Annotated in this window: 43 protein-coding genes and 2 pseudogenes; 23 read left to right on the plus strand and 22 right to left on the minus strand. The window is 73.9% G+C overall.

Features of this window, described 5'->3' with window-relative positions; all coding sequences use genetic code 11:
* Positions 1-241 (plus strand): annotated as a pseudogene (locus ACPCK6_RS20620) (hypothetical protein); the annotation flags it as partial.
* A gap of 6 nt (positions 242-247) precedes the next feature.
* Here ACPCK6_RS20620 and ACPCK6_RS20625 read toward each other — a convergent pair.
* Entirely contained in the window at positions 248-817 is a 570-nt protein-coding gene (locus tag ACPCK6_RS20625) for a hypothetical protein (RefSeq protein ID WP_396880069.1), read from the minus strand.
* 108 nt (positions 818-925) lie between these two features.
* Here ACPCK6_RS20625 and ACPCK6_RS20630 point away from each other — a divergent pair, with 108 nt between their 5' ends.
* On the plus strand, positions 926-2,197 hold the full coding sequence (locus tag ACPCK6_RS20630) for an aminoglycoside phosphotransferase family protein (RefSeq protein ID WP_423481924.1): 1,272 nt from the start codon (positions 926-928) through the stop codon (positions 2,195-2,197).
* On the opposite strand, the gene ACPCK6_RS20635 is transcribed toward ACPCK6_RS20630, so the two are convergent.
* Complete coding sequence (locus ACPCK6_RS20635; RefSeq protein ID WP_396880071.1) at positions 2,194-3,054, minus strand: AraC family transcriptional regulator; 861 nt, start codon at positions 3,052-3,054, stop codon at positions 2,194-2,196. The genes ACPCK6_RS20630 and ACPCK6_RS20635 overlap by 4 nt on opposite strands.
* A gap of 120 nt (positions 3,055-3,174) precedes the next feature.
* Here ACPCK6_RS20635 and yidD point away from each other — a divergent pair, with 120 nt between their 5' ends.
* Positions 3,175-3,546, plus strand: a complete 372-nt coding sequence (yidD, locus tag ACPCK6_RS20640) for a membrane protein insertion efficiency factor YidD (RefSeq protein WP_334466188.1) — start codon at positions 3,175-3,177, stop codon at positions 3,544-3,546.
* Between the two features lie 41 nt (positions 3,547-3,587).
* Here the strand turns inward: yidD and ACPCK6_RS20645 are convergent, their stop codons facing one another.
* From ACPCK6_RS20645 to ACPCK6_RS20655, 3 genes are all read right to left on the minus strand, one after another.
* Positions 3,588-4,322, minus strand: coding sequence for a YqjF family protein (locus ACPCK6_RS20645; RefSeq protein ID WP_423481925.1), 735 nt, complete (start codon positions 4,320-4,322; stop codon positions 3,588-3,590).
* Between the two features lie 32 nt (positions 4,323-4,354).
* The gene (locus ACPCK6_RS20650) at positions 4,355-4,720 is read right to left on the minus strand and encodes a VOC family protein (RefSeq protein WP_423481926.1); all 366 of its coding nucleotides are present in this window, start codon (positions 4,718-4,720) and stop codon (positions 4,355-4,357) included.
* 117 nt (positions 4,721-4,837) lie between these two features.
* Positions 4,838-5,788, minus strand: a complete 951-nt coding sequence (locus ACPCK6_RS20655) for a hypothetical protein (protein WP_423481927.1) — start codon at positions 5,786-5,788, stop codon at positions 4,838-4,840.
* A gap of 112 nt (positions 5,789-5,900) precedes the next feature.
* On the opposite strand from ACPCK6_RS20655, the gene ACPCK6_RS20660 reads away from it, so the two are divergent.
* A complete protein-coding gene (locus ACPCK6_RS20660) occupies positions 5,901-8,060 on the plus strand; it encodes an MMPL family transporter (RefSeq protein ID WP_423481928.1) in 2,160 nt (719 codons plus the stop codon).
* Between the two features lie 22 nt (positions 8,061-8,082).
* On the opposite strand, the gene ACPCK6_RS20665 is transcribed toward ACPCK6_RS20660, so the two are convergent.
* The gene (locus ACPCK6_RS20665; protein ID WP_423481929.1) at positions 8,083-8,745 is read right to left on the minus strand and encodes a response regulator; all 663 of its coding nucleotides are present in this window, start codon (positions 8,743-8,745) and stop codon (positions 8,083-8,085) included.
* On the minus strand, positions 8,742-9,911 hold the full coding sequence (locus ACPCK6_RS20670; RefSeq protein WP_423481930.1) for a sensor histidine kinase: 1,170 nt from the start codon (positions 9,909-9,911) through the stop codon (positions 8,742-8,744). Before ACPCK6_RS20670 ends, ACPCK6_RS20665 begins: the two co-directional genes overlap by 4 nt.
* A gap of 170 nt (positions 9,912-10,081) precedes the next feature.
* On the opposite strand from ACPCK6_RS20670, the gene ACPCK6_RS20675 reads away from it, so the two are divergent.
* Both ACPCK6_RS20675 and ACPCK6_RS20680 read left to right on the plus strand, forming a co-directional pair.
* Entirely contained in the window at positions 10,082-10,648 is a 567-nt protein-coding gene (locus ACPCK6_RS20675; protein WP_423481931.1) for an anthrone oxygenase family protein, read from the plus strand.
* Positions 10,645-11,112, plus strand: coding sequence for a hypothetical protein (locus ACPCK6_RS20680; protein WP_423481932.1), 468 nt, complete (start codon positions 10,645-10,647; stop codon positions 11,110-11,112). The genes ACPCK6_RS20675 and ACPCK6_RS20680 overlap by 4 nt, the downstream gene beginning before the upstream one ends.
* A gap of 28 nt (positions 11,113-11,140) precedes the next feature.
* Here ACPCK6_RS20680 and ACPCK6_RS20685 read toward each other — a convergent pair.
* Positions 11,141-11,614: pseudogene (locus tag ACPCK6_RS20685) on the minus strand (DUF3427 domain-containing protein); the annotation flags it as partial.
* Between ACPCK6_RS20685 and ACPCK6_RS20690 the strand changes: the two are divergent.
* From ACPCK6_RS20690 to ACPCK6_RS20700, 3 genes are all read left to right on the plus strand, one after another.
* On the plus strand, positions 11,591-11,791 hold the full coding sequence (locus tag ACPCK6_RS20690) for a hypothetical protein (protein ID WP_423481933.1): 201 nt from the start codon (positions 11,591-11,593) through the stop codon (positions 11,789-11,791). The pseudogene ACPCK6_RS20685 and the gene ACPCK6_RS20690 overlap by 24 nt on opposite strands.
* Positions 11,792-11,811: 20 nt before the next feature.
* A complete protein-coding gene (locus ACPCK6_RS20695; RefSeq protein WP_423481934.1) occupies positions 11,812-12,192 on the plus strand; it encodes a GIY-YIG nuclease family protein in 381 nt (126 codons plus the stop codon).
* Positions 12,193-12,425: 233 nt separating this feature from the next.
* Positions 12,426-13,253 carry an SAM-dependent methyltransferase gene (locus ACPCK6_RS20700; protein WP_423481935.1) on the plus strand — a complete coding sequence of 276 codons (828 nt, stop codon included), beginning with the start codon at positions 12,426-12,428 and terminating at the stop codon, positions 13,251-13,253.
* Positions 13,254-13,285: 32 nt separating this feature from the next.
* Here the strand turns inward: ACPCK6_RS20700 and ACPCK6_RS20705 are convergent, their stop codons facing one another.
* The gene (locus tag ACPCK6_RS20705; protein WP_423481936.1) at positions 13,286-14,053 is read right to left on the minus strand and encodes a hypothetical protein; all 768 of its coding nucleotides are present in this window, start codon (positions 14,051-14,053) and stop codon (positions 13,286-13,288) included.
* A gap of 168 nt (positions 14,054-14,221) precedes the next feature.
* Here ACPCK6_RS20705 and ACPCK6_RS20710 point away from each other — a divergent pair, with 168 nt between their 5' ends.
* The 5 genes from ACPCK6_RS20710 (at position 14,222) to ACPCK6_RS20730 (ending at position 18,539) form a co-directional block, all read left to right on the plus strand.
* Entirely contained in the window at positions 14,222-15,514 is a 1,293-nt protein-coding gene (locus tag ACPCK6_RS20710) for an AAA family ATPase (protein ID WP_423481937.1), read from the plus strand.
* 75 nt (positions 15,515-15,589) lie between these two features.
* Positions 15,590-15,793, plus strand: a complete 204-nt coding sequence (locus ACPCK6_RS20715; protein ID WP_281600474.1) for a hypothetical protein — start codon at positions 15,590-15,592, stop codon at positions 15,791-15,793.
* 54 nt (positions 15,794-15,847) lie between these two features.
* Positions 15,848-16,153: a DUF6403 family protein gene (locus ACPCK6_RS20720; RefSeq protein ID WP_423481938.1), complete on the plus strand. Its 306-nt coding sequence runs from the start codon at positions 15,848-15,850 to the stop codon at positions 16,151-16,153.
* Positions 16,150-17,499, plus strand: coding sequence for a hypothetical protein (locus ACPCK6_RS20725; RefSeq protein WP_423481939.1), 1,350 nt, complete (start codon positions 16,150-16,152; stop codon positions 17,497-17,499). Before ACPCK6_RS20720 ends, ACPCK6_RS20725 begins: the two co-directional genes overlap by 4 nt.
* Positions 17,496-18,539, plus strand: a complete 1,044-nt coding sequence (locus ACPCK6_RS20730) for a hypothetical protein (protein WP_423481940.1) — start codon at positions 17,496-17,498, stop codon at positions 18,537-18,539. The genes ACPCK6_RS20725 and ACPCK6_RS20730 overlap by 4 nt, the downstream gene beginning before the upstream one ends.
* 27 nt (positions 18,540-18,566) lie before the next feature.
* Here ACPCK6_RS20730 and ACPCK6_RS20735 read toward each other — a convergent pair whose 3' ends face one another.
* Positions 18,567-19,133, minus strand: coding sequence for a snapalysin family zinc-dependent metalloprotease (locus ACPCK6_RS20735; RefSeq protein ID WP_396880088.1), 567 nt, complete (start codon positions 19,131-19,133; stop codon positions 18,567-18,569).
* Positions 19,134-19,248: 115 nt separating this feature from the next.
* On the opposite strand from ACPCK6_RS20735, the gene ACPCK6_RS20740 reads away from it, so the two are divergent.
* From ACPCK6_RS20740 to ACPCK6_RS20760, 5 genes are all read left to right on the plus strand, one after another.
* Positions 19,249-19,638: a globin gene (locus ACPCK6_RS20740; protein WP_423481941.1), complete on the plus strand. Its 390-nt coding sequence runs from the start codon at positions 19,249-19,251 to the stop codon at positions 19,636-19,638.
* A 158-nt stretch (positions 19,639-19,796) separates the two neighbouring features.
* Entirely contained in the window at positions 19,797-20,510 is a 714-nt protein-coding gene (locus ACPCK6_RS20745; RefSeq protein ID WP_423481942.1) for a hypothetical protein, read from the plus strand.
* Positions 20,511-20,523: 13 nt separating this feature from the next.
* Positions 20,524-20,784 carry a class I SAM-dependent methyltransferase gene (locus ACPCK6_RS20750; RefSeq protein WP_091418956.1) on the plus strand — a complete coding sequence of 87 codons (261 nt, stop codon included), beginning with the start codon at positions 20,524-20,526 and terminating at the stop codon, positions 20,782-20,784.
* Positions 20,781-21,188, plus strand: coding sequence for a hypothetical protein (locus tag ACPCK6_RS20755; protein ID WP_396880091.1), 408 nt, complete (start codon positions 20,781-20,783; stop codon positions 21,186-21,188). The genes ACPCK6_RS20750 and ACPCK6_RS20755 overlap by 4 nt, the downstream gene beginning before the upstream one ends.
* Positions 21,189-21,230: 42 nt before the next feature.
* Positions 21,231-24,608 carry an ATP-binding protein gene (locus ACPCK6_RS20760; RefSeq protein WP_423481943.1) on the plus strand — a complete coding sequence of 1,126 codons (3,378 nt, stop codon included), beginning with the start codon at positions 21,231-21,233 and terminating at the stop codon, positions 24,606-24,608.
* Positions 24,609-24,654: 46 nt separating this feature from the next.
* Here the strand turns inward: ACPCK6_RS20760 and ACPCK6_RS20765 are convergent, their stop codons facing one another.
* Complete coding sequence (locus tag ACPCK6_RS20765; RefSeq protein ID WP_396880093.1) at positions 24,655-25,509, minus strand: ABC transporter permease; 855 nt, start codon at positions 25,507-25,509, stop codon at positions 24,655-24,657.
* On the minus strand, positions 25,506-26,519 hold the full coding sequence (locus ACPCK6_RS20770) for an efflux ABC transporter ATPase subunit, DrrA-related (protein ID WP_396880094.1): 1,014 nt from the start codon (positions 26,517-26,519) through the stop codon (positions 25,506-25,508). Before ACPCK6_RS20770 ends, ACPCK6_RS20765 begins: the two co-directional genes overlap by 4 nt.
* 353 nt (positions 26,520-26,872) lie before the next feature.
* On the opposite strand from ACPCK6_RS20770, the gene ACPCK6_RS20775 reads away from it, so the two are divergent.
* Positions 26,873-28,411 (plus strand): MSCRAMM family protein, encoded by a 1,539-nt coding sequence (locus tag ACPCK6_RS20775; protein WP_423481944.1) that lies wholly within the window; start codon positions 26,873-26,875, stop codon positions 28,409-28,411.
* Positions 28,412-28,492: 81 nt separating this feature from the next.
* On the opposite strand, the gene ACPCK6_RS20780 is transcribed toward ACPCK6_RS20775, so the two are convergent.
* From ACPCK6_RS20780 to ACPCK6_RS20825, 10 genes are all read right to left on the minus strand, one after another.
* Positions 28,493-29,476, minus strand: a complete 984-nt coding sequence (locus ACPCK6_RS20780; protein WP_396880096.1) for an aldo/keto reductase — start codon at positions 29,474-29,476, stop codon at positions 28,493-28,495.
* A gap of 108 nt (positions 29,477-29,584) precedes the next feature.
* Entirely contained in the window at positions 29,585-30,439 is an 855-nt protein-coding gene (locus ACPCK6_RS20785; RefSeq protein ID WP_423481945.1) for an aldo/keto reductase, read from the minus strand.
* Between the two features lie 114 nt (positions 30,440-30,553).
* Positions 30,554-31,735, minus strand: a complete 1,182-nt coding sequence (locus ACPCK6_RS20790; protein ID WP_396880098.1) for an endonuclease — start codon at positions 31,733-31,735, stop codon at positions 30,554-30,556.
* 58 nt (positions 31,736-31,793) lie between these two features.
* Positions 31,794-32,549, minus strand: coding sequence for an FkbM family methyltransferase (locus ACPCK6_RS20795; RefSeq protein ID WP_423481951.1), 756 nt, complete (start codon positions 32,547-32,549; stop codon positions 31,794-31,796).
* Positions 32,550-32,562: 13 nt separating this feature from the next.
* Positions 32,563-34,275, minus strand: a complete 1,713-nt coding sequence (locus ACPCK6_RS20800) for an alkaline phosphatase family protein (protein WP_423481946.1) — start codon at positions 34,273-34,275, stop codon at positions 32,563-32,565.
* Complete coding sequence (locus ACPCK6_RS20805) at positions 34,272-35,087, minus strand: CDP-alcohol phosphatidyltransferase family protein (RefSeq protein ID WP_396880100.1); 816 nt, start codon at positions 35,085-35,087, stop codon at positions 34,272-34,274. The genes ACPCK6_RS20800 and ACPCK6_RS20805 overlap by 4 nt, the downstream gene beginning before the upstream one ends.
* 124 nt (positions 35,088-35,211) lie before the next feature.
* Positions 35,212-35,460, minus strand: a complete 249-nt coding sequence (locus tag ACPCK6_RS20810) for an amino acid permease C-terminal domain-containing protein (RefSeq protein WP_423481947.1) — start codon at positions 35,458-35,460, stop codon at positions 35,212-35,214.
* Between the two features lie 48 nt (positions 35,461-35,508).
* The gene (locus tag ACPCK6_RS20815; RefSeq protein ID WP_396880101.1) at positions 35,509-36,213 is read right to left on the minus strand and encodes a YqeB family protein; all 705 of its coding nucleotides are present in this window, start codon (positions 36,211-36,213) and stop codon (positions 35,509-35,511) included.
* Positions 36,214-36,215: 2 nt separating this feature from the next.
* On the minus strand, positions 36,216-37,001 hold the full coding sequence (locus ACPCK6_RS20820) for an ABC transporter permease (protein WP_423481948.1): 786 nt from the start codon (positions 36,999-37,001) through the stop codon (positions 36,216-36,218).
* Positions 36,998-37,897 (minus strand): ABC transporter ATP-binding protein, encoded by a 900-nt coding sequence (locus tag ACPCK6_RS20825; RefSeq protein ID WP_423481949.1) that lies wholly within the window; start codon positions 37,895-37,897, stop codon positions 36,998-37,000. Before ACPCK6_RS20825 ends, ACPCK6_RS20820 begins: the two co-directional genes overlap by 4 nt.
* A 132-nt stretch (positions 37,898-38,029) precedes the next feature.
* Here ACPCK6_RS20825 and ACPCK6_RS20830 point away from each other — a divergent pair, with 132 nt between their 5' ends.
* The 3 genes from ACPCK6_RS20830 to ACPCK6_RS20840 all read left to right on the plus strand — a co-directional run.
* Entirely contained in the window at positions 38,030-39,268 is a 1,239-nt protein-coding gene (locus ACPCK6_RS20830) for a sensor histidine kinase (protein WP_396880104.1), read from the plus strand.
* Positions 39,241-39,936, plus strand: a complete 696-nt coding sequence (locus ACPCK6_RS20835) for a response regulator (protein WP_396880405.1) — start codon at positions 39,241-39,243, stop codon at positions 39,934-39,936. Before ACPCK6_RS20830 ends, ACPCK6_RS20835 begins: the two co-directional genes overlap by 28 nt.
* Positions 39,937-40,096: 160 nt before the next feature.
* Positions 40,097-40,436 (plus strand): hypothetical protein (locus tag ACPCK6_RS20840; RefSeq protein ID WP_423481950.1); only part of this gene is annotated, 340 nt, incomplete at its 3' end.

Genomic DNA, 40,436 nt, shown 5'->3' on the forward strand with positions numbered 1-40,436 from the left:
GCAGCCGCCGGTCGAGCGCCGCTGCGGCGCCCCGGCGAACCCCTTCGGGTACGACTTCTGCGGCGGCCAGCGGATCCGCCGGCCGGCTGCCGGGGTGTGCGACTGGTTCGAGTGCGTACCCGGGTTCTGGTCCGATCGGGGCTGGCTGGTGCAGTGCCGCGACGGCGCGGTGAGCCGCACCGGCGGGCAGCGCGACGTGTGCGCCGGCCACAAGGGGTTCCGCCGGACCGTCTGGCGCTGACGGCGGTCAGGCCACCGGGCGGGGCGTGACACGCAGCGGCAGCAGCCCGGCCAGCACCAGCGCGGCCCCGACGGGCAGCAGGTTCAGGTTCACCGCGATCGCCAGGAACCCGGCGAGCACCAGCACCGGCGCCCACACCGGCAGCAGCCGGACCGCCGCCGCCCGGTACAGCAGCACCAGCAGGCCCAGCTCGAACAGCAGCGGTCCGCCGTACAGCACCAGGCCGGGCGTGGGCACCGCCTCGGCGAAGCGGGGGAACAGGTCACCGAGGATCACCCAGACGAAGGCGGCGGCGCCGACCAGGCCGGCCGGCGCGGCCACGTCGTCGAGCGTCCGCAACCGCGACGACCGGGTACGCAGCAGGCCGTGCAGCCCGACGATCAGCGCGGCGAAACCGAGCACGCCGAGCAGGAACAGGGTGTGTCCGGTGTTCCAGGCCCAGGCGCCCTTGTCGCTGTGCCCGTCCAGTCGGTCGAGCAGGCGCAGCAGGCCGTAGCCGAGCAGCAGCGCCGCCGACGCCACGGCGACCGGGCGCACCCACTGGTACGGGCGTGTGCGGGAATCGATGAGGCTCATCGCCTCAGCGTTCCGCGCACCGGTGCGCGCGGCATCCGGGTCCGGTCCCGCACCGGACCCGGATCAATCCGCTCGCCCCCCGTAGGGGTGCCCGGATACCGTCCGGCCGTGTCCCGCACCGTCACGCTGGTCCTGCTCGACGCCGCCGGCGGTCCGCTCGGCGCGCTGCCGCCGTTCGGCGTGCCGGAGCCGTGGTGGCAGGAGGTGCACTCGATCGTCGACACGGTCCGGCGGCGTTACGGGCTGGAGGTCGCCGTGCTGCGGCTGCTCGACGCCGACCGTCCCGCGCCTCCCGGCGGCCACGTCCGCTACCTGGCGCAGGTGGTCGACGCTCCCGCCGTACCCCTGGAACCGGCTGGGAACGCGCTCGGCGTACCCCTGGAACCGGTGACCGTGGACCTCGCGCCGCATCCGCTGCGCCAGCCGTGGGCGGAGGCCGGCGGTCCGGCCCGCAGCGTCGCGTGGGCGACCGGCGAGCTGCGCCGGCTCGGCCGCCGGGTGACGGCGGTGGCGCAGCAGCGCACCTGGAACCTCTCCGCCATCTGGCGCCTGGACACCACCCAGGGGCCCACGTGGCTGAAGCAGCTCCCTCCGTTCTCCCGCCACGAGCCCACAGTCCTGGCCTTCCCCGGTGATCAAGGAGTTGGTGTCGATGTCGATCTCCCTGGTGACACGAACTCCTTGATCAACGGGCCGGTGGTGCTCGCCGCCGACGGGGAGGGGCGGATGCTGCTGGCGGACGTGCCGGGGGAGGACCGGTACGGGGCCGGGGAACGCGAGCGGGCTGCCGTCGCGGCGGAGCATCACTCGGTGCAACTGCGGGCGTGCGGGGTCGTCGACGAGCTGGTCGCGGCCGGGGTGCCCGACCTGCGCGGGGCGCGGCTGGCGGACTGGATCCGGGAAGGGCTCGCCGGGCACGACGTGTCGGCCGCCGTCGGTCGGCTCGGGCACGACCTGTCGGCCGCGAGCGCGCTGCTCGACGGGCTCGATCGGCGGTTGCGGCAGGTCGGCGACTGCGGCCTGCCGGACACGCTCGTGCACGGCGACCTGCACCCCGGCAACGTCCGCGGCGACGACCGGCGCCGGACCGTGATCGACTGGGCGGACTCGTTCGCCGGCCACCCCGCCTTCGACATCCTGCGCCTCACCGAGGACGTCGACGCGGACGCCGCCGCCCGGCTGGTCGACGCGTGGGCGCGGCGGTGGCGGACCGACGTGCCCGGCAGCGACCCGCGCCGGGCCGTCGACCTGCTCCGGCCGGTCGCGCCGCTGCGGCTGGCCGCCGTGTACGCGATGTTCCTCGCCGCCATCGAGCCGGGCGAGCATCCGTATCACGTGCACGACGTGCCGGCCGCGCTGGCGCGAGCGGCGGCGTTCTAGACGCGGCGGACCGGGATCCACAGCTCCGCGTCGGCGGTGCCACCGTCCTCGGCGACCCGGACCCGGGAGATCTCCGGCCCCGGCCGGGTCTCGTACGGGTTGGACGGGAACCACGACGTGAACACGGCCCGCCACAGGTGCTGCACCGCCACCGGGAACGCCCCGGAACTGGAGAACACCGCCCAGTCGCCGGCCTCGACCGGCAGGCTGCGCAGGTCGTCCGGCACGTCCGCGCCGGTGACCGCCGCGTACCAGTAGTCCAGCTCCGCGCCCTCGTCCCGGGCACCGGCCAGCTCGGCGCTGACGTTGACGATCCCGCGCGGCTCCTGGTCGGACAGCGCCTCGATGCGGCGGACGGTGGCCGGGTCGATGCCCCTGACGAACGCCACGATGTGCGGGTTCATCCCCTCGTGTACGAGCGGCACCCGCGCCGTCAACCCGGCGAGCCGGAAGGCGTCCTTGGTCACGATCCGGTAGTCCATGCTGGTGTTCCCTTCGACGACGAGCCGGAAGGACATCCGGGGCTGGGACCGCAGCACCGCACCGGCCTGCCGGGCCTGCGTCGGCCCGACACCGTGCACGGCCCGGAACGCGCGGGCGAACGCCTCGTTCGAGCCGTACCCCCAGCGGACCGCCACGTCGAGCAGCGACTCCCGGCCGGCGAGCACGTCGGCCCCGGCCAGCGTCATCCGGCGACGGCGCACGTACTCCGATAGCGGCAGCCCGGCCAGCGCCGAGAACAGCCGGCCGAAGTGGTGCTCCGACACGCCGGCGATCCGGGCCAACTCGGCCACGTCGAGCGGCTGGTCGAGCCGCTGTTCGAGGTGGTCCAGTGCGGCGTTGAGCCGATCCAGCACCCGTTCTTCCCTCCTGGTGACGCCTTCGACGCTAGGTTCCCGGCCGACCGCCGACCCGATCACACCCGACCCGGTCCGGTCGCCTCATCGACACTGGCGGGCGTGTCGCATCATGGCGTGGTGATCTTCCGGAAGCGGCACCACAAGAAAAAGAAGAGCCGGGACTGGTGCAACTGCGACGTGCCCACCTGTGACGGTCCGGGCTGCTGCGACCTGGGCCTCTTCTCGATGCTGCTCACCCTCGGCTCGGTGACGGCGGGCGTCGTCCGGCGGCCGGCCGTGGACCGGGCCGGCCGGGCCGCCATCCTCGGTTACCGGCGCTGGTTGTCGCACCGCTGGCCGGCGACCTGCCGCTACACGCCGACGTGCAGCGCGTACGGGCTCGCCGCGGTGGAGCGGTACGGGCTGGCGGTGGGTGGCCGGATGGCCGCGGACCGGGTACGCCGATGCCGTCCCGACGTCCCGCACGGCACCCACGACCCGCTGCGCTGACGCCGATCGCCCGCCGGTGCGCCTCGCGCGTCGGCCGGCGCTCATCCGACCGACGTGGGGCCGCCGAAGACGACAGGTACGCCGGGGGAGTAGAGCACGCTCACCGGCGGCCCGTCCGGTGCGGGCAGGCCCGCGGCGGTGATCAGCTCGTCGTCCAGGTGCAGCAGTTCGGCGCGGTGCAGCGGCCACTGTGGATGCCAGTTCGGCAGGTGGCGGGTGCGGCCGTACGCCCGGGTGTGCAGGCCCCAGCGGGCGGTCAGGAAGTGTTCCAGCGGCGTCGGCTCGGCGATGGGCGCGCCGACGCGTACCGCCATCCGGCTGGTCGCGCCGGCCGGACCGGGCCAGCGGCGGCGGCAGCGGTAGGTGAGCGTGTCACCGGACCGGTCCAGCCGCATCGCCGACCACTTGTACGGCAGACGCAGGCTCACCTGGGCCACCAGCACCGGCACCAGGCGGGACGCGTCGAGCGAGCGGAACACGACAGCGCGCCGCCCCGAACCGTCGACGGAGTAGAGCCGGACGTTCGTCTCCCAGAACGTGCCGAAGTACGGCACGCCCGGGCCACGGCCGAGACCCAGCCCGACCATCCGGAACCCGATCAGCCCCACGTAGGTGAGCCCGTCGAGCGTGTCCGGCCGGGTGCCGGCGGGCAGCAGCGGCGCCACCCGTTCCGGCGGTACCGCCCAGTGCAGGAAGGCGAGATCGTGCCAGCGCTGCGCCAGCCAGGCCCGGCGGATGGCGCGTACGGGAGCGTGCTCGACCGGCTCGATCTCCACCGGTCCATCCTGCCTCCCGGACGCGCCGGGAGTCACTCCGGGCGGTGGCAGACCGCCTCGACGTTGTTGCCGTCCGGGTCGCGGACGAACGCGCCGTAGTAGGCGGCGTGGTATTCCGGCCACTCCTTCGGCGCGTGCAGCACCTCCGCGCCGGCCGCGACAGCCGCGTCGTGGAACGCCCGCACCGTCGCGCGGTCGGCCGCGGTGAACGCGATGTGCACCGGCACCGGCGTGGCGCCAGAGGGTGCTGGCTCCACCCAGAAGTCGGGCGCGTCGACGCCGTAGCCGATCGGGCCGGGCTCCATGAGCCGACGCCCGCCCAGCGGGGCGAGCACCGTGTCGTAGAAGGCGCCGCTCGCCTCCAGGTCGCGTACCGCTACGGAGAAGTGGTCGAGCACGTCGCCTCCCTGCGATCGTCGATGACCGCGCCAGGCTACGAGCCCCCTACGACACTTCCGCCGTCCGGTTTGCGTCGCGCCGCCATCGTCGAGCGCCCGGGCTCGGTGGTTCTGCCTCTATGTGTTTCCGGCGGCGGTAAGGACCGCCGGGCGGGGCGCGCGTCGTCGCCGGGCGGTGTCCGCGACGATCAGCAGGCCGGGCACCGCGCCGAGCAGCCAGATCACGCCCACCGGCCAGTGGATCACCTCGCCCACCGCGCCCCGGATCTCCGGCACGTCACCCACCACGTAGGACGCCTCCGGGTCGTCGGTGCGGCAGTCAAGCGTCCACGTACCGGGTGTCGGCACCCGCACGGTCGCCACCCAGGAATAGACGGCGGCGTCGCTGCCGTAGTCGCCCGGCGGGACGGAGACCGGCTCGGCCGCCCGGACCTCCGAGCCGCCGCCGGTGACCCGGCAGTCCGGGTCCGCCGGGGAGAAACCCAGCGCGAAGATCGCGTACGCCCCGGCGGCCGGTGCCGTGAACCGATCCGCCGACGTCGCGTACGGGCCGACGCCGCCGTACTCGTGCGGGGGGTGCCCGATCGTGCTGTCCTCGGCGCCGAGCCGTACCGCGGACTGCGCCAGCAGCGCGCCGAACACGACGGCGAGCCCGCCGACCAGATAGCCGCGACGCGACGCCGGGCGGGCCCGGTGGGGCAGACGCCCGCCGGCGGCGTACCCGATCAGCGCACCGGCCACCGCGAGCGCCGCGCCGCCGAGCAGCGCCCGCCCCCAGCGGGCCTCGCCGGTCAGCGGCACGACCCACCGGAAGAACGCCAGTGACAACGCGAGAAGCGCCGTCGCGACCAGCGTGGACACGCCCAGGGCCACCGCGGGCCGCCGGGGCTGCCGGGCCGCGAGCACGGTGGCGAGCAGCGGTGACGCGAGTACGGGCCACCACAGTGCGGTCGAGAGCGGCTGCTTCTCCTCCCACCTGTGCGTCCACTCGTAGACGACCAGTGGGGCCGGCGCCGTCGCCACCAGCCAGGCCGTCAGCACTCCGGGACCGGGCAGCCTCGCACTCATCAGTCGATCCTCGACCACCCGGATCATCGACGAAAGTCCGCGAGCCGTCCGAAAGGGATTGCTAACGCAGCGTAGGATCGCGTGCGACACAGCCGAACACACGGGGGAAACGATGTTCGAGCGCCTGGGCAGATTCGTCGTGGGCAAGGCCTGGTGGGTGATCGGCGGCTGGGTCGTCGCCGCGATCGCGATCATCGCCGCCAGTCCTTCGCTGAGCGACATCACCTCCGCGGACCAGGAGAGCTTCCTGCCGCGTTCCTACGAGTCGGTGCAGGCCACCGAGCTGGCCGCGAAGTCGTTCCCGCAGGCCGCCACCGCCACCGCCACCGTCGTGGTCAAACGCAGCGACGGCAAACCGCTCACCCCGGCCGACGAGGCCCGCGTGGGGCAACTCGCCACCGCGCTCAAGGCCAGGAACATCCCGCAGACCTCCGGCTACCTCACCGGCCCGCAGGCCGTCGCGCCGGACAAGTCGGTGCAGGTGGTCACCGTCGGTCTCGACGCCGACAGCCCCGACGACCCGGGCCTGCTCGACGCGGTACGCGACCTGCGCGCCGCCCTCGGGCCGGACCTGGCCGGCAGCGGCCTGACCGCCGGGGTGGCCGGCGACGTGGCGAGCTTCGTCGACAACGAGGACACGTTCAACGAGGCGTTCGCCGTCGTCGGTGTCGCCACCATCGTCCTCATCATCGGGCTGATCCTGATCATCTTCCGCAGCCCGATCGCCGCGCTGCTGCCGGTGGTGGTCATCAGCGTCGTCATGTCCGTCACCACCGGGCTGGTCGCCGCCGCCGGCAAGGCGTTCGACCTCAACGTCAGCCAGGATCTGCAGACCATCCTGCTGATCGTGCTGTTCGGCATCGGCACCGACTACATCCTCTTCCTGCTGTTCCGCTACCGGGAGCGGCTGCGCGCCGGCGACGACAAACGCACCGCGATGGTCGTCTCGGTACAGCGGGTCGGCGAGGTCATCACGTCCGCCGCCGGTGCGGTCATCGTGGCGTTCCTGGTGCTGCTGCTCGCCTCGCTCGGCTTCTTCGGCTCGCTCGGCCCGGCGCTCGCCATCGCCGTCGGCGTCATGCTCGTCACCTCGCTGACCCTGATCCCGGCGCTCGTGTCGCTGCTCGGCCGGTGGGTGTTCTGGCCGTCGAAGGCGTGGCAGCGCCCGCCCAAGGCGACCCTGTCCCGGCGGCTCGGCGCCGTGGTCGGCCGCCGCCCGGCGATCGTGGCAGCGGCCTCCGGAGCGCTGCTCGTCGCGCTCGCCGCCGGGGTGCTCGGCTACAAGGCCGACTACGACTTCGGCGCCGGCTTCCCGCAGGACACCGAGTCGGCGCGGGCCGCCCAGGACCTCCAGCGGGGGTTCGCCGCCGGGGCGCTCGCGCCCACCGAGGTCTACCTGACGACCGGCAACGGCACCCCGCTCACCGACCAGCAGGTGAACGACTTCGCCGCCGCGTCGGCGCGGGCACCCGGCGTCGGGCAGGCGCAGCCGCCGGAGCGCAGCGCCACCGACCCGAGCGTCGCCCGGATCAGCCTGCTGCTGAACGAGAACCCGATGTCCAACGAGGCGATCACGCTCGTGCGTGACGACCTGCGAAAGGCGGTGCACGAGGCGGCTCCGCCGGGCACCAGGGCGCTCGTCGGCGGCACCACGGCGATCTTCGCGGACATCAACTCGGCGAACAACAGGGACCTGTCGGTGATCCTGCCGGTCGCCGCACTCCTGATCGCGATCATCCTGGCGCTGCTGCTGCGCAGCCTCGTCGCGCCGGTCTACCTGGTTATCGCGGTGCTGCTCAACTTCGCCGCCACGCTCGGCGCCACCGTCTACGTGTTCCAGGGGCTCCAGGGCAACCCGGGCGTGACGTTCCAGCTGCCGATCATCCTCTATCTGTTCGTGGTGGCGATCGGCACCGACTACAACATCCTGATGATCGCCCGGCTCCGGGAGGAGGCGCGCGAGGGCCACGAACCGCACCAGGCCGCCGCGATCGGGGTGGAACACGCCGGCCCCACGGTCGCCGCGGCCGGGCTGATCCTGGCCGGCACGTTCGGGGTGCTGATGCTCGCGCCGATCTCGTTCCTCCAGCAGATGGGCTTCGCGGTGGCGATCGGGATCGTGCTGTCCGCGTTCGTCATGTCGATGTTCTTCGTGCCGGCGCTGACCGGGTTGATCGGCCACAAGGCGTGGTGGCCGGGGCACGGCGACGAACGGCGCAACGGCGGCGGCCGGCACGCCGCCGCCGAGCCGGCGGACGCGGCGTCGACCTGACCGTGACCCGCCCCGGCGCGGCTCAGCCCTCGCCGGGGCGGACCAGCCCGCTCTCGTACGCGATGACGACGAGCTGCGCACGGTCGCGCGCGTTCAGCTTCTGGAGCAGCCGGCTCACGTAGGTGCGCGCGGTCTCAGGGCTGAGGAACAACGCCTGCCCGATCTCCGTGTTCGATCGTCCGGCACCCACCTGCGCGAGCACGTCCCGTTCCCGTGCGGTCAGTCCGGCCAGCCGCGCCGGGTCGGCCACCGGTGAACGGGCCGCCGCGGCGAGCACCCGCCGGGTCACCGCGGGGGAGAGCAGCGCGTCGCCACCGGCCACCGTCCGGACCGCGTCCCGCAGGGCGTCGGGCGGGGTGTCCTTGAGCAGGAAACCGGCCGCCCCGGCGCGGATCGCCTCGAACAGGTACTCGTCGTCGTCGAACGTGGTGAGCATGACGACCTGCACACCGTCGAGCGTCGGGTCGGTCAGGATCCGCCGGGTCGCCTCCAGCCCGTCGCCGCCGGGCATCCGGACGTCCATCAGCACGATGTCGGGCCGCTGCTCCCGTACCACCGCCAGGCCGCTGCCGCCGTCGCCCGCCTCGCCCACCACCTCGATGTCCGGCGTCCGGTCGAGCAGCGCGCGCAGGCCGGTGCGGACCAGGTGCTGGTCGTCGACGAGAACGACGCGGATCGGGCTCACGCGGCGACTCCCGTCAGTGGCAGGTGGACCGACACCCGGAAGCCGCCGCTCGTGCCGGGTTCGGCGCTGCCCGTTTCGATCGTGCCGGTTTCGACGGTGCCGCCGAGCAGGGCTATCCGCTCGGCTATGCCGCGCAGGCCCTGGCCCGTCCCGTCCCCGGCGGGCGGGCCGCCGCGACCGTCGTCCACCACCTCCAGCGCGAGCCGGCCGGGCGTGGCGCGCACAACCACGGTGACCCGGGTGGCGTCGGCGTGGCGCAGGACGTTCGTCAGCGCCTCCTGCACCACCCGGTAGACGGTGCTGCCCACCACCGCCGGCAGCGTGTCCACCGGACCCTCGATCCGCAGGTCGACCGCCAGCCCACCCCGGCGTACGCCGTCCACGAGCGCCGGGAGCTGATCGAATCCGGGGACCGGTTCCCGTGGCCCGGGCTCGCGGCGCAGCGTGCCGAGCGTCGCCCGCAGCTCCGCCATCGCGCTGCCGCTCACCGATCGGATCGCTGCCAGCGCGTCCTCCGCCTGCGCCGGATCGCTGTCGGCGAGCGCCTCCCGGGCGACGGCGGACTGCAACGTGATCACCGACATGGTGTGCCCGAGCGTGTCGTGCACCTCCCGGGCGATGCGCAGCCGTTCCGCCTCGACCTGACGGGCCGCCTCCCGGTGCCGCTCCTCGTCGGCCGCGACCGCCTGCCGGACCAGCGCCGCCCGCAGCGACCGGCGGTTGCGTACCGCGTCACCGAGGGCGATGACGGCGAGCAGCAACGCCGCCTCGGAGCCGAGTTCCGTACCGACGACCACAGCGATGTCGTCCCCCTCGGCCAGCCGGGCGACCACCGACACGGCCAGCAGGCTCCCGGCGACCACGGCGGCCGGGCCGACACGCCCGCGCTCGGACACCCGGTAGAGGACGGCGGCGGCCGGGGCGGCCACCCCGACCGGCGGCAGGTCCAGCGCGTAGTACCCGAGGATCACGACCGCCGCGGCCAGCAGCGCCGGCAGCGGCCACCGCCTGGCGCACAGCACCAGCCCGCCGAGCACCGCGCCGACCACGACCGCGAGCGCCGCGCCGCCGGGCGAGGGCCGGTCGGCCGCCACGGCCACCACGATCAGGCCGAGCGTGGCCGCCGCGAGCAGCACGTCGGCGCGGGTGGGCGAGGTGTCGGGCACGCCTTCGAGCCTAGGTCCGCGCGGACCCTCACCGCTGTCGTCCGCAGGCGTCAGGGACGACCCCGAGGCGTACGCCGAGAAGCGACATCCGGTCGCGCGGCCACGCGGACGACGGCCGAGAGCGTCCGGCCTAGCGTCGATGGCGTCCCCGAAACGTGAGGAGAAACCTCGTGGTACGTACAAGACTGACCTGGTTCGCCCTTATTGTCATGATCTGGGCATCGATGATGTCGTTCGGCGGGGTCGCCGCCGAGACCGTCATGCTCTACCCGAACATCTTCAACGACGCGCCCGCCTCGCTCGACCGGGCCCGTGAGTTCCTCGTCCACGGCGGCCCGCACGACTACTTCCCGCCGCTCGGCGCGTCGGTGATCCTGAGCAGCGTCGCCGCCACGCTGCTCACCTGGCGCGACCGGCGGCTGCGCTGGTGGGTCGCCGGCGCCACGGCTGTGTTCGTCGTCTGCGAGTTCCTGTTCTCCGCGGTCTTCTTCTGGCCGCGCAACGAGATCATGTTCGTCGACCCGCCCGGGACGCACTCCGCGGAGTACCTACGTCAGGTCGCCGCCGAGTTCGTCGCCGGTCACTGGGTGCGCTTCGCCGGAGGTGCGGTGACGGCCGTCCTGGCGTTCGTCGCGCTGCTGCGCTTCGTGCGCTCGACCGCGTCCGTTCCGGCTCCCGCGTCGGCTGCGGTGCCGGCTTCGTCGCCTGACTCCGGGTCGGCGGAGGTGACGCGATGAGCGCGGGTCGCCGTACCCTCGGGTTCTCCTGGCCGGCGTTGGTCGCCCTGGCCGCGCTGGCCGCCCCGCGCGTGGCCCTGCACGACCTGGACGTCGTGCCGGAAGGCACTGTCGTGGCCGCGCTGCTCGCGGTCGGGCCGCCGCTGTGCTGGGTGGCCGCCGTGCTGTGGCGGCGGCCGCCGCGACCGTTCCTGACGATCGTGGTGATCGGGGCGCTGTACGGGGTGTTCCTGGCGGCCGGCCACCAGGTGTTCTGGGACTCGTCGCTGGGGATGGACGCGCCGGGGCTGGCCGGGCTGGAGCCGGGGGCGCGGGAGGCGTTGTTGCGGGCTGCGGCGGTGATGTCGAGCCTGTTCACCGGCGCGATGGTCGGAGTGATCGCGGGTGGGGTGGCGGTGCTGTTGTCGCGGGTGCTGCCAGCCCGACGTTGTGAGCAGGCCGACACCTCTCGTCCGCTCGCCTGACTTGGCGAGCGGACGGCATCCTCCTAGCTCAGGCGGCTATCGCCCGAGCGGCGGCGTACATGTCGGCGGGAAGCGGATGCCGCAACTCCCAGAGGATCCGCATGGGCCGGTCGCCGCTGTGCTCCCGGTACGTCATCGGCCCCGCGTACAGGTACGGCGGTGCGCCCAGGTCACGGTCGGCGATCTTCGTCTCGCGGACGAACAGGTGCACCGTCGAGCCCTGCGCGACGTGGTTGACGTATCGCTGTCCAGTCGCCGAACCCGACGACGTGGTGCTCTGCGACTCCCACTGGAACAGCCGGTCGGTGATGGCGCGGTCGGCGTACATGGTGGTGGGCGAGTAGTGCTCCTCGGACTTCACGAGCGTGACGAAGAACAGATCCGCTCGCTCGTCGGGCAGCCACTTGACGCCCTCGCGCAGCGAGCCTGGATTGGTCATGCCGAATGCGGCGCACGCCTCGTTGCGGCTGTAGCGGGCATGCACCCGCAGAGGTACCTGGTCGGAGGCCGGTCACTTGGGCACCTGGATGCCCTCGACTTCGGCGAGACGACGCTCAGCGAGGAGGATGCCCAGCACCTGCGGTACCGGGTCTGGTGCGACGTGCAGGTTCCCGGCGGTGGGCGCTGCGGACTTCGGGACGGCCACGACGGGCCGTGTGGGGTGACAGAGCTGCGCTGACTGCCGGTACCGTCCCCGGCGTGCCGGACACCGTAGAACTGCTTGCCGCGTTCATGCCGCCCCTGCCGTACATGAAGGATGTCGTCGCGGACGCGCCGGCGGCGCCGGGCGTGCACCTGGTGCTCGACGGCGGTGAGATCGTGTACGTCGGCCACACCGGCAACCTGCGCGCCCGGCTGCGGCAGCACCTCACCGGCAACCGCGACTCGTCCGTGCTGCATAAACAGGTAGGCCAGCTCCTCGACACACCGGCCCAGGCCGCGACCCGCGATGACATCGCCCGGTGGCTGGGGCGGTGCGAGGTCCGTTGGCAGGAAACCGACAACCCCGAGGGTACGAAGGAAGCACTGGTCCTGGCGCTGCGTCCCCGCTTCAACCGCAAGGTGCCCCGCTCACGCTAGGCGTACGGGCCGTGCTCCGCGTCGGTGCCGTTGTTAATAAGGGTCCCTTCCTCTACCGGAGGCGTTAATAAGGGGCCCTTCCTTACACCGAGCCCTCGGCGTGTCGTGCGGCGAACGTGCTGGTGACGGGCGGGGTTGCTGGGAGCGATCCCAAAGGGGGCGACCATCCACCCTGTACGGTCGCTACACTCCCCGAAAACGCCCGGAACCGCCCACGGAGTCTGGAGACGCCAGTGACCCGCGACAAGGCCGCACCGCCCGGAATCGATGTCACCGTTCCCAGCGTGGCCCGGGTCTACGACTACTTCCTGGGCGGCAAGGACAACTTCGAGGTCGACCGGAAGGTCGCCGAGCACGCCCTGCGGATCACGCCGGACGGGCCGGCCGCCGGTCAGGCGAACCGGGCGTTCCTGCGCCGGGTGATCCGCTACCTCGTGACCGAGGCGGGCATCGACCAGTTCCTCGACATCGGCTCGGGCCTGCCCACCCAGGGCAACGTGCACGAGGTCGCGATCGAGCACAACCCGGCCGCCCGCGTCGTGTACGTGGACAACGACCCGATCGTCCTGGCGCACGGGCGGGCGCTGCTCGCCGCGGAGGGCACCGCGACGGTGATCCAGGCCGACATCCGGGAGCCGGAGGAGATCCTCAACGACCCGGACGTCCGCCGGTTCCTCGACTTCGACCGCCCGATCGGGCTGCTGCTGTTCGCGATCCTGCACCACATCGGCGACGACGAGAACCCGCGATCGGTGGCGGCGGCGCTGATCGACGCGCTGCCGTCCGGCAGTTACGTCGCGATCTCGCACTTCCGCGACCCGGGTGAGCGGGATCCCGAGGGCTCCCGCAAGGCCCGCGAGGTCGAGCGGGTGTTCAACGAGTCGCTGGGCACCGGCCGCTGGCGTACCGACGAGGAGATTCTCGCCTTCGCCGACGGGTTGACGGTGCTGGAGCCGGGCCTGGTGCCGCTTGCGGAGTGGCGTCCGGACCCGGACGCGCCGGCCCAGCAGCAGACCGACACGTACCACACGTTCGTCGGGCTGCTCGCCCGCAAACCCTAGGCGGTACGGAGCCGCCAGTGGGTGCGGGCACGTCAGCCGGATTCCTCGTCGCCCTCCTCGAACCGTGCCAAGGCGGTGGACAGGTCCCGCAGGAACGCGTCGACCCGGGCGCGGTAGTAGCCGTGGGCGATGAGCGGCAACTCGAGCAGGGCCCGCTCGACCTGAACCTTCGTCGCGAGGCGCAGCAGGTGATCCTCCGACCGCAGGGCTTGCCGGCCCTGCTGCACGAGGGCGTCGACGGCATCCCTGTCGTATCCGCGCGCTTCGATCGGGAAGTCGGCTGAGTCGAACCGCTGCCGGACGATCTCGCGGTGGTCGGTGAAACGGCTGCCGCCGTACCGGGCGAGGGCGGCGGCCACCTGATCCGTCTTCTCCCGGACGTCGTGCACGTCGAGCAGGACCAGGCAGGGCCGGTCGTCCCACGGGCTGCGGTGTGTCAGTGGAAGGTCGAGGGTCGACCTGGCGGCGGGTACGAGCAGCAGCAACGGCGACGGCATCCTCTTGTCGGACAGCCCCGGAGGTTGCTGGTCCAGGACCAGGTGGTCGATCTCCGCCCAGGGCAGCAGCCGGTTCAGTCCGGCCGTCCGGACGGTCAAGCCGTCGAAGCCGATGTGGAACCGGAACGGCCGGACCGCCTCGACGATGCCTGCAGTGCCGACGAGCATGACGAGCCCGCCGACGATGAGCCCGCCGACCAGTCGAAGGGTGCTGCCGGTCAGCCCGGACAACACCATGCAGAAACCGATCGGCAGCATGACGACGCCGACGACCAGACCGGCGCGACTGCGGTGAAGATCCATCGTCTGACCCGCGATTCCCCGTCCCTGGTGACTGAGAGGGTGACAGCCGGGCGCAAGGTGATCGATGGAGCAGGCGGCGATCTTCCTGGCGGCGGCGCGCGGCCCTGCCCGGGGGCGTGTTAAGAAGGGGCCCCGCCTCTACCGGAGACGTTAAAAGGGGGCCCTTCCTTGCACGAAGCGGAGCAGGTGATCCAGCGTGTGCTGCGGGATCTGCGCGACGGTACGCACCGCGGCGTCGTCGTGGACTCGCCGCCCGGCGCCGGGAAGTCGACCCTCGTCGTCCGCGCCGCGATCGAGACCGCCGCCACCGGCGACCCGCTGATGATCGTGGCGCAGACCAACGAGCAGGTCGACGACCTCATCGACCGGCTCGGCCGGAAGGCGCCGGAGCTGCGCGTCGGGCGGCTCTCCGCGACCGACTACCGGCCCACCGAGCGGGTCACCGCCCACCCGGCGGTCCGGGTCGCGGCGAAGGTCGCCGACCTGCGCGGCCCGGCGGTCACCATCGGTACGGCGGCCAAGTGGGCCACCGTCACCGAGGGGAGCTGGCCCTGGGCGATCGTGGACGAGGCGTACCAGATGCGCGCTGACGCGCTGCTGCGCGTGGCGGGACGGTTCGAGCGGGCGCTGTTCGTCGGTGACCCCGGGCAGCTCGATCCGTTCAGCACCGTGGAGACGTTCCGCTGGACCGGCCTGACCTGGGATCCGATGCAGTCGGCGGTGGCCACGCTGCTGCGGCACAACCCGGAGCTGCCGGTGCACCGGTTGCCGGTGTCGTGGCGGTTGCCCGACTCGGCCGCACCTGTGGTGTCCGCCGCGTTCTACCCGTTCACCGGGTTCCGCGCCGGGACCGGCCCGGCCGACCGGGCGCTGACGTTCACCGGGCCCGGCGCGGGTGACGCCTACGACGCGTCGGTCGAGCTGGCCGCCGCGACCGGCTGGGCGTTGCACGAGCTGCCGGCCCGGCACACGGTGCGTACCGATGGAGAAGCCGCCGCGGCCTGCGCGGAGCTGGCGTTGCGGGTGCTGGCGCGCGGCGCGGTCGCGGTCAGCGAGGCCGCGCCGGGCGGCGCGCCGGTCACCGCGGACCGGATCGCCGTCGGGGCCGCGCACCGCGACCAGGTCGCGGCCATCCGGTCCCGGCTGGGCGCGGCAGGGGCGGGCATCACGGTGGACACCGCCAACCGGCTCCAGGGCCGGGAGTACGACCTGACGATCGTGCTGCACCCGCTCTCCGGGCGGCGCGACGCCACCGCGTTCCACCTGGAGTCGGGCCGGCTGTGCGTGCTGGCGTCGCGGCACCGGCACGCCTGCGTGGTGGTGGCGCGCGCCGGGATCGGTGAGCTGCTCGACGCGTACCCGTCGACCGAGCGGGTGCACCTGGACGTGCCGGTGAAGTTCCCGGACGGCTGGGAGGCCAACCAGACGGTGCTGACCCACCTCGATGCCCACCGGGCGTGACGAGGGGCCGTCGCGGCAGGATCGGCGGACCGTTCGGATCTTCCGGCGCTCGCGGCCGGTGGGCACGATGGCCGGATGCATCCTCACGACCCCTACCAGCAGCAGCCGTACTACCCGCCGGCGTACGTGGAGCAGCCGAGCGAGGGGATGAGCAGGTGGGCGATCGTCCTGTGGGTCACGGTGCCGGCGCTGCTGGTGATCCTGTGCTGTGCCGGATGCGTCGTCTCCGGCTTCGCGGGCGGCTTCATCGAGGGTTTCAACGAAGGCCGGTCGTCGTAGGTCGCACCGCCCCCTCGGCGGGCGGCGCTGGCGGCGGTGCGTTAGACAGGGATCATGACCGCGAGTGTGCTGCAGTGGCTGGGCGGGGCCCTGGTGGCGGTGGCCGCCGGTTTCCTCGCCGTGTCGCTGCCCCGGCGCCGCGTCCGGGCCGAGGGCCGGCGGGTCGCCTGGTCGTCGGCGCGGGCGGCGATCCACGACGCGACAGTCAGCCGGGACGCGTCCCCGGCGACGGTGCCGGAGGCCGAGCGGCTGCTGGCCCGCGCCGAGCTGCTCGCCGCCGGACGCGGCGGCGCCGACGCGGCCCGCGCGGCGGCCGAGCACGCCCGCCGCGCCGACGAGCTGTGGCGGGCCGGGCGATGACGAGGGTACGGCGGGAACTGCTGCGCTGGTCGCTGCTGGCCGCCGCGGCGGCGGTGCTCGTGGTGTTCCTGGTGGCGCAGCGGCAGAGCGTCGAGGTCAGCTACGGGCGTTCCCCGTCGACCGCCGCGCTGCCGGAGGGCTCGGCCGGGGAACTCAGCGACGCGAGCGTGCCCTCGGTCGAGGAGATGACGGCGCTGGTCGCGGCCGAGCCGGTGGTGCGGCTGCCGGGGGCTGTCGCGCGCTGGGACGAGCAGCGGGTCCGGGCCGCCATCGGTGACCGGGGCACCCGCATCCTGGTCGCCCCGCCCGGCCTGGACGAGGCCGAACGCCGGCGGGTCAAGGACGTGGAGAAGGCGGAGATCCGGATCGTCGGCACGGAGGTCAGCGGTGGCCTCTACGTGGCGTCGCCGGACGACCTGCCGGGCTGGCGGGCCCGGTTCGCCACACACGACGTGACCGGCGCGCTGCTCACGCTGCTGGCGACGCTGCACGACCAGCCCACCCCGCCGGACCGCGACGACCTGCGCTGGCGCGAACCGACCGGCCCGGAACTGGCCCCGATGGTCACCGCGCTGCGGGCCACCGGCCGGTATGTGGGCCCCGGCGCCACGCTGACCCGCCTGCCGGAGAAGGCGGCGGGAACCGCGTTCCCGGACGGCGCCTGGTTCGTGGTGCTGCCAGCCCAGCCGTACGGGGAGCCGCTGCCCGCGTACGGGCCGGCGCTGCACCGGCTCGCCCCGGACCAGCCGTTCGTGGTGATGTACGGCGACTGGATCGAGTACCACGGTCCGGGCGCTGCGGAATTCGCCGAGGTGGCGGCAGCGGCCTTCTACGCCCAGGCCGGCGGGCGGATCGGCCGGTACGCCTATCCGCAGCAGAACGTGCTCGGCGCGTATCTGGCCCAGGTCACCGACGTGCGGTACGCGGGGCTGTTCGACCGTCCGCTGCCGTACCGGCCGTTCGACCCGCTGCGGGTGGCGCTGCCGGCGCTGCCCTGGCTCTTCGCCGCGTGCGTGGCGGGTTTCGTGGTGCTGTCCATCCGTACCGTGCGCGGGGCCGGCCGCCGCCCGGCCGACGTCGGTCCCGGTGGTACGCCGGCCCGGCTGGCCGGGCTCTCCGCGCTGGCTGTCGAGTTGTCGCTCCTGACGGACGCGCGCAGCGACCCGGCGCTGGTCCGGGGCGTGGGCCGGTTGCGGGCGGCCCGGGACGCGTTCGACGAGGGGTTGCCCGACCGGCACGTACGCGAACTGCTCGCCGACGCGGCGGCCGAGCTGGACGACGTGGCCCGGGACGTGCGGATGCCCGGTTACCGGCCGGACGTCTACCTGCGGGCGAGGCTGTCGTGAGCCGCGTCGCGACGCGTCCCGAGCGGACGGCGGCCCCGCGCGGCGCGGTGGCGACCGGCCCGCGCCGGCTGCTGGGCCGCCTGGTCGGTACGGCGTTCGGCCGCGCGGTGCTCGCCTGCCTGGCGCTGGCCGGCTGGGCTCTGTGGACCGGCGGCATCCTGGACGGCCCGGCGGCCCGGCAGGTACGCGGCTCGTCTGTCTACGCGGCGCCCGGCGTGGACCTGGACCGGGCCGCCGCCGAACGGGTCATCGGCAACCGGCGGCTGGTGGTGCTGATCATGGAGCCGGGCGCCGACCTGCGGGAGGCGTGCGACGACACGGAACGCGCCACCCAGGGCACGCTGGTGCTGGCGATGAGCGGCGACGACGGGGACTGGGACACCTACGGCTGCTCCCGCCTCGGCGGTGACGGCCCTCGTGACCTCGGGCGGGCCATGGTCGCCGAGACCACGATCAGCCGGGGCGCCGACGCGTTCGTGGACCGGCCGGTCGAGGCGCTGAAGGTGATCGTGCTCAACTACGACCGGCTGGTCCGGGCCGGTCTGGTGCCTGACGGCGCCCGTACCATCAGCCCGTCGCTGCCCCGGTATCTGCTGGCCGGCGGCGCGGTGGCCGGGGTCGTCGCCGGTGCGGCGGTGCTGTGGCTGGGCGGCCGGCGGGCCGGGCGGCTGGCCGACGCGCGCCGGGCCGGGCGGGACGCGCGCGCCGACGAGCGGGCCGCGCTCGGCGCCGCCACCGCTGTCCTCGCCCAGCAGATCATCGACCTGGACGGGTACGCCGGGCCGGTCGCCCCGGCGCATCGCCGGCTGGCCGCCGACTACGTCGGCCTGCTCGACGAGGTGTCCGAGGTGGACGACGACGCCGGGGCCGTGCGCCGGCTCCGGGAGCGGGTCGAGGAGCTGAGCCGCCGCGCGGCGGACCTCGCCGACGACGCCGCGTCGGGCCGGCGTGCGGACCGCGCGGGCGGCCGGAAGCCGGACAAGGTGGCGGCCGGTGCGACGACGGGGAAGGGCCGGACGCGCGGACGGGGCCGGCGGTGATCCGCCGACCCCGTCGTCACGGCGTCGTCAGCGCTGGGCGCCCACGGTCGAGGCGGCCGGCCAGCTGCCGGTGAAGACCTGGGCGGGCGTCGCGCTGCGGACGGCGAAGCCGAACAGCGAGTCGACCCGGGCGGCCTCGGCAGAGCTGGGGTACGGGTTGGTGCAGCTCGTGCCGGCGCTGCCACCGGACATCAGGATGGCGCAGTTGCCGTTGTAGTTGTCCGGCAGGCCGAGGATGTGGCCGATCTCGTGCGTCATGATGCGCAGCGGCGAGTACTGCTGGGCCTGGTAGTAGTCGATCACCACGCGGCCGTTGCCGAGGCTGGTGCGCTGGGCGTACGAGCCGCCGCCGTAGGTGTAGGTGATCCGCAGGTTGGACCCGCACTGGGCCATGTTGATGTTGTTCGTGTAGTTGTTCCAGATCGCCGCCGCCTGCACCGCCGTGTTGGCGAACGGGCCGGCCTGGCTGATGTTGTAGCAGACGTTGCGGACGGCGGCGGAGGCCGGAGCCGGGTTGACGGCTACCGCGCCTACTGCTGCCAGCGTCGCGGCCGCGAGGGTGGCGAGGATCCGGGACAGCTTGGGCTTACGCATGGTTCACACTCCTTGGGATGGGGGTGAGCGGAACGCCGCCAGCCTATAGATAGGTATTCATCGATATCAAGGGTTGCGGTGAACTGACCGGGCTCGATCATCCGTACCCCTGGTCGTGCGGACCACGGAGCTGGTGACCTGTCCCCGCGAGCCCTGCGAACGGCTCGGCCCGGTCGCCGTGCGCGCCGCGGTGCACCGCTGGCTGCGGCTGATCGCTGCGGACGCGGAGCTGGCGCCGTACCTGATCGGGGTGGACCGCCGCCGGCTCGCCGCGCTGCTCACCGCCCGGCTGGACGCGGCGCTGGGCGGTACGCGGCGGAGCCCGGACGGCGTGCCCGCGGACGCCGGCGGACCGGTCGTCGGTGGACCACGACGCCCGCCGCTCACCGGAGAGCAGCGCTGGCGCGTCCTGGACTACCTGGCCGCGGCACTCTGGACGCTCGACCTGCCGGCGGCGACAGTCGTCGACGCGCAGCGGGCCGTGGCCGGGCTGCTCCGGGCCTGACCGCCCGTCCGGCCGGGTGGCGTGAACCGGGCACAGGAACTGTCGTTCACGCCGCCGGGTATCCCCGGGTTTCCTGTCGACCTCCCGTCACACAGGGTGTTTTTCTGATCGCTTCCGGTCGATAGCGTCGGTCCACTGCCGTCGACGAAGGGCCGACGATGAACGACAACGGACACCCATTCGACCGTCGGCGACTGCTCGCCGGCGCGGCGGCGGCCTCTGCGGTCACAGTGACCGGCCTGGCCGTCGCCACCACCACCGGTGCCTCGGCGGCCGCGCCGGGCCGCCCCGCGACGCCACTCGTCTCCCGGGACCGCATCGCCACCGCCGCGCTGCGCGCACCCGACGGATCCGCGCTCCCGGTCGCCGTCCAGGCCGACTTCCACGCCCGGCTCGCCGCCTGGCTGGCGTTCTGGTCGGCGAACTCGCCGGCGGCCTGGAGCGTGCCGGTGCAGGTGGTCGCCCGGATCGAGGCGGCCGGCGACGCGCTGGTGCTGCACGGGATCCGGCACCGCCGCGACGACGAGCTGCGCGCCGGCTTCGCCGCCGGCCGGCGGGACGCCACTCACCTGGCCACGCTGGCCAGCCTGCACCACCACTTCCCGAGCGTGCGGGTCCGCCCGGACGGCACCATCCGGGTCGCCGACGGACCCGCCGGGTTCACCGGCGCGCCGGAACAGGTCGCCTTCGCCGTCGCGGCCTGCCGCGAACTGTGGGGCGACACGGCGGCGACCGCCGGCCGCTGGGCGGAGCACGCCGCCCGGGTGCTCGCCCGCGCCGGGCACCGCACCGACGCCGCCTCGCACGCCGGCTGGGCGGCCTTCACCCGCACCAGCCTGCGTCGCGGGCTGGGCACCGAATCGTACGAGTGACCGGAGGTAGCACATGGCCCGCAACGAGTTCCGCTTCGTGGTCGACGGCGTCGACCTGAGCCCCGAGCAGCAGACCCTGATCGCCGCGGAGATCCAGAAGGCCGGCCTGGCCGCCCTGCGTACCGCCGACGCCAGGCTGACCAACCCGCTGACCGTCGGCCACGGCAACATCAAGCTGCGTCCCGAGTGGTACGGCCTCTGGGTCATCGACGGTCCGTTCGCCCAGGACCTCGGGCAGAAGATCAACGACATCGGGTTCTGGATCCAGCGGTGACCGACGCCGCCCCGCCGGCCGGCACGCCGGAGCGGATGTGCCCGAGCACCCCGGCGTCGAACGCCACGGTGTTCCTCGGCATGATCACTCCGGCGGGCCGGGTGGCCTACGTGACCCCGGCCGTACCGGCCGAGGTGGCGCTCGCCGGGCTCGGTGACTCCGACGAGCCGATCGAGTCGCGGGCCCGGCTCGCCGGCCCGTGCGTCACGTCGTCCTGTGGCTTCTGGACCGGCTCGCACTGCGGCCTGGGCGCCCGGATGGCCGCCTCGTACGCCGAGACCGCCCCGCCCGCGGAGGAGACGCTGCCGAAGTGCGCGATCCGGCGTACCTGCCGGTGGTTCGCCGAACAGGGACCGGCCGCCTGCCCGGCGTGCGCGCACGTGGTGACCGACGCGCGGCTCTGAGGGCTCCTCCTTGTCGGACCCTTCGGCTAGCGTCGTGAGGTCATGGAGCCGCGGTTCGGCCAACACCTCATCGGGCGGGAGCATCCCGCTGCGCTGCTGCGCGCTGAGGTGACCCGGCTGGTCGACAGTCACGGCGGTCTCGTCCTGGTCACCGGCGAGCCGGGCATCGGCAAGACCACGCTGGTCTCGGCCGCCGCCGACGAGGCCCGCCGCAGCGGGGCGCTGGTGCTCGGCGCCGCCTGCTGGGACTCCGACACCGCCCCTGACTACTGGCCCTGGGTGCAGGTGCTGCGCCGGCTGGCCCGGTCCGCCGACGACCCGCGCGGGGTGCGGGAGGCGGCCGCCGCGGGCCTGGCGGCACTGCTCGGCGAGCGCGCCCCCGGCGACCCGGCCGAGCCCGGCGACCCGGCCGAGCCCGGCGACCCGGCCGAGCCCGGCGACCCGGCCGAGCCCGGTGACGCGGCCGAGCCCGGTGACGCCGGCCGGGCCGAGTTCGACAGGCACGACGCGGTGACCGCCGCCCTGGTCGCCGTCGCCCAGCACCGGCCGGTCGCCGTGGTCCTCGACGACCTGCACTGGGCCGACCCGGCGTCGCTGCGGCTGCTCCAGTTCGTCACCCAGCACGCCTGGTTCGAGCGGCTGCTGCTGATCGGCACCTACCGGGACGCCGAAGTCGAATCCGGCGACCACCCGCTGCGGCAGTGGCTGCTGCCGCTCACCGCCAAGGCCACCACCGTCACGCTCGCCGGGCTGGGCCGCGCCGAGGTGGCCGCGCTGATGGCCCGCACCGCCGGCCGGGAGCCCGGCGCGAGCCTCGTCGACGAGGTGCACCGGCGCACCGGCGGGAATCCGTTCTTCGTCGAGCAGACCGCCCGGCTCTGGCACACCCACGGCCTGACCGACACCGTCGCCCCGGGCGTACGGGAGGTGGTGCGCCGCCGGCTCGACCAGTTGCCCGCCGGAGTGGTCGAGGCGCTCACGGTTGCCGCCGTGCTCGGCCGCGAGTTCGACGGGCGGACGCTCGCGGCCTGCGTACCCGCTCCGGTCGCGCAGGTCGACCGGCTGCTCGGCCGCGCCGCCGCGGCCCGGCTGGTGCTGCCCCGCGACGGCGGCCGGTTCGTCTTCGTGCACGACCTGGTCCGCGAGACGCTCTACGACGGGCTGGCCGACGACGAACGGCGGGCCCGGCACGCGGCGGTGGTCCGGGCCGCCGACCGGTCGGACGCGCTCGCCGGCGCGCTCAGCCCGGCCCACCTGGCCCGGCACGCCTGGCTGGCCGGCGCCGAGCTGGACCCGGAACGCGCCGGTGACCTGCTGCTGGCCGCCGCCCGCGACGCCGGGGGCCGGATCGCCGTGGACGAGTCGGTACGGCACTACCGGCGCGCGCTCGAACTGACCGGCGAGCCCGGCCGACGGGTCCGGGTGCTGCTGGAACTGGCCGGGCTGCTGCACCACGCCGGCCCGCCGGCCGAGGTGGAGCGGCTGCTGGCCGAGGCCGCCGCGCTGGCCCGGGAGCTGCCCGATCCCGGCGTGCTGACCCGGGTGGCGCTCATCGCGCACCGGCAGCACTCCGCCACCCGCCGCCGGCTCGACGCCGCCGAGCTGGTCCGCGAGGCGTACCGGCGGTCGATCGCGGAGCCGGACCCGGAACGGCCGGTACGCGCGCTGGTCACCGACCTGATCACCGCCACCGAGACGCTCGCCCGGCACGGCCGCGACGACGAGGCGCTCACCTTCAGCCTGTGGGCCCGCCACGACACCACATGGGGGCTCGGCACCGCGCAGGAGCGGGCCGTGGTCACCGCCGAGATCCGGGAGGTGGCCCGCCGCAGCGGCGACCGGGAGACCGAGCTGTGGGCCACGGCGCTGCGCTGGGTCGCGCTGCTGGAGCTGGGCGATCCGGGCTACCGGCAGGAGCTGACCGCGTTCGTGGCCGGCGCGCGGCGCGACGACGTGGCCCGGCAGCGGGTGGCGGCGATCGCGGACACCGCCATCATCGCCGCCTTCCAGGGCGACCTCGCCGCCGCCGAGGCGGGCTTCGCCGAAGCGGAGAGCTACCGCGAGCCGGGGCACTCCGACCACGCGTTCATGACGCACCACATGCGCTGGTCGATGCTGCTGCTGTACGGCCGCCTCGCCGAGGCCGAGGCGGTGCTCGACCGGGTGGGCGCCGGGCACCCGCAGGCCGAGCTGCTCCGGGCGATCACCGCCGCCGAGCGCGGCGACGCGGCCACGGTGCTGAGGCTCACCGCCGCGATCGAGGCCGCGGGCACCGCGTACCCCCGGTCGGTGTCGCCGTTGTGGCTGCGCCTGCGGGCGCAGGCGGCGGCAGCGGACGGCGACCCGGCGCGGTGCGCGGCGGTGCGGGCCGACCTGGCCCCGCACCGCGGGCAGTGGGCGGCGGCGTTGTTCGGCTGCGACATCGTCGGCCCGGTCGACCTGTGGCTGGGCGGTGTGGACGCGGCCGAGGGCCGGTGGGACGAGGCGGTCGACTGCTACACGGCGGCCCGGGACGCCGCCGACCGGCTGGGCGCCCGGCCCTGGTCGGTGCTGGCCCGGGCCGCTCTGGTGGGCGCGCTCGCCGGGCGTCACGGGCCGGGCGACGCGGCCGAGACGCGGCGACTGCGGGCCGAGACGGTGGCCGAGGCGCGGTCGCTGGGGATGATCCAGGTGGTGGAGCGGCTGGGTGCGGCGGATCCCGCCCCGGCGGCGGCGTCCGCGGTGGTCGCGCCGGTGGCGGCCCGGCTCGGCGCGGGTGTTCCGGCCCTGGCCGTCGCGGCGTCGCCGCCCGGCCGGCGGGGCGCGTCGGGCCTGTCCCGGGCGGGTGTGGTGCACGGGAGCGCACGGCCGCCCGACCCCGGCGCGGACGTGGTGCGGCCCGAGTTCCGTCCGGACGGGCCGGTGTGGCGCCTCGCCTACGACGGCGTCGTGGTGCACCTGCCCGACGCCAAAGGGCTGCACGACCTGCGCCTGCTGCTGAGCCGTCCCGGCACGGACGTGCCCGCCGTCGAACTGCTCGACCCGGCGGCCGGCCCGGAAGTCGTCGCCGCGCGCCGCCTCGGCGCCGATCCGGTGCTCGACGACGAGGCGAAGGCCCGCTACCGCCGGCACCTGCGGCGGCTCGACGACGAGATCGACCGGGCGGCGGCCCGGGACGACGCTCGGCGGCTGGCCGAGCTGGACGCCGAGCGCGCGGCGCTGCTGAACCAGTTGCGTGCCGCCGCCGGGCTGGCCGGGCGCGACCGGCGGCTCGGTGACCAGGCGGAACGGGCGCGCAAGGCGGTCACCGGGCGGATCCGGGACACCCTGCGCCGCATCGACGAGCGGCATCCGGCGCTCGCCGCGCACCTGCGCGAGTCGGTCACCACCGGCGGCGCCTGCCGCTACCGGCCGGCCGAGCCGGTGCCCTGGCGGCTCTGACCGACGAGGTGGCGGGGGCCGAGCGGCCCCCGCCACCGTCGTCGCGTCAGCGGCGGTTGTAGCGGTACATCGTCAGGGTGCCGAACACGACCACGAAGACGGCGCTCCAGAGCAGCATCCACATGGTGCTCGGGGCGTCCATCGAGCCGGCCATCGCCGCGCGGACCGAGGTGACGAGCTGGGTGATCGGGTTGATCTTGACGAACGCCTGCAGCCAACCGGGCATGGTGGACGGGTCGACGAACACGTTGCTCAGGAACGTCAGCGGGAACAGCACCATCATGCTGGTCCCCATCACCGACTTCTCGCTGCGCAGCACCAGGCCGAAGAACGTCCACACCCAGGAGAACGCGAACGAGAAGACCACCAGCAGTCCGATCCCGGCGAGCACCCCGAGCAGCCCGCCGTCGGGACGGAAGCCGAGCACCACGCCCACGGTCAGGATGACCACGGCGGCCAGGACGTAGCGCAGTACGTCGCCGAAGATCATCCCGACGAGCGCCGACGGCCGCCAGACCGGCAGCGTACGGATCCGGTCGAAGACGCCCTTCTCGATGTCGCTGTTCAGCCCGACCCCGGTGTACATGGTGATCATCACGACGCTGGTGACCATGATGCCGGGTAGGAAGAACTGCAGGTACGCACGCGGGCTGTCGGCGAGCGCGCCACCGAACAGGTACGTGAACATCAGCACCATGATGATCGGGAACGCGGTCACGTCGAACAGCTGCTCCGGCACGTGCTTGATCTTCAGCAGCGCCCGCCAGCCGAACGTCAGCGACGCCGACAACGCGCTGGGCCGGACCGGCCGCTCGGCCGGAGCGAGCACGGTGGCCAGCGCCTCGGCGGACGGCATGTAGACGGACGGCGACCGCCCGGTGCTGATCGCGGTGTCGCTCATCGCGCCGCCTCCAGTTCGTCGTCCCGCTCGTCCGCCGGGACGGCCGGGTGGTCGGTCAGGGCCAGGAAGACCTCGTCCAGGCTGGGCTGGCCGAGGGAGAAGTCGTCCACCACGATGCCGGCGGCGGCCAGCTCACCGAGCGCCCGCGCCGCCTGCGTACCGGCCTCCAGATCGGTGCCGTGCTCGCCGACGCGGGCGGTCAGCGCCGCCGGATCCGCGGCGAGCTGCACCGGTACGCCGAGCGACGCCCGCAGCACCTGCTCGGCCTGCGGCCGCTGCTCCGGATCGCGTAGCCGGATGTGGACGCTGCCCGCGCCGATCGACGACTTCAACTCGCCCGGGGTGCCCTCCGCGATCACCCGGCCGTGGTCGACCACAGCGATCCGGCCGGCGAGCTGGTCCGCCTCGTCCAGGTACTGCGTGGTCAGCAGCACCGTCGTGCCGTACGCCACCACCGCCCGCACGATCGCCCACACCTGGTTGCGGCTGCGCGGGTCCAGCCCGGTGGTCGGCTCGTCGAGGAACAGCAGGTCCGGCGTGTTGAGGATGCTCGCGGCGATGTCGATGCGCCGCCGCATCCCGCCGGAGTACTTCTTCACCTGCCGTCCCGCCGCCTCGGTCAGCCCGAACGCGGCGAGCAGTTGCTCGGCCCGGTCCCGGGCGCCGGCCCGGCCCAGCCCGAGCAGCCGGCCCAGCAGGACCAGGTTCTCCGCGCCGGTCAGGTCCTCGTCCAGCGAGGCGTACTGGCCGGTCAGGCTCACCCGGGCGCGCACCGCGTCGGCCTCGCGCACCACGTCGTGCCCGAAGACCCGGGCCGTGCCGGCGTCCGGGCGCAGCAGCGTCGCCAGCACGCGTACGGCGGTGGTCTTCCCGGCGCCGTTCGGGCCCAGGACGCCGTAGACGGTGCCGGCGGGAACCCGCAGGTCCAGCCCGTCGAGTGCCCGGGTCGAACCGAAGGACCGGACCAGGCCCTCGGCCTCGACGGCCAGGCCGGTGTTCCGGTTGCTCATATATCGCTACCTCTCTCGTCGGTGTCTCGACAGGCGTACGGGCGTGCCGCCAGACCGATCGCCTGTTTCAACGAGGCCGGGATGCTGTGGTGTTGTGCCGGCCTCACCCCGGAGGCGCCAGACGGCCCGCCAGATCCGATCTGGCGGTGGCGATTCCCGGTCGACGACGGCCGGTACGGGAGGAAGTCGGGGTTATGACCGTTCCCGCAGCAGTCCGCCGGATGACCGGTCGCGGACAGTGCGCGATCGATCGTCTGCCATATGCTGCGCCGGCATCCGACGCACGGGGGGCGTGTTCCGGTTGTGGTGACGCGGACGCCTCTTGAGCGCATTGAAACCGAGAGGGGTCCACCGTGTCCATCGTCCGAAGAGTGCTCGGCGCACTCGCCGTGGCGGCCCTGGCCGTCACCGCCGCACCCACCGCCGCCGGTGCGGCGGATCCGGCAGGCGTGCTCCACCTGACCGTGACCAGGCTCGACGGCAGCCCGGCCGCCGGTAACGTCGCCGTGACGGCCGCCGACAGCAGTTACGACAAGGATCTCCTGCCGCTGGACGAGTCCGGCCGGCTCAGCGTGGAGGTGCCGGCCGGCGACTACAAGATCGCCATCACCCCGGTGTACGGCGACGGCCAGGACGACGAGGTGCTCAGGCAGTGGGTGCCGGGCCGGAGCAGTTGGGCGCAGGCCGGAACGGTCCGGGTGTCCGCGGGGGACACGACGGAGGTCTCCGAGCGCCTGCTCGCGCCCAGCGGGTCGACCCTGCGGGCGCGCGACGCGGTCACCGGCGCCGAGGTCGACGGGCTGTGCGTGTTCCTCGACCCCCGGCGCAATCCGTGCGGCGACACCCGGGTGACCGTCCCGCCGCTGATCCCCGGCCCGCAGGAGGTGTGGGTCTACACCCGGGACGACACCCACCTGCCCCGCTACGCCACGGTGAACGTCCTCGCCGACGGCAGCGGCACCGCCGTGGTCGTCCTGACCCCGGCCGCGAACGTGGTCTCCCGGGTGGTCGACGCGGCGACCGGCGCACCGGTCGCCGGGGCCTGTGTGACGCCAGCGCCCGCCGGTACCGGCGAACTCCCCGACAACCCGGGACGGTACTGCTCCGACGCCTCCGGGAACGTCCGCGTCGGCCTGGTCGCGGCCGGCTCCTGGAACCTGTTCGCCCGCCCCGCCGGCGGATCGGCGTACGGCGCGCAGTGGGTCGGCGCGACCGGCGGCACCGGTGACGCGAAGCAGGCCCGGGTGGTCACCCTCCGGGCCGGGCAGACGGTCACCGTGCCCCCGATCCGGCTCGACCGCGCCGGTGTCGTCACCGGCACCGTGACCAGCGCGGCCACCGGCAGGCCGGCGACCTCCGGCACCGTGACGCTCGCACCCGAGTCGGGCTTCTTCCCCGATTGGGGTGTGGAGCTGGACGCGCAGGGCCGCTACCGGATCGACTGGCTCGGCCCGTACGCCTGGCCGCTGCTGTTCACCACCGCCGACAACGCCACGCAGTGGTCCGGCGGGTTCGCCCTGCGGGGCAAGGCCGTGCCGGTCACGGTCCGGGCCGGCGCCACCACCGTCTACAACCTTGCGGTACGGCGTGGCGTCCTGGTCACCGGCCGGCTCGTCGACCCGGAGGGCCGCCCGGTGGTCGCCGAGCTGACGGTGCGCAACGCGCGTACCCGTGAGGTCATCGGCTGGACGCTGGATCGTGACGGCGAGTACGCGCTGCGGGTGCTCGGCCCCCAGCCGGTCACCGTGGCGTGGCTGTGGACGCCGCCCTACGTCAACTACGCCGGCTGGTACGACGGCGCGACCCGCCCGGCCGACGCCACCGAGGTGACCCTGCCGGGCACCGGCACCCTGCGGCTGGACGTCGCTGTCGACCGGTTCCCGGCCGGCTGAACGACATGAGCCGGTCGATCGGCACGAGCCGGACGAGCGGCACGGGCCGGGTGGCGTGTGAGCCACCCGGCCCGGCGCCGGTCAGCGCGCCGAGTCCAGCCGGGTCCGCTGCTCGGCGGTCAGCTCCAGGTCGACGGCGGCCAGGCTCTCCTCCAGCTGCGCCACCGAGGAGAAACCGACGAGCGGGATCGACGGGATGTCCCCGCCCATCAGCCAGGCCAGCACCACCTGGTTGACTGTGGCACCGGTCTCGGCGGCCACCGCCCGCAACGCCGCCAGCCGGGCCGGGGTGGCGGGCACCACGTACTCCTCGCCGAGCCGCTCCGGCCGGACGTACGCGCCCTTCAGCAGCGGCGAGTACGCGACCAGCGTGAGCTGCGGCTCGGTACGCAGGTAGCTGAGCAGGTCCGGGCCGACCCAGCCGACGTCGCCGTCCGGGTCCAGCTCGCTCGGCACGTCCAGCCGCCGGGGCAGGTAGCTGCGGTGGTACTGGAGCACCTCGTACCCGGGCAGGCCGGCCGCGGCGGCGAGCGCGCGGGCCCGCTCGACCCGCCAGGCGCGGTGGTTGCTGGCGCCCAGCAGCCCGACGGTGCCCTCGGCGACCAGCTCGGCGAAGCCCTCCACGGTCTCCCGCATCGGGACCGTCCGGTCCTCGATGTGGGCGTAGAGCAGGTCGAGCCGCTCCACGCCGAGGCGCTCCCGGCTGCGCTCGGCGGACTCGCGGATCACCTTCGCCGACAGCCCCTCCGGGTTGTCGACGTAGCTGGTGCCGGGAGCGAGCGGACGGGCGCCCAGCTTCGTCGCGATGACCACCTCGTCGCCGATCCCGCGGCTGCGCCGCCAGCGGCCGAGCAGCTCCTCGCTCTCGCCACCCTGGCCCCCGTCGTGCCAGAAGGCGTAGTTGTCCGAGGTGTCGATGAAGGTGCCGCCCGCCTCGACGTACCGGTCGAGGATGGCGAACGAGGTGGCCTCGTCGGTGGCGGTGCCGAACAGCATCGCGCCGAGACTGAGCACGCTGACCTCGCGGCGGGTGGCCGGGTCCGTGCCGATGGTGCGGTAGCGCATGTCTTCCTCCCCGTCGGAGCTTTGCCGGCCACCCTGCCCCTTCGAGTGCGCGCGAAGTCAACAACGGAGGGGCCCGGGTCTCCCCGGGCCCCTCCGACGTGCGACTGCTCAGCTCGGGATGTAGTCGAACTCGTCCGGGTTCGGGCCCGTCCGGCCGGCCTCGCCCCGGTCCAGCGAGGTGAGCCGCTCCATCGCGGTGTCGTCGAGCGTGAAGTCGAAGATCGCGAAGTTCTCCTCGATCCGCTTCGGCGTGGTCGACTTCGGGAAGACGACGTCGCCGCGCTGCACGTGCCAGCGCAGCACCACCTGGGCCGGGGTCCGGCCGACCTGCTCGGCCACGTCGACGACTGTCGGGTCGTCGAGCACCTTGCCCTGCGCGATCGGCGACCACGCCTCGGTGAGGATGCCGTGCGCCTTGTCGTACGCCCGCACCTCCTCGTTGCCGAGGTAGGGGTGCACCTCGATCTGGTTGACCGCCGGCACCACGTCCGCCTCGGCGGCCAGCCGCTCCAGGTGCGCGACCTGGAAGTTGGACACGCCGATCGACCGGACCGTGCCCGCGTTACGCAGTTCCTCCAGCACCTTCCAGGTGGAGACGAAGTCGCCGTCGTAGCGGGTGGGCAGCGGCCAGTGGATCAGGAACAGGTCGAGGTAGTCGAACTTCAGCTCCCGCAGCGACTGCTCGAACGCCTTGCGGGCGTCGTCCGGGCGGTGGAAGCCGTTGTTCAGCTTGCTGGTGACGAAGACCTCGCCGCGGTCCAGCCCGGAGGCGCGCAGCGCCTGACCCACCTCGGCCTCGTTGCCGTACATCTGGGCGGTGTCGATGTGCCGGTAGCCGACCTCCAGCGCGGTGCCGACGGCCCGGACGGTGTCCTTCGGCTCGATCTGGAAGACGCCGAAGCCGAGCTGCGGGATGGTGTTGCCGTCGTTGAGTGCGATGTCCGGAATGCCGTTCTGGGCCATGAGAGCCTCATCTCCGATCGTGCGGTGCCGGGGCGCGTCCGTGCCGACCGCCCCGGCCGTGTCAACCGGATGTCTCTACCCGCTCGCCACGCTTCCTCACATCGGGGACGAGCGTCAACCCCAGATCGACCGCGCCCACTCGGGGTGGTCGACGAACGGGTTGCGGTTGCCCTGCCAGCGCTCGTGGATGCGCTGGTTGCGGCGCTTCTCGAAGGCGTCCGGCGGATCCTGGTCGTTCCAGGCCAGCAGCTTCGACAGCCGCCCGAGGCGGGGCGCGGAGCCGTTGGAGACCGAGTCGTTCGGTTCCAGGTCCGGCCAGCCGTCGTCGCCCTCGTACCGGATCGCCATGTAGAGGATCATGCGGGCCACGTCGCCCTTCACCGCGTCGCGCGGCTCGAACGAGTCGGCGTCGGTGTAGCAGCCGGGCGCCTCGGCCACCGTGCCGCCGCCCGAGTCGAAGTCCTTGTTGCCGCGCGACGAGTTGACCGACACGTCCTCCGGGCGCAGGTGGTGCACATCGGTGCCGGGACCGGTGGCGGTGCCGAAGTCGCCGTGCGACTTGGCCCAGACGTGCTCCCGGTTCCAGTCGTTCGCGCCGCCGCCGTTGCTCGTCTTGCTCTGTGACCGTCCGCTGTAGAGCAGGACCACGTTCGCCGGGTTGGCCGGATCCTGGTCGGTGTCCTTGAGCGCGTCCCACACCTGGTCGTAGCTGAGTTTCGTCTGCACCCTGATGATGCCGTGCAGCGCGGTGCGCAGCGCCGGCCCGGTCTTGCCGGCCGCGCTCGCGTAGTACGCGTCCGGCCCGGCGGTGCCGGTCGGGGCCGGGGTCGGGGTCGGCGTGGGACTCGGCGTGGTGCCGCCGCCGAGGCTCATCGCGGTCGGGTTCTTCAGCCCGCCGTGGCTGAAGTACGCGGTGAGCGTGCCGGTCGCGGTCACCTGCCGTCCCCGCAGCGACGGGTTGGTGAGCAGCCCGTAGGTGCTCCGCCAGGCGGCCGTCACCTGCACGTACAGCATCCGGGCGGTGCCGGTCTCGCCGGCCTGGTCGGCGATGGCGATCGCGGTGTCGGCGGTGAAGCCCGAGGTGAGCACCGTGGTGGTGGCGGTGGGCTGGCCGATGACGTAGCCGGTGACGGTGGCCGTCCGGCCGTCCTGGGCGGCGAGGGCCTGCGCCACGGTCAGTGTGGTCGCGGCCGACGCGGCGCCGGTCACGCCGAGTGGGAACGCGACCGCGACGGCGAGCACGACCGCCGCGATCAGCCGCCCGGGTCGCGAGCGGGTGACGCACTTGATATTCATGATCAGCGATGTTAGTCGCCGCCGCGCGGTTTGAGGAGGGGGCGCGCTGCCCGCTACGTCACGACGCCGCCAGCCGGGCGTAGACGTCGCCGGAGCGACCGGCCGGGCGGTACGTCTCGAGCAGGCGTACCAGCCCGGCCGCGTCCAGCCACCTCTCGCTGGCGAACCGCATGGTCTCCACCGGCGAGTAGTTGTAGCGGTAGCCGCCCGCCGTCGCGCCCAGCCGTTCCACGAGCTCCAACGCGGCCAGCGCGGCGTCGTGCGCGGGCGGCAGGTACTCGAACGACAGCCCGCGCACCGGATGACTCAGCCCGGCCAGCACGTCGACCTCGAAGCCCTCGACGTCGACCTTGCAGAACGCCGGTACGCCGTGCCGCGCGACCAGGTCGTCCAGCGTCACCACCGGCACCTCGACCGACCTGTCCCAGCGGACCCCGGCGAAGCTCGGATCGGCGGTGACCGACTCGATCCACGACGACGACATGGTGGACACCGTCGGCGTCGCGCTGGACAGTTCCAGCCGCGCGCTCCCGGACCGCGCACCGACCGCCGTCGGCTCGATCGTCACGTCGGCGTCCCGGCCGAAGCCCAGGCGCAGCACCCGCAGGCAGTCCGGCTGTGGCTCCACCGCGACCACCCGCGCGCCCAGCCGCCGCCAGGTACGCACCCGGCCGCCGACGTGGGCGCCGATGTCGAAGCCGAGGTCGCCGGGGGAGAGGAACTGCCCGTAGAGCTGCCGGGCACGCCAGTGCTTGGCCGGTTGACCGTGGTAGACGGCCAGGGAACGGGTGATCCCCCAGGCCCGCGCGAGCATCGTCACGACATCCCTAACTGTGAGTGGTGGACTTCGGCCCGAACGCGTGCAGGAACCGGTCGCGGAACGACTCCATCGGCCAGACCGGGGCCTGCGGATCGGGGTTGAGGCCGTCCTGCCAGCCCCATCCGGCGATGCGGTCGAGCACTGCCGGGTCCTTGGCGACGACGGTGATGGGCACGTCCTTGCCGGCGCCCTCACCGGTGACCGCCCGGGCCGGCTGGTGGTCGCCGAGGAACACGAGCACCAGGTTCTCGTCACCGTAGCGCTGCACGTAGGAGATGAGCGTGCGCAGCGTGTAGACCACCGACTGCCGGTACGCCTCCCGGGTGCCCTCCGCCGAGCGGTCGGCACGCGCGGTTCCCTTGTAGACCGAGCCGTCACCGACGTCGTCCCAGTCCACGAGCGGCGGCACCGGCGTCCACGGGATGTGGCTGGACAGCAGCGGGATCTCGGCCATCACCGGCGCGTGCCCGGGTCCGCGCTCGCGGCGCTGGAACGTCGACAGCGTGTACTGGTCCGGGGGCGAGGAGAAGCTGAACAGCGGCCCCCGGTAGCCGAGTTCCTTCATGCCGTACACCTGGTCGGGGGAGAAGAAGTCGGCTTCCGGCCAGGCCCGGGTGAGCGCCGGCATGACCAGCGTGGTCCGCCAGCCGGCGCGCTTGAACGCGCCGTTGAGGGTCAGGTGGTCGCTGCGTACCAGGTTGGTGTAGCGCAACTGGTTGTCCGCCCGGATGCCGCTCATCAGCGTGGCGTGGGCGAGCCAGCTCCCGCCGCCGGTGGTGGACGAGGTGAGGAACGCGCTGCGGCTGCCGTACCCGGCCGCGCGTAGCTGCCGGGTCCCCTCGTCCAGGACGGCGTCCACCTCCGGCGCGAGATCCGGGTCCTCGAGCGCGACCCGGCCGTAGCTCTCCACGAACGTGAACAGCACGTCCTTGCCGCGCAGCGCGGTCAGCAGTTCGTCGCCCGGCACGTTCTGGAACGGGTCGCCGGCGAGCTGCGTGTTCAGCGTCTCCTGGTCGTTGAGGCCCGCTCGTACCTGCCGGGCCCGGTCGTAGAGACCGGCCGCCACCGTGTCGGCGGCGACCGGGACGCCCGGCACGATCTGCGCGCCGAGCACGGCGCAGACCACCCAGGCGGCGGCGAGCGCGGTGGTCGCGCGCGCGGAGACCATCCGGTGGCCGGCCACGACCCGGGCCAGCCGCCGCGCCGACAGCGTCACCAGCAGCGGTACGGCGAGAACGGCGACCACTGCCAGCGCCACCGCACCCACCTCGGCGGCCCGGCCGTACGACTCGGACAGGAACTCCGCGCCCGCGCCGAGGAACGTCCAGTCGGCGATCAGGTCGAAGGGGCGGTCCAGGACCAGCGAGAACCCGAGGTCGGCGACCTTGAGGACGAGGACCAGGCCGAGCAGCGCGCCGAGGATCGTGGCCACCACCCGGCGCGGACGCGGTGGCAGGACCAGCAGCAGGGCGACGGCGATCAGCCCCTCCACCGGGATGCGCAGGAACGCGCCGGGACTGAACTCGTTGACGTCGCTCGGCGCGACGAGTGCCACCAGCACGAGCGCGGCGGCCAGCGTGGTGGCCGTCGCGGCGAGCAGCCGCCGGGCGTGCGGTCGCCCGGGCACCGCAGCATCGTCGGTCGTGGTGCCGGCGTTGTCGTCGGTCGTGGTGGCGTTCGGGGCGTCGTCGCCGTCCGCCCGGCGGGACAGGTCGGTCACCGGTGCCGCCCGCCTACCTCGGCGGGCTGGCGCGCGATCCGCACGTCCGGCGTCCACTCGGAGTGGTGACCCGCCGGCGCGGGGGAGACCGGCGCGGCCGGGAGTGCGCGCGGCACCGGCCGTACGCGGTGCCGCCACAACCAGGCGACGTCACGGCCGAACGACTCGACGAGCATCGCGAGCGCGCCGAGAAGCACCGCGACGGCGAGCAGCCGGGGCAGAACGCCCGCGGCCACCACCGCCAGCGCGATGCCCTGCGTGGCGGCCACCACCTTGCGCCAGTAGCGCGGCGGCAGTGAGCCGCGCATCCACGGCAACACCCAGCCGGCGGCGACGAAGACGTACCGCATCGCGCCGATCACCAGCACCCAGGCGCCCACCTGGTCGGCGACGTACCCGCAGAGGACCAGGACCAGGAAGGAATCGACCTCCATGTCGAACCGGGCGCCCAGCGCACTGGTCGTGCCGGTACGCCGGGCCACCTGCCCGTCGACCCAGTCGAGCGACAGCGCCACCGCGCTCAGCGCGACGAGCACCGGCACCACGATCGGCTCGCGGAACGAGTCGACGGTCAGCGCGGCCACGCCACCGGCGAGCGTCGCCCGGGTGAGCGTCACCCAGTCGGCCGGGCCGAGCCGGTCCGCGCCCGAGCGGCGCAGCCCGTATCCGAGCGCCGCGACCGTCACCACCCCGAAGAGCAGACCGGCAAGCCAGCCGTACGCGCTCAGGCCGACCGTGCCGGCCAGGGCCGCGAGTACGCCGACCTGGAGAATCGCCCCCGCGAATGGATCAGTTCGAAGTGCGGACACCATGCCTCCGAGGTAGACGTCACGAACCACACGTGTGTACGGAGAACATGCCCGAACAGTTCGTTCTGATGCCGGAAACGCGCCAGCGGATGTGGCATGTCACGTCGGCCGGCGGGGCGGCGCGCGGTCAGCGCGCCCGGTCGGCGGTGTCCTCGTCGCGCCGGGCCAGCGCCGAACGGCGGTAGCCGTACAGCGCGTAGACGAGCGCGCCGAGCAGGAACCAGGCGCCGAACCGCAGCCACGTCACCGGGTCGAGGAACGTGATCAGCTCGGCGGCCTGCCGGATCGGCAGGAAGCCGGCGATCAGCGCCGAGCCGACACCGACGATCCAGGTGACCCGGGTCGGCACCCGGCGTCCGGCGAGCCGCACCCGCATGGACGAACGTAGATCATCGACGCGAAGATCGCAGCGCGACGGCGGCGGTCAGCCCGGCGGCGGGCTCGTCACCAGCCGCCAGTACTGCCGTTTGCCCTCGTCGCGGACCACGACGCCGAGCCGGGCCAACTCCCCGTGCAGCTCCCGGGTCTCGGCGTCGTTGCCCCCGTCGAGCGCCCGCTGCCGGGCACGCAGCAGGGCGTCCGCGCCGGGCGGCAGGCCGGGCAGCCCTTCCACCCACCGCCGGTACGCGTGCCGGTGCGGGTCCTGGCCGGTCCACGGCCAGCCCTGCCGGGTGAACGCCTCCCGCAGCCGCTCGGCGTCCAGGTCGGACTTCTCCCGGGCCAGTTCGCCACCGGCGCTGTCGAGCAGCACCAGTGCCTTGCCGTCGACGAACACCCCCGCCACGCCGGCGCGGGCCAGGTCCCGGCCGTGCCCGTCGCGGTGCAGCCGTACCGTCCGGTGCCCGACCGTGACGGTCAGCCGCTCGCGGACCGCCACCACCGCCAGGAACAGGCCGCCGAGCAGGCCCGCACCGGCCCCGATCGGGTACGACCGCTCGTCCGGCCACCGGGCGAGCAGCTCGAACAGGCCCTGGAACGGGAACCAGGCCAGCCCGGCGATCCAGCCGGACAGCGCGGTCAGCCCGGCGCCCAGCCCCGCCCCGAGCAGCGGGAACCCCGCCCACATCAGCACCAGCTCGCCGCGTCCGCCGTCGACCACGACGTCCTCGCCGGGTTGCCGGACGGCCACGGTCAGGACACCTCCCGGCGCATGGTGCGGACCAGGCCGGCGACCAGCGGCAGGAGCACCCAGACGGCGAGCGAGACGCCGAGCCGGCCCCACTGCCCGCCGGTCACCTCGGCGCCGAGCAGCGGCTCCATCGTGTACGAGGTGTCCAGCCAGCGGGCCGGCTCACGCAGCGCGGAGATCATCGCGGCGAGCAGGCTCCACACGGTGGGCAGCAGCAGGTAGGTGACGATCGCCAGCGGCGTGTTCAGCAGCAGCAGGCCGAAGGCGGCACCCATCAACACGCTCGCCACCTGGAACACGGCCGCGTGCGGCAGCAGTCGCCAGTCGAACGCCCAGGCGCCCGCCCCGCCGGTGGCGCGGGCGGCGAGCGTGCCGACGGCGGCGACGGCCAGGCAGACCAGCACCGAGGCGAGCGCGGCGAGCACCACCGCGGCGAGCTTGGCGACGATCACCCGTTCCCGGCGGGGCACCAGCGCGAACGTGGTGAGCGCGCTGCGCTGCGACCACTCGCCGGTGATGGAGAGGATGCCGAGCACCGGCAGCAGCAGCCCGACCGGCAGCAGCGACGGGGTGAAGAAGGCGGTGAACGTCTGGTCCGCCGCGTCGACGACGAACAGCTGCACCACCACGATCGCGGCCGCGATCAGCCCGATCGTGATCAGCAGCCAGCGTCCGGCCCGGGTGTCGGCGAGTTTGCGCAGCTCCACGGCGGTCAGCCGGGCCAGCGAGGGACCGGCGACGGCCGGCTCGTGCCGTGGCGGAGCGGTCGGAACGGCAGTGGTGGTCATCGGACGGCCTCCTTGGTCGACGCGCCGGCGGTGAGGGTGAGGAAGAGCTGTTCCAGGCCGCCGCTGCCGGCCGGGCGCAGCTCGGTGAGGACCAGTCCGGCGTCCGCCGCGGCCTGGCCGACCTGGCCCGGCTCGGCCCGGACGACGAAGCCGCCGTCGGTGCCGGCGGTGGCGGGCAGCGCGGCCCGGTCCAGCGTCAGGCGCAGGGCGTGCGGGTCACGGGCCCGCACGAGCGTGCCGGCACCGGCGAGCAGCTCGTCCTTGCCGCCCTGGGCGACCACCCGGCCGCCGCCGATCACCACCAGCCGGTCGGCCACCGCCTCCACCTCGCGCAGCAGGTGCGAGGAGAGCAGCACCGTGCCGCCCCGGTCGGCGAAGTCGCGCAGCAGGCCGCGCATCCAGAAGATCCCCTCCGGGTCGAGGCCGTTCGCCGGCTCGTCCAGGATCAGGACCCGGGGGTCACCCAGCAGCGCCAGCGCCAGGCCGAGCCGCTGCCGCATGCCCAGGGAGTACGCGCCGACGCGGCGCCGGGCCGCGGTGTCGTTCAGCCCGACCTGGTCGAGTACCGCCGCCACCCGTCCCCGGTCCACGCCCATGGTCCGGGCGGCGAGGGTGAGCGTCTCCCGCCCGGTGCGCCCGGCGTGCTGCGCCGAGGCGTCGAGCAGCACGCCGATCTCCCGCCCCGGATTGGGCAGGTGCCGGTAGGGGTGGCCGCCGACTGTGGCGCCGCCCGAGGTGGGCGGTGTCATCCCGCAGATCATCCGCATCGTGGTGGACTTCCCGGCGCCGTTCGGTCCGAGGAAACCGGTCACGGTACCCGGTTCGCACCGGAACGTGACGTCCTCGACTGCGGTGTGCGGGCCGTACCGCTTGGTGAGCTGGTCGACTTCGATCATGCCGTCGAGCCTGCCGGGGCCACCCGGTCACGCGCTGCGGCCGGCGGTCTGCGCCGCCGTCGACCTCCGTTCACCGCAGGCGTCGACTTTGGTAGCTGGTAGCCGGGCCGGAAGGCTTCCTAGCATGGACGGGTGACCAGCGCCGCCGTACCCGATCATCCCTGGCTCCTGCCGGGCTCCCTGGTGCCCGCCCGAGCCGCCCGGCGGACGCCGCGGGACTGGTTCGTGGACGGCGTGCTGTTCGTGGCCTCGCTGCTCTGGGTGCTGATCGCGCACGGCGACGTCACCAGCGCCACTCCGGAGTTCGGCCTCAACGCCGGTCCGGCGTGGCTGGAGGAGGCCGACCTGCTCATCGGCCTGCTCGTCAGCGGCGCGCTCTGGCTGCGCCGCCGCTGGCCGGTCGGGCTGGCGGTGGCCACCGCGCCGCTCATGCTCTTCTCGGTGACCGCCGGCGTCGCGTTGCTGATCATCATGTTCACCGTCCTGGTCCACCGGCCGCTGCCGGTGGGCCTGGCCCTGGTGGCCTGGCAACTGTTGAGCCTGCCGGTCTACCTCGCGGTCCGGCCCGATCCGACGCTGCCGGTCTGGGCCTCCGCCGTGTGGACCGGGCTGTTCATCTGCGTGGTGGTGGCGTGGGCGTTGTTCGTCCGCGCCCGCCGCCAGCTCGTGCTGTCCCTGCGCGACCGGGCCGAGCGGGCCGAGGCCGAGCAGCAGCTCCGGCTCGACCAGGCCCGGCAGCTCGAACGCGGCCGGATCGCCCGGGAGATGCACGACGTGCTCGCCCACCGGATCTCCCTGCTCAGCCTGCACGCGGGCGCGCTGGAGTTCCGGCCGGACGCGCCGCCGGAGGAGGTGGCGCGGGCGGCCGGGGTGATCCGGGCCAGCGCGCACGCCGCGCTCCAGGACCTGCGCGAGGTGATCGGCGTGCTGCGGGCCGAGGTCGGCTCCGAGGCCACGCCGGAACGGCCGCAGCCGACGCTGGCCGACGTGCCCGCGCTGGTCGCCGAGAGCCGCGACGCCGGGGTACGGGTCACCGTGGTCGACGAGGTGAGCGAGCCGGAGGCCGTGCCCGCGGCGATCGGGCGCAGCGCGTACCGGATCGTGCAGGAGGGGCTGACGAACGCCCGCAAGCACGCACCGGGCGCGGTGGTGACGGTCCGGCTGGCCGGCGGCCCGGGGGACGGGCTGGCGGTGGAGATCCACAACCCGTGGCCGGTCGGCGCCTCGCCCACCGCCATTCCCGGCGCCGGCACCGGGCTGGTCGGGATCGCCGAGCGGGTCACGCTCGCCGGTGGCCGCCTCGAACACGGGCGGGACGCCGACGGCGGGTTCCGGCTGACCGCCTGGCTGCCCTGGGCGGCGACCCGGTGAGCGCGCCGGTGCGGGTGCTGATCGTCGACGACGACCCGCTGGTCCGCGGCGCGCTGTCGATGATCCTCGGCGGCGTACCCGACCTGGCGGTGGTCGGCGAGGCCACCGACGGCGCCGAGGTGCCGGCGGCGGTCGCCGCGTACGCCCCCGACGTGGTGCTGATGGACATCCGCATGCCCCGGGTCGACGGGCTCGCCGCCACCGAGGCGCTGCGTGCCACAGCGGAACCGCCCGAGGTGCTGGTGCTCACCACGTTCGACGCCGACGAGCAGGTGCTGCGGGCGCTTCGCGCCGGGGCGAGCGGCTTCCTCCTCAAGGACACCCCGCCGGCCGAGATCGTGGCGGCGGTACGCCGGGTCGCGGCGGGCGAGGCGACGCTGTCGCCGGCGGTGACCCGCAAGCTCATCGCGCACGTCACCGGCACCGCGCCGGTGGCGAGCCCGGACCCGAAGCGGGAGCGGGCGGTACGGCTGCTCGACGGGCTCTCCGAGCGGGAGCGGGAGGTCGCGGTGCTGCTCGGCCGGGGCCGGACCAACGCGGAGATCTCCGCCGAGCTGTTCATGAGCGTGGCGACGGTGAAGGCGTACGTGTCGCGCCTGCTGACGAAGCTCGACCTGAACAACCGTGTGCAGGTGGCCCTGCTGGTCCAGGACGCCGGCCTGGTCTGACGCGCAGAAGCTCTCATTCGTGATAGTCACGGCGATCGGGCCGGCCGCACTGCTCGCCGCGTGGCGGGATTGAACTGCTGCCGTTCCCCGGCCGTACCAGTGGTCGAGGATGTGGTGCGGCCGTTCCGCCGTACCGCTGCCGAGCTGCGGGAGGCCTGCCGTGCGAGTTGGTGAGCAGTCGACGGATCCCATCGACCAGATCCTGGGCGAGGTGCCGGTACCGGCACCGTTGACCCCCGAGGACGTCCGCCTCGCGGTCCGGGCGGTGGTGGTGCACGCCGCCGAGGAGTGGCCCGCGGGGCCGAAGTGCCGCAACGACGGGTCGTCGTTCCCCTGCCGGTTGCACCGCTGGGGCCGGCGTGTGCTGGAGACACACGGTCTCAACGACCGTCAGATCGACGCGCTGATCCGGCACGGCAACCCGTTCGTGCACGTACCCTTCCCGTTCGTGCTGAGCGGCCCGCCCGGCGCCCGTCCGGCCGCCGGGCAGGCCGGACGTC

This window comes from Micromonospora sp. AB353 (assembly GCF_049538395.1).
In the GTDB taxonomy this organism is placed as follows: Bacteria; Actinomycetota; Actinomycetes; order Mycobacteriales; family Micromonosporaceae; genus Micromonospora; species Micromonospora aurantiaca.

Coding starts and splice junctions, on each gene's coding strand:
- ACPCK6_RS20625 (WP_396880069.1), bottom strand. CDS start 817: ATGAGCCTCATCGATTCCCGCACACGCCCGTACCAGTGGGTGCGCCCG.
- ACPCK6_RS20655 (WP_423481927.1), bottom strand. CDS start 5,788: ATGAGTGCGAGGCTGCCCGGTCCCGGAGTGCTGACGGCCTGGCTGGTG.
- ACPCK6_RS20660 (WP_423481928.1), top strand. CDS start 5,901: ATGTTCGAGCGCCTGGGCAGATTCGTCGTGGGCAAGGCCTGGTGGGTG.
- ACPCK6_RS20680 (WP_423481932.1), top strand. CDS start 10,645: ATGAGCGCGGGTCGCCGTACCCTCGGGTTCTCCTGGCCGGCGTTGGTC.
- ACPCK6_RS20690 (WP_423481933.1), top strand. CDS start 11,591: ATGCACCCGCAGAGGTACCTGGTCGGAGGCCGGTCACTTGGGCACCTG.
- ACPCK6_RS20705 (WP_423481936.1), bottom strand. CDS start 14,053: ATGGATCTTCACCGCAGTCGCGCCGGTCTGGTCGTCGGCGTCGTCATG.
- ACPCK6_RS20715 (WP_281600474.1), top strand. CDS start 15,590: ATGCATCCTCACGACCCCTACCAGCAGCAGCCGTACTACCCGCCGGCG.
- ACPCK6_RS20720 (WP_423481938.1), top strand. CDS start 15,848: ATGACCGCGAGTGTGCTGCAGTGGCTGGGCGGGGCCCTGGTGGCGGTG.
- ACPCK6_RS20725 (WP_423481939.1), top strand. CDS start 16,150: ATGACGAGGGTACGGCGGGAACTGCTGCGCTGGTCGCTGCTGGCCGCC.
- ACPCK6_RS20735 (WP_396880088.1), bottom strand. CDS start 19,133: ATGCGTAAGCCCAAGCTGTCCCGGATCCTCGCCACCCTCGCGGCCGCG.
- ACPCK6_RS20745 (WP_423481942.1), top strand. CDS start 19,797: ATGAACGACAACGGACACCCATTCGACCGTCGGCGACTGCTCGCCGGC.
- ACPCK6_RS20750 (WP_091418956.1), top strand. CDS start 20,524: ATGGCCCGCAACGAGTTCCGCTTCGTGGTCGACGGCGTCGACCTGAGC.
- ACPCK6_RS20760 (WP_423481943.1), top strand. CDS start 21,231: ATGGAGCCGCGGTTCGGCCAACACCTCATCGGGCGGGAGCATCCCGCT.
- ACPCK6_RS20765 (WP_396880093.1), bottom strand. CDS start 25,509: ATGAGCGACACCGCGATCAGCACCGGGCGGTCGCCGTCCGTCTACATG.
- ACPCK6_RS20770 (WP_396880094.1), bottom strand. CDS start 26,519: ATGAGCAACCGGAACACCGGCCTGGCCGTCGAGGCCGAGGGCCTGGTC.
- ACPCK6_RS20780 (WP_396880096.1), bottom strand. CDS start 29,476: ATGCGCTACCGCACCATCGGCACGGACCCGGCCACCCGCCGCGAGGTC.
- ACPCK6_RS20785 (WP_423481945.1), bottom strand. CDS start 30,439: ATGGCCCAGAACGGCATTCCGGACATCGCACTCAACGACGGCAACACC.
- ACPCK6_RS20790 (WP_396880098.1), bottom strand. CDS start 31,735: ATGAATATCAAGTGCGTCACCCGCTCGCGACCCGGGCGGCTGATCGCG.
- ACPCK6_RS20795 (WP_423481951.1), bottom strand. CDS start 32,549: ATGCTCGCGCGGGCCTGGGGGATCACCCGTTCCCTGGCCGTCTACCAC.
- ACPCK6_RS20805 (WP_396880100.1), bottom strand. CDS start 35,087: ATGGTGTCCGCACTTCGAACTGATCCATTCGCGGGGGCGATTCTCCAG.
- ACPCK6_RS20810 (WP_423481947.1), bottom strand. CDS start 35,460: ATGCGGGTGCGGCTCGCCGGACGCCGGGTGCCGACCCGGGTCACCTGG.
- ACPCK6_RS20820 (WP_423481948.1), bottom strand. CDS start 37,001: ATGACCACCACTGCCGTTCCGACCGCTCCGCCACGGCACGAGCCGGCC.
- ACPCK6_RS20825 (WP_423481949.1), bottom strand. CDS start 37,897: ATGATCGAAGTCGACCAGCTCACCAAGCGGTACGGCCCGCACACCGCA.